A 56,813-nucleotide genomic window follows, 5' to 3' on the forward strand; every position below is an offset into this window, starting at 1 on the left:
TTCGGCATGGCAGAGGCAGTGCACTATCACGTGCCATTGCTGATCTCGCCCTATGGCTATTCGACCTACAGGGGGAGCTGAGGCATGGCCAAGATCAAAATCCGCAACGAAATCCACTTCATCCTCAATGGCAGGGATGTCGTGCTGTCGTCGGTGGCGCCGGACGCGACCCTGCTCGACTGGCTGCGTCTCGACCGTTCGCTCCGCGGCACCAAGGAAGGCTGCGCCGAGGGCGATTGCGGCGCCTGCACGGTTCTGGTCGGCAAGCTTTCGGCCGCCGGTCTGGTCTATGAAAGCGTCAATGCCTGTATCCGCTTCCTCGGTTCGCTCGACGGCGCCCATGTCGTGACAGTGGAACATTTGCGTGGTCAGCCCGGCCAGTTGCATCCCGTCCAGCAGGCGATGGTCGATTTCCATGGCTCGCAATGCGGCTTCTGCACGCCGGGCTTCGTCATGTCGCTCTATGGCCTGTGGATGCGGTCGCTGGAGCCGTCGGACGCGGCCATCGAAAAGGCCTTGCAAGGCAATCTCTGCCGCTGCACCGGCTACGAGGCGATTGTCCGCGCCGCGCACGCCATCTCCAGTTACGGTAAAGCGGCGAAGGATCCGCTGGCGGCGGAGCGCAAGGCGATCACCGCGCGGCTGGAAGCCTTGCGGGACGGCGCGCGGGTCGAGATCGGTTCGGCCGAGGCGCGGCTTATCGTGCCGGCCAATGTCGACGATTTCGCCAATGTGCTCGAACAGGAACCCGGCGCCACCATCGTTGCCGGCTCGACCGATGTCGGCCTGTGGGTGACCAAGCACATGCGCGACATCTCTCCGGCGGTCTTCATCGGCAATCTCGACGGGCTGTGCACCATCGCCGAAGACAAGGGCGTCATTTCGATCGGCGCCGGCGTTACCTACACCGAAGCCTTTTCGACGCTGTCGAAACGCATCCCGGCGCTCGGGCCGCTGTTTGACCGCATCGGCGGCGAACAGGTGCGCAACATGGGCACCATCGGCGGCAACATCGCCAACGGCTCGCCGATCGGCGACACGCCGCCGCCCTTGATCGCGCTCGGCGCGCGCCTGACGCTGCGCAAGGGCAAGAAGCGGCGCACGATCCCGCTGGAAACCTTCTTCATCGCCTATGGCAAGCAGGACCGGCAACCGGGCGAGTTCGTCGAGGCCGTGCACGTGCCCGTGCCGGCCAAGGGCGAAAAATTTGCCGTCTACAAGATCACCAAGCGCCGCGACGAGGATATCACCGCTGCCCTCGGCGCCTTCTTGCTGACGCTAGCCAAGGACGGTACGGTTGCCGATGTGCGCATCGCCTATGGCGGCATGGCGGCGACGCCGAAGCGGGCGTCTTTTGTTGAAAGGGCGCTGCTCGGCAAGCCATGGACCGAAGAGACGGTCGAGACGGCGATGGCGCAATATGCCAGGGATTTCACCCCGCTCACCGACATGCGGGCGTCAGCCGAATACCGGGCGCTGGCGGCCAAGAACCTGTTGTTGCGCTTCTTCGTCGAAACCTCCGGCACCAGGGCGCCCTTCCAGGTGTCCCGCAACGAGGCGGCATGATGAACAAGCACGCCACATCAAATCTCAAGGCTGAGAAGATCGTCGGCGGCGTCGCCACCGATCAGCGGCATGATTCCGCCCACAAGCATGTCAGCGGCACCGCCGTCTACATCGACGACATGCCGGAACCGGCCGGCACGCTGCATGGCTGCCTTGGTCTCTCGGCCGCCGCGCATGCCACCATCACCCGCATGGATCTTTCGGCGGTGCGCGCTGCTTCCGGAGTCGTCGATGTGCTCACGGCAAAGGATGTGCCGGGCGAGAATGACATTTCGCCGACCGGTCGGCACGATGAGCCGGTGCTCGCCGACGGCAAGGTCGAGTTCTTCGGCCAGCCGATCTTCTGCGTCATCGCCGAAACCCGCGAACAGGCACGCCGCGCCACCAGGCTGGCCAAGGTCGAATACAAGGAATTGCCCTTCGTCACCGACATCGGCGGACTCGATCCGAGGAAGGACAAGCTCGTCACGCCGCCGCTTACCCTGAAGCGCGGCGATGCCGCTGCCGCGATCAAGGCGGCACCGCGCCGGTTGAAGGGAAAGATGCGCGTCGGCGGCCAGGAGCATTTCTATCTTGAAGGCCATATCGCCATGGCCGTACCCGGCGAGGATCAGGACGTCACCATCTATTCCTCGACCCAGCATCCAAGCGAAGTCCAGCACATGGTAAGCCATGCGCTCGGCATACCCAGCAATGCCATCACGGTGGAGATCCGCCGCATGGGCGGCGGTTTCGGCGGCAAGGAAACGCAGGGCAACCAGTTTGCCGCGCTCGCGGCCATCGCCGCCAAGAAACACCATCGCGCCGTCAAGATCAGGCCCGACCGCGACGACGACATGATCGCCACCGGCAAGCGCCATGATTTCCTCGTCGACTACGAAGTCGGCTTCGATGACGAGGGCAACATTCTCGGTGTCGATTTCATGTTCGCCGCGCGTTGCGGCTTCTCGTCGGATCTGTCGGGCCCGGTGACCGATCGTGCGCTGTTCCATTGCGACAACACCTATTTCTGGCCCGCCGTGCACGCGCAATCGGCGCCGCTCTACACCAACACCGTGTCGAACACTGCCTTCCGGGGTTTCGGCGGCCCGCAAGGGATGGTCGGCGCCGAACGCGTCATCGACGAGGTGGCGTTCGCGGTCGGCAAGGATCCGCTCGAGATCCGCAAGAAGAATTTCTATGGCACCAGCGACCGCAACATCACGCCCTACCACCAGACGGTCGAGGACAACATCATCCAGCGCATCGTCACTGAACTCGAAGAGAGCGCTTGCTATGCGCGGCGGCGGCGCGAAATTTCGGCCTTCAATGCCAACAGCCGTTTCGTCAAGCGCGGCCTGGCGCTGACGCCGGTCAAGTTCGGCATTTCCTTCACCGCCACGCACTACAACCAGGCCGGCGCGCTGGTGCATGTCTATACCGATGGTTCGGTGCATCTGAACCATGGCGGCACCGAGATGGGGCAGGGGCTCTACCTCAAGGTCGCGCAGGTGGTGGCGGAAGAATTCCAGATCGATCTCGACCAGGTGAAGATCACCGCCACCACCACCGGCAAGGTGCCCAACACCTCGGCCACAGCGGCATCGTCCGGTTCAGACCTCAATGGCATGGCGGCACAGAATGGCGCTCGCCAGATCAAGGGCCGGCTGACCGATTTCGCTGCCGAGAAATACCAGGTGCCGCGCGATCAGGTGCTGTTCCTGCCCAACCGGGTGCGCATCGGCAACCAGGAGATCGCCTTCGCCGATCTCGTCAAGCAGGCCTATATGGCGCGCATCCAGCTGTCGGCGGCGGGCTTCTACAAGACGCCGAAAATCCATTGGAATCGCGACAAGGGCGAGGGCCGCCCTTTCTACTATTTCGCTTACGGCGCCTCCTGCTCGGAAGTCTCGGTCGACACGCTGACCGGCGAATATGTGGTCGAGCGCACCGACATCCTGCACGAGACCGGCCGCTCGCTGAACCGCGCCATCGACCTCGGCCAGATCGAGGGCGGCTTCATCCAGGGCATGGGCTGGCTGACGACCGAGGAATTGTGGTGGGACGACAAGGGCCGGCTGCGCACCCATGCGCCGTCGACCTACAAGATCCCGCTCGCCTCCGACCGGCCGAAGATCTTCAACGTCACTTTGGCCGACTGGCCGGAAGCGAGCGAGCCAACGATCCACCGCTCCAAGGCGGTCGGCGAGCCGCCCTTCCCGCTAGGCATGTCCGTGCTGCATGCGCTGTCGGATGCGGTGGCCAGCGTCGCCGATCACAGGATCTGTCCGCGCCTTGACGCCCCGGCGACGCCGGAGCGCGTGCTGATGGCGATCGAGCGGCTGAAAGGCGAGGCGAAGGCCTGAATCCGGCAAAACGTGCAATTCAGGTCGAAAAACCCTATGTTTCCCGCACGGGAATGCGAATGATGACTTCGAAAGTGCAAAGCCTGAAAGACTTCCTGGCTGGCCAGGGTCGCGTCGCTTTGGTCGAAGTGGCCGGCACCAAGGGCTCGACGCCACGCGAGAAGGGCGCCTTCATGCTGGTCTCGCGGGAGGCGATTTTTGGCACGATCGGCGGTGGCCAGCTCGAATATATGGCGATCGACAGGGCGCGGCAGATGGTGGCGTCGTCACCTCGCCGCAAGCCGCGGGGCAAAGAAGCCCGCATCGAGGTCGATGAAGTCTGCGCTACACTGGACGTGCCGCTCGGCCCGGAGATTGGCCAATGCTGTGGCGGGCGCGTCGAAGTCTTGATCCGATTCGTCGATGCCGATCTCGCCAACGGGTTGATTGCAGCGGCGGAAACCGAAGAAGCGCATCTACCGCATGTCTATATTTTCGGCGGAGGCCATGTCGGCCAGGCGCTGGCGGCGGCAATGTCGCTGCTTCCCGTGCACGGCGCCGTCATCGAGACGCGGGCCGAGGCGCTGGAAGGCATGCCGCAAACCGTCGAGACGCGGCTGACGCCGATGCCCGAGGCCGAAGTGCGCAACGCGCCCGCCGGCACCGCCTTCGCCATCCTCACCCATGACCATGCGCTGGATTTCCTGATCGTCGCCGAAGCGCTGAAACGCGACGATGCGGCCTATGTCGGCATGATCGGCTCGAAGACCAAGAAAGCGACGTTCAGGAACTGGTTCCTGAAATCGGCCGAAGGCACAGAAGCGGAATTTGCCCGTCTCGTCTCGCCAATCGGCGGCGACGCCGTCAGGGACAAGCGCCCTCAAGTCATTGCGGCACTTGCTGCCGCCGAGATCATGACGGCGCTGGTCGTGCATAGAGCTGCATCAAATGCCGACCATCAGGTGCCGCGGCACAGGGTGCTCGCCGGTTAGTCACAGCTGCTCAGCGGCTTGTCCGTTTTTCAATCGCGGGAAAGATCCGTTTGCTATATCCACCCGGCGTTGCGGCATGAGGTGTGGAGACATGGGCGTTCTGAAAATCGCGGCTTTTTCGGATGGCAACACCGGCGGCAATCCTGCCGGGGTGCTGATAGGCGATGTCTTGCCCGATGCGGCCGAGATGCAGCGTCTGGCAGCGGAAGTCGGGTTCTCTGAAACGGCCTTTGCCGCCAGGCAGGGAGATAACTGGCGGGTCCGCTATTTCTCGCCGGAATCCGAAGTCCCCTTCTGTGGTCACGCCACGATCGCCTTGGGAGCCGCCCTGGTCCGGCAGTTCGGCGATGGGATTTTCCCGCTGAAACTCAACCAGGCGAACATCACTGTCGAAGGGTTCCGCGACGGTGCGACCATCGCCGCGGCGTTGCAGTCGCCGCCGACACGCAGCAAGCCGGGGCCGCCGGCGCTGATTACCGAGGCGCTGGCATTGTTCGGCTATACCGCGGCCGATCTCGATCCGGCCATTCCGCCGGCGCTGATCCACGGCGGCGCCGACCATCTGGTCTTGGCCCTTGGATCGCGCGAGGCACTGGCCGCGATGCGCTACGAGTTGAAAGCCGGACAGGCCCTGATGCGTCGCGAAGGGCTGGTAACGATCCTGTTGGCCTATGGCGAAACGCCACGACTGTTCCACACGCGCAATCCTTTTGCTTCAGGTGGCGTCTATGAGGATCCGGCGACGGGCGCCTCGACAGCTGCCTTTGCCGGCTATCTGCGCGACATTGGCTGGCTGCATGGCGGCGCGATCGATGTCGTGCAAGGCGAGGACATGGGCATGCGGTCGCGTCTGCATGCCGATATTCGGCCTGAGATCGGCAGCTCGGTCAGGGTTTCTGGAACGGCCCGGATGATGGACGAAGCATAGAAGTCTCCAGCTCACGCCGGCCGCTTCAAGCCCAGATGCTCCCGTAGCGTGTTGCCGTCATATTCCTTGCGGAACAGGCCGCGCCGCTGCAGTTCCGGCACCACCAGCGTGGCAAAGGCATCGAGCTCGCCCGGGAACCAGGACGGCATGACGTTGTAGCCGTCGGCCGCACCGCCCTCAAACCGCGCCTGGAGTTCGTCGGCGACCTGCGCCGCCGTTCCGACAATGCGCCAATGGCCCCGCGCGCCGGCGAAGTGGCGGGCCAGCTGGCGGATGGAAAGGCCGTCGCGGCGCGATTGCTCGACGACCAGCGCCTGCCGGCTTTTCATCCCCTCGCTGTCAGGCAAGCCCGGCAGCGGCCCGTCGATCGGGTAGCGCCAGAGATCGGAGATGCTGAGATAGCTGGACAGCAGCGCCACTCCGACATCGTCCGGAATCAGCTCCTGCAAGTCCTCATGTTTCTCCCGGGCCTCGGCCTCTGTTTCCGCCACCACAGGTGAGACGCCTGGCATGATCTTGATGTCGTCAGGCTCACGTCCATAGGCGGCCATGCGTCCCTTGAGATCGTCATAAAAGGCCTTCGCCTCCTCGAAGGTCTGCGCAGCCGTGAACACCACATCGGCGGTGCAGGCGGCAAGGTCGCGGCCGACATCCGAGGCGCCGGCCTGCACCATGACCGGTGCGCCCTGCGGCGAGCGCGGCAGGTCGAGCGGATCGCGAACCGAAAAGCTCGGGCCGTCATGGCCGGGAGCCTTGCCGTGCCACAGCCCGGTGACCACTTCGGCGAATTCGCGCGCCCGCTCGTAGCGGTCGGCATGCGGCTTGAGGCCCGTCGAGCCGAAATTGGCGGCTTCGATGGGGCTGGCCGAGGTGACCAGGTTCCAGCCGGCCCGGCCGCCGCTCAGATGGTCGAGCGACAGGAAAGTCCGCGCCAGCCCGTAGGGCTCGTTGTAGCTTGTCGAGGCCGTCGACACGAGGCCGATGCGGCTGGTCTGCACCGCCAGCGCCGAAAGCAGGCTGATCGGCTCGAAGCCGATCGAACGCGACGTCTGGCTGGCGATGCCGACATTGGCCTCCCGCAAGCCGGCGGCATCCTCGCAGAAGATCATGTCGAACTTCGCCGCCTCCGCCGTGCGCGCCAGCTGGATGTAGTGGTCGATGTCGATGCCTGCCGTGACATGCGCCTTCGGGTGGCGCCAGGCGGCGATGTGGTGACCCGTCGCCCACAGGAAGGCGCCGAGCTTCATCTGCGCGGTCATCGGTCGCCTCCGCCGGCAAGTCCAAGATGCGCGCGCAGCGTTGTGCCACGATAGCCCTCTTGAACAAGGCCGCTTTGCCGCAACTTCGGCAGAACACGATCGGCGAAATCGTCGAGCGCTGAGTGCTGCGCGGGCAACCGGACGTTGAAGCCGTCGCAGCTTTTCGCCCGCAATTGGGTTTCCAGCCTGTCCATACTGGCGGCCGGCTCATCGTCGGGGGCGAACGAGATATTCGTCAGCACCTTCACAGCGTCCGGATCGCGCCCGGCGGCCGTTGCGCGACGCTTCAGCTCATCGAAGCGTATTTTCGCGCGCTCGGCCGACCCGCTCTCCAGCAAAATGACATCGGCGGTGCGGGCCGCAATATCCAGGTCGGGCTCGGATAGGCCTGACAGCACCAGCACCGGGGTATCCTGCGGCGAGCGTGCGACGTTCAGCGGCCCGCGCACGGAGAAGAACTCGCCCTTGTGGTCCAGCAGATCCATCTTTTCCGGATCATGGAAGCGGCCACCTGTCTTGTCGAACAGCAGAGCATCCTCATCCCAGCCCTGCCACAGGCCTTGAACGATACCGATCTATTCCTCGGCGCGGCGGCGAAAGTCGGCGTCGGAAAACCCCTCCGGTCGGCTGAAATTGGCGGCTTCGCGAGAGCCCTGCACCATCGTCGCATGCCAGCCGGAACGACCGTGGCTGATGATGTCGAGCGAAGCGAAACGACGCGCCAGATTGTAGGGCTGATGGGCAACCGTCGAGGCACTGGCCACGAACCCTATCTTATCGGTGACGGTCGCCAGGGCGGCCAGCAGCGTTGTCGCTTCGAACGGGCTGCTTGATGACCCTTCCACGGAGTCGGAAATCACGACCATATCGATGCCGGCGGCCTCTGCCGTCCGCACGAAGGTCTTGATCTCTCCGAAATCCAGAACGGCCTGTTCGTTGGCGGCAGCGATGTTGAGCGAAATGGCGAGATGCATTGCGCCAACCTAGGTTCGCCGGTGCGCAAGGCAAGTCCGGCGGATAGACCAGTGGACCCTCACTTGTCGGCCAGCCGCTCACTTGCCGGCCAGGATATCCTTGATCAGCCGCTGGCAGCGCTCGGCCATGAAGTCGAGCAGAAGCCGCACCTTGGGGTCCTGAAGCTTCTTGTGCGGATACACGGCGGCGAACTGCACCGGCGTCGGCGGCGTGTTGGCCAGGATCACCTGCAGCCGACGGTCGCGGATGAACGGTTCGACCTCGAAGCGCGGCTTGTTGATGATGCCGCGTCCCGACAGTGCCCAGCCGGTCAGCACATCGCCATCGTCGGTGTCGTAGGGTCCGTGCACCTCGAATTTCTGCGGGCCGGCGGGGGTCTGCAGCGTCCAGACATATTCGCGTGCGCCGGAATAGCGCAGCATCAGGCAGTCGTGTTTCTTTCCGATCAGCTCCTGCGGCTCCGCCGGTTCGCCGCGCGCCTCCAGATATTTCGGCGCCGCCACCAGCACGCGTTCGCACTCCATGATGCCGCGCATCCTGAGGCTTGAATCCTCGATGATACCGAGCCGGAAGGCGACGTCTATGCCCTCCTTCATGATGTCGACATTGTGGTCCGAGAGCCTGAGCCGCACCTCGATGTCAGGATATTTGTCGTGGAAATCAGGAATGCCCGAGGCCACCAGCCGGCGCCCGAGGCCGAGTGGCGCTGTCACGCGAATGGTGCCGCGCGGCTGGCCGGACAGAGCCGACACCGCCGCTTCCGCTTCGGTGATCGCCTCCAGCACCTGCTTGGCGCCCGAGTAGAAAACCGTGCCATGCTCGGTCGGCATCAATTGCCGCGTCGTGCGGTTGAACAGCCGCACGCCGAGGTGCTTCTCCAGTTCCTTGATGCGATTGGAGGCGACCGCCGGCGAAATACGCATGTCGCGGCCCGCCGCCGACAGATTGCCGAGTTCGACGACGCGAACGAAGACGGCGATGTTGTCGAGATAGGCCATGCGGAGCACCTTCGCCGGTTTGCAGCGACAAACCTAGTATTTTCCATTTTTTTTTGAAAGTCATCGCACACCTCGCCTCTTTCCGTTTGCGCGCCACACCGTAAAGTCGCGTCATCGGCAGGGACGACTTCAATGATGGATTTCGCGATTTTCTGGGACTGGCTGAGCTTCGCCGTGCGCTGGCTGCACGTCATCACCGGCATCGCCTGGATCGGCTCGTCCTTCTATTTCGTCGCGCTCGATCTCGGCCTGCGCCAGCGGCCGGGCATGCCGGTCGGCGCCTTCGGCGAGGAATGGCAGGTGCACGGCGGCGGCTTCTACCACATCCAGAAATATCTGGTGGCGCCGGCCGAGATGCCGGAGCACCTGACCTGGTTCAAATGGGAATCCTATGCCACCTGGCTGTCCGGCTTCGCCATGCTGTGCGTGGTCTACTATGCCGGGGCCGACCTGTTCCTGATCGATCCCAATGTGCTGCCGATGTCGGTGCCGGCTGGCATCTTGCTGTCGCTGGGAACGATCGGCGTCGGCTGGGTGGTCTATGATCTTCTGTGCCGCTCGCCGCTCGGCAAAAGCGACACCGGCCTGATGCTGGTGCTCTACTGCGTGCTGGTGTTCATCGCCTGGGGGCTCACCCATCTGTTCACCGGCCGCGCCGCCTTCCTGCATCTCGGCGCCATCACCGCCACGATCATGTCGGCCAACGTCTTCATGGTCATCATCCCCAACCAGAAGATCGTCGTCGCCGACCTGATTGCCGGCCGCAAGCCCGACCCGAAATACGGCAAGATCGCCAAGCAGCGCTCGCTCCACAACAACTATCTGACGCTGCCCGTTCTGTTCCTGATGCTGTCGAACCACTATCCCCTGGCGTTCGGCACTGAGTTCAATTGGGTCATCGCCTCGCTGGTGTTCATCATCGGCGTGCTGATCCGGCACTATTTCAACACCGTGCACAAGCGGGCCGGCAACCCACACTGGACCTGGCTCGGCGCCCTTGTCCTGTTCCTCATCATCATCTGGCTGTCGACCGTGCCGAAGGTGCTGACCGGCGAGCCCAAGGCATCCGCCTCGGCGGAGGTCTATATCGCTTCCGCGCATTTCCCGGCCGTGCGCGACACCGTGCTAGGCCGCTGCTCGATGTGCCATGCCCAGGAACCGGTCTATGAAGGCATCTACCACGCGCCCAAGGGCGTTGTGCTCGACACCGATGCGGACATCGCCAATTATGCCCGCGAGATCTATCTGCAGGCCGGCCGCAGCCACGCCATGCCGCCCGCCAATGTCAGCCAGATCACCGACAAGGAACGGGCGCTGCTGGTGGCCTGGTTCGAAGGCGCGGGGAAATAGCATGACCTCGACACTTCTGCGCGGCCGCACGCTGTCCTTCGTGCGCTGGCCTGAAACCATCGACGACCATTCGGCCTGGCGTTATGAGGAAGATGGCGGCCTGCTGATAAGCAGCGGTCGGATCGTCGCCTCAGGCGCCTATGCGCAAGTCGAGAAGCAGGCCGGTGAGGGCGCCAAAAAAATCGACCACCGGCCGCACCTCTTGCTGCCGGGCTTCATCGACACCCATGTGCATTTCCCGCAGATGCAGGTCATCGCGTCCTATGGCGCCGAACTGCTCGACTGGCTGAACACCTACACTTTTCCGGAAGAGACGAAATTCGCCAACGCCCAGCATGGCCGCCGCATCGCGCGGCTGTTCCTCGACGAAATGGTGCGGCACGGCACCACGACGGTGGCCGCCTACTGCTCGGTGCACAAGGCCTCGGCCGAAGCCTTTTTCGCCGAGTCGCATGACCGCAACATGCTCAACATCGCCGGCAAGGTGATGATGGACCGCAACGCGCCCGAAGGTGTGCTCGACACGCCGCAATCCGCCTATGACGACACCAAGGCGCTGATCAGGGAATGGCACGGCAAGGGGCGCCAGCACTACGCCATTACGCCGCGCTTCGCCATCACCTCCTCGCCGGAGCAGATGGAGATGGCCGGCGCGCTTTGCCGCGAGCATCCCGGCCTGCACATGCAGACGCACCTGTCGGAAAACCACGCCGAAATCGCCTTCACGCAGCAGCTTTATCCCCGGTCGCGCGACTATACCGATGTCTACGAACACTACGGATTGCTGGGCAAGAAGAGCCTGTTCGGCCACTGCATCCACCTCAGTGAACGCGAAGCGGACGCGCTGTCGGAGAGCAGCTCGGTGGCGGTGTTCTGCCCGACCTCGAACCTGTTCCTCGGCTCCGGTCTTTTCGACTACCAGCGCTTTCGCCGCCGCGACAAGCCGCTCAGGATCGCCGCTGCCACCGATGTCGGCGGCGGCACCAACTATTCCATGCTGCGCACCATGGACGAGGGCTACAAGGTGATCGCGCTGAACGGCGAGAAGCTCAACCCGTTCCAGTCCTTCTGGCAGATCACGCGCGGCAATGCCGAGGCGCTGTCGGTGGCCGGCAAGATCGGCACGCTGGATCAGGGCACCGACGCCGACATCGTCGTGCTCGACGCCCGGGCGACGCCGGCGATGCGGCTGAGGATGGAAACGGCGCAGACGCTGGCGCAGGAATTGTTCCTGCTGCAGACGCTGGGCGACGATCGCGCCGTGCGCGAGGTCTATGTCGCGGGGCGGGCGGCCAAGAGCGACATGGCGAATTAGGCACGCTGATATTCAGGTGATGCCGGCCTGCAAATGGTGGCTTCCTGCGCTTCCGGCACTGACGTACCCAATGTACGCGCCGCTCCGGTTCTCGGAAGCCACCATTTTCGACCCGGCCTGACCTGGATCTCAACACACCGACGCGCACGACCTTACGAAGTCGCACAGACGCTTGACCCGGCGGCAGCCATCGGTCAAAGCGTGCGGCGAAGTTGACAGGGGAACGACATGGCCGCTGCGGACGACATCGCACTGATCCGGAAACAGGAAGAAGTTCTTGTCTTCCCAGCCTTCGATGAGGCCGTCGCCTTCGAGATCGGCGCCGCCATCCGCGCCCGCGCAATGGCCGAAAACCTGCCTATCATCGTCGACATCAGGCTGTGGGACCGGCCGCTGTTCTATGCGGCCATGCCGGGATCGAATGCTTCCAATCCCGATTGGGCGCGCCGCAAGATCAATGTGGTGAAACGGTTCCTGAGAAGCACCTACCGCATGGTGCTGGAGCAGCAACGCCCCGACCGCGCCTTCAAGATCGGCGAGGGCCTCGACATCTCCGAATATGTCCTCGCCGGTGGCGGTTTTCCGGTGACGGTCAAAGGCGCAGGCGTCATCGGCGTGATCGCGGTCTCCGGGCTGCCGGAACGCGAGGATCACGGCGTGGTCGTCGATGCGCTGTGCGATCACCTGGGTGTCGACAAACGTAGTCTGGCACTGGCTTCGGAAGCTGAATGACCGTGCTCGACCCCAAGGCCTTCCTCACCTCCATCTTCGACGCAGCCGTTGCCGCCGCCGATCCGGAACGGACGATCAGGGACCATCTGCCGGCCAGGCCAAAGGGCCGCACCATCGTCATCGGTGCCGGCAAAGGCTCGGCGCAGATGGCAGCGGCGTTCGAGAAGGTCTGGGACGGGCCGATCGAAGGGCTGGTCGTCACCCGCTATGGTTATGGCGCGAAATGCGAACGCATCGAGATCATCGAGGCGGCACACCCTGTGCCGGACGCCGCTGGCCTCGAGGCCTCACGGCGACTGCTGGAAAAGGTCCAGGGACTGACCGCGGACGATTTGGTCGTGGCGCTGATTTCCGGCGGCGGTTCGGCGCTGCTCCCATCGCCGGCGGCTGGGCTCACGCTGGCCGACGAGATCGCCGTCAACGAGGCGCTGCTCGCCTCCGGCGCGCCGATCGCGGCGATGAACACCATCCGCAAGCATGTCTCGACCATCAAGGGCGGCCGGCTGGCCGCTGCTGCCTGGCCGGCCAAGGTGGTGTCGCTGGTGGTCTCCGACATTCCCGGCGACAATCCCGCCCTTGTCGCCTCCGGCCCGACGGTCCCCGATACCGGCAGCCGAGAAGACGCGCTGGCGTCGATATCGGCCTATGGCATGAAGCTGCCGGCCTCGGTGATGGCGCATATCAATTCGCCGGCGGCCGACGCTCCAGATCCCGACGACCAGCGCTTTTCGCGCAATGAAGTGCATCTGATCGCCTCGGCCGGCGTGTCTCTGGAAGCAGCAGCGGCGGAAGCCAAGCGCCAAGGGATAGAGGCCGTCATCCTCTCCGATGCCATCGAGGGCGAAGCGCGTGAGGTCGGCGGTGTCCACGCGGCCATCGCGCGCGAAGTGGCGACGCGCAACCGGCCATTTACGAAGCCGGTCGTCATTCTCTCGGGCGGCGAAACAACCGTGACCTTGCGGGCAAAAGGCAAGGGCGGCCGCAATTCGGAATTCCTGCTTGCCTTCGCCATCGGCATCAACGGCGTGCAAGGCATTCATGCCCTGGCGGCCGACACCGACGGCATCGACGGTTCGGAAAACAATGCCGGGGCCTTCGCCGACGGTTCGACCGTCTCGCGCATGCGCGCCGCCGGCGTCGGTGCCAAGGCGATGCTGGCCGGCAACAACGCCTGGACGGCGTTCCATTCGATTGATGATCTCTTCGTGCCCGGCCCGACGGGCACGAATGTCAACGATCTCAGGGCGATATTGATCCGATAGGCGACCGGTTCAGGCAGCCATCAGCCGCTTCACCTCTCTCATATCCCTCAGGAAACGCTCGCGCTCGGCCTCCTTGTCCGCGGCTTCACGGATGCGCAGGACGAAGGAGGGATGGATGGTGATGAACACGCGCAAGCCATCCTCGCGCTCGATTACCTGGCCGCGCATCTTCATAACCGGTGTTGCCTTGCCCAGCAGCGACAACGCCGCCGTCGCGCCAAGCGCGACAGCAAGATTTGGCTTGATCAACTCGAACTCCTTGTCGAGCCACCAGCGGCAGGCCTGAACCTCGCCGGCATTCGGCTTGGAATGAATGCGACGCTTGCCGCGCGGCTCGAATTTGAAGTGCTTGACCGCGTTGGTGACGTAGACTTTCTGCCGGTCGACTCCTGCGTCGTCCAGTATGGCATCCAAGACCTTGCCCGCCGGGCCAACGAACGGTTTTCCGGCGAGATCTTCCTGATCACCCGGCTGTTCGCCGACGAAGATCACCTTGGCGTTATCGGGCCCTTCACCGAAGACGGTCTGTGTTGCATTGCGCCACAGGGGACAGCGACGGCAACCTTGTGCCGCCTCGCGCAGTTCCGTGACCGAGTTGGCATTGGTCTCGGCTGATATCAACTCGGCGCGTGGCACAGAAACGCGCCGGTCTGGCATCTTCGCCTTACGCGGAAGGTCCGTGGTCGCCATCATCCTGCCTCGTCCGATTCGATATTGAAATGGACGAGGCGAACGATGGTTCCTTTCCTCAAACCTCGTGCAGATAGAGATGATAATCCAGTTCGCTCACCGTGCGTGCCACGCGCAGATATTCGGACTGTTTGATGGCCACGAAAGTGCGGTGCAGGTCCTCGCCCAGCGCACCTTTCAGGAAGCTGGAGGCCTTGGCCGCTTCGATCGCGGCGCGCCAGTCCGCCGGCATCGTCGTGCGGGTGACGGCCGCTTCATAGCCATTGCCGGTCGTTTCGGGGCCGGGATCAAGCCCTTCGTCGAGGCCTTTGATGATGCCGGCCAGAACCGTCGCGGCGATCAGGTAGGGATTGGCGTCGACGCCGGACGGCCGGTGCTCGATGCGCCGGTTCTTGGCGTCGCCAGCCGGCACGCGCAGCGCCACCGAGCGGTTGTTGACGCCCCAGGTCGGCGCCACCGGCGCATAGGATTGCGAGACGAAGCGCCGCCAGGAATTGGCGTGCGGCGCAAACACCAGCATCGATTCCGCCATCGTCTGGATCAGCCCGCCGAGCCCTTGCAACAGGGGTAGCGACCAGCTCTCGCCGCCGGCTTCGGCAAAGACGTTGCGGCCGGCTCTGTCCTGCAGCGAGACGTGGAAATGCATGCCCGAGCCGGCATATTTCTCGATCGGCTTGGCCATGAAACAGGCGGTCACGCCGTGGCGGCGCGCCTGCGCCCGCACCAGCCGCTTCAGCATGACGAGGTCGTCGGCGGCCCGCATCACATCCTTGCGGTAGTTCAGCGTCAGCTCGTACTGGCCGGGCGCATATTCCGATATCACCGTCTCGGCCGGGATGCCTTGCGCCTTGGCGGCGGCGTAGATGTCGGAGAACAGCGGCTCCATGCCGTGCAGATGATCGACGGAGTAGACCTCCGTCTTGCCCGAAACGCGGCCGTCGAGCACGGCGCGCGCCGGCTGCACCTTGCCGTCGGCGTCGCGCTCATTGGCCAGCAGGAAGAATTCCAGTTCGAAGGCGCCCGCCGGGTAAAGCCCCTTGGCCGCGAGGATGCCGACCTGCCGGGCAAGCGCCAGCCGCGGGTCCGACGACATCGGCTGGCCGTCGAGATGATACATCGCCATCAGCACCTGGCCGCGCGGCGGATTGGTGCCGTAGAGCGGCACCAGCGTGCCGGGGATCGGCCAGGCCCGGAGGTCGCCGTCGCCTGTGGTCCAGATCAGTCCGGTCTCGTGCACGTCCTCGCCGGTGATGTCGAGGCCGAGGATCGAGATCGGCATGTGCCGGCCGCCCTCGAAAATGCTTTTCAGCTCATGCCGGCGCACGATCTTGCCGCGGCCGACGCCATTGGCGTCGGTTAGCACGATATCGAAGGCTTCGATTTCGGGATGGGCGTCGAGAAAGGCTTGCGCCTCGGCGGGCGAGGACCCCGAAGGGGAGGTCACGATGGCATTGTCCATAGCCGCTTGTCTCATGCCGCAAGCTTTGCCGCAACCGCGCCGAAGGCGGCGATCAGCCGGTTGACCTGCGCGCCAGATGTCGCCGGCGAGATCAGCATCATGTTGTGGAAGGGCGCGATCAGCACGCCGCGATTGACCAGCGCGACATGGATGGCGGCCTCCAGTTCCGGCGCATGCGCGGTCTCGGCTTGCGCGCCGTTGCGCAACGGCCCGGGTGCGCAGATGAATTCGACGCGGGCGCCGACGCGGGCGACATGCCAGGGCAGGCGATAGCGGTCGATCACCCCGGTCAGTCCGGCATCGAGCCGTCGCGCCAGATGGTCCATGCGGTCATAATTCTCCACCGTCATCACCTCTTCGAGCGTGGCGCGCATGGCGGCGAACTGCAGCGGGTTGGCCGACAGCGTCGTGCCCATGCCGGAATAGCCGGGCTCCTTGGTCCTGTTGTAATCGGCGTAGCGCGAGGCGACCTCGTCGCTCATGCCCCACACGCTTGCCGGCACGCCGCCGGCGATCGGCTTGCCCAGCACGAAGAAGTCGGGTTCGAGCCCGTATTTCCTGGTGTAGCCACCGGGGCCGGTCGAGATCGTGTGCGTCTCGTCGATCAGGAGCAGCGTGCCGGTCTCGCGGGTCGCCTTTCGCAGCGCGTCATGGAAGCCGGGATCGGCCGGCACCATGCAGGAATTGGTCAGCACCGGCTCGGCGATGACGCAGGCCACGTCCCTGTCTTTGAGGGCTGCTTCTAGTGCTGAAACATCGTTGAACTCGATGATTTTCGCCGTACGGGTCAGGTCGCGGAATTCGCCCGCCAATCCGGGCCGGTTGACCGGCTTGCCGTCGATCAGCCGCACCATCGTCTCGTCGACCGAGCCGTGGTAGCAGCCGTTGAACACCAGGATCTTTTCGCGCCCGGTGACGGCGCGGGCAACGCGCAGCGCGAAGCGGTTGGCATCGGTCGCCGTCGTCGCGATCTGCCAGAATGGCAGGCCGAAACGCTGCTGCAGCAGCGGACCGATGGCAAGCGCGTCTTCCGAGGGCAGCATATAGGTCAGGCCGCGCCCGGCCTGGCGACGGATGGCGCGCGCCACCGGTGGCGGCGAATGGCCGAACATCGAGCCGGTGTCGCCAAGGCAGAAATCGTCGAGCCTGTTGCCGTCTATGTCGGTGATCGCAGCACCTTTGGCGCTGTCGACCAGGATCGGAAATGGTGTCGGCCAGTCGTTCATCCAGTGCATCGGCACGCCGCCGAAGAAGCCGGGCAGGCCGTTGCCAACCTTGGCTTGCGATTTCGGCCGCGCCGCGCGGAAGGCCGCGCCTTCGGTCTCGCGCAATTGCGCGATGCGATCGCGGCTTATGCCGCCAATGGTCTTTGAACTGTCGCTGCTGTGCATGAAAACCCCTCTCGTCCGTCCCTCTTAGCCAATCCATATCCCCAACCGCAATTGGCCGCGCGCCCGCCCTGCATTGGCTCAGCCGCCTGCGGCGCCGCTTGGGCGCTGCTTGACCGTGCTGGCGAAGTCGGCGCCAATATGAGCGGAAATTGAGGTGGGCGAACAAAAATGCGGACGATCATCTGTGTGGCAATGCTCCTGGCGTCGGCTTGCACGGCCTTCGCCTCGGGCGGCATCTGGTGCAATGTCGACGATACGGCTGTGACATTCGATGTCGGCGCCGGCGTCACCAGAGGCATGGGCGGCCCGACCTTCAACTTTCGCGGCGACCTCGAAATCAAGGCGAGGCCGGCTGGCGATGGATTGCGCAAGACGGTGTTCGAGGATTCCAACCTGACCCAGTACTGGCTGGACGACAAGGAACTGCGGCTGAACATCTACCACGAGCACGAGGCGGCAAACGCCTTCAGTTCGGTCGAACTGACGATCCTGACCAAGGCCAGCGACGAAGGCGTCTATGACGGGCAATACAAGCTTGCCGTCTATGACAATACCGCCGACATCGACAAGGATGGCAAGCCGGCTGAATTGACGGGCAAGGTGTCGTGCGGGGCTGAGTAGGGGGCCGATCGATTGTGTCAGCCTGCCTGCATCGAGGCGATGGCGCGCCGCATCAGGTCGAGAAACACCAGCCGCTCGTCCTCGCTGAAGCCGGTCAGTGCCACCTCGTTCTGTGAGCGCGCGGCCTGTGTCGCCGGCTCGCGCAGGCCAACGGCTTTCGCGGTGAGATGGATTGACTGCGAGCGCCCGTCGTCGGGGTGCAGGCGCCGTTCGATCAGCCCGTCACGTTCCATGCGAATCAGCGTGTTGGCCATCGTCGCTTGTTCCACGCTGAGACGCTGCACGAGTTCGCGTTGCGTCAGGCCATCTTCATCCCACAGCGCCAGCAGCGTCATGAACTGGGCGGGCGCCAGGCCGAGTGGCCGGATGCGCTGCTGCAGGCCGTTGGCAAACAACCGCGCCATGTGATTGGCCAGGAATCCCGCGGATCGTTCCTTGTGAAATATCATGCCTGCCAGATAATAGTTGAATAGCATGCTATGCAATGATATATAGCTTGCTATGGAGATGAAAATGAAAACCAGAATTCATGCAGCGGCGGGCGCCATCGCGCTCACCACGGTGTCGGCTTTCTGGCTGTCGACCGCCACGGCCGAACTGCTCGGCGACGCGGCAGCGATCACAACGGTCAAGAACTGTGTGCTGGCCGGCATGGCGGTGCTCATCCCGGCGATGATCGTTGCCGGCGCATCGGGCATTTCACTCGGCAAGGGCTGGAAGAGCCCGGTCGTGGCACGCAAGAAGTGGCGCATGCGCATCATCGCCGCCAACGGATTGCTGGTCCTCGTGCCCTGCGCCTTCCTGCTCAGCAGCTTTGCCGCGGCTGGTCGCTTCGACAAGTTTTTCGTAGTCGTCCAGACGATCGAACTGGCAGCCGGCGCAACGAATATCGCACTGCTGTCGCTCAACATGCGCGACGGGCTGTCGCTGCGGCGCAAGCCTCTTCGGCTGGCCGCGCGAGCGCGGTGAATTCAGGCCGTGATGTCTATGACACCGCAATCGCCGGCCGCGCTGCCGAAGGCGATGCGGCGCTCTTCCCTGTCCCACATCATCGAGGTGATGGCGCCCTTGCCCTGCCGGCGCAACAGCACTTCCTTGGCGTCGGCGAAGCGCGCGGCAATGACCATGCCGTCCTCATAGCCGATCGCCACGACATCCTGGCTTGGATGGCATGCCACGCAAGTCACCATCGTGTTGCCGCGCGTGCCGAGTTCCAGCGGCGCCTTGCCCATCGGTCCGTCCTTGCCCGAAAACGGCCAGACGATCGCCGCCGGCGCGCCTGAACTCGCCAGCCATTTGCCTTTGACGCTCCATGACAGGCTTTTGACCTTGCCGGGATAGCCGGTCATGCGCATGTGCTTGCCGTCGGCCAGTTTCCAGCCATGCAGGGCGTTTTCCTGCATGGTGGTGACGAGGAAAGCGCCGTCAGGCGAGAAGGTGATGCCGGTATGGGCGCCGGCCCATTCGAGTTCCACCGGCTTGCCCTCGGCGGCCGGGAAATGCAGCGTCGCGCCATTGTAGCGGGCAACGCCGAAGCGCATGCCCTTGGGCGAAAACGCCAGCCCCTCGACCGAGCGCGGATGGGCAAATTCCCGGGTCTTGCCATCGGCGAAGCGCACGAAGGCGGTCTTGCCCGTCGCATAGGCGACGGCGCCCTGCGGCCCGGCGGCGACGCTGGTGATCCATTTCTTCCCGGCGCTCGCCACTTCGGTGGTTTCGCCGCCTGTCTTCACGGCAAACACCTTGCCGTCCTCGCCGCCGGTGATCAGCCGGTCGTTGGCCGCATCGTGGAAGGTGGCGAGCAACCCGTCATTGGCCTGGATGGTCTTGTGGCCATTGTCGAGCCGATGGACGGCGCCATCGGCCAGCGCGAAATGCGGCACGTCGCCAAGGAAGACGGCGGCGACGCAATGGCCTTCGAGGTCGAGGGGGGCAACTGTGGGCATAGGTATCTTTATTCAGTTGAATTGCAGCGGTTGCAGGGGCTTACTCGACGTTTGCGGTTCCGGCAACCTCGGAGGATCGGCGAGGCGGCAAGAGGCTGTAATCTGGTCAAAGCAGCCCGTTGGCTCGCAGTTCAGTTGCAAACGTCGCCAATGGCATCGCCAGGGTCAAAGCCGATCCCTGGAGGCGCTCTGCACCACAGCCGGCGTACCACCTTGCGGACCCGGTCGCTCTTGGCATCGATGATGAGCAGGATCCCGCCGCCTTCGCCGGCAAGCCGCAGGCAGCGCAACGCGGCGGCGAGCAGTTGACCTCCAGCCCTGCCCGATGGCGGGCCGGACATCTTCCGACCCCCAACGGAATGGGGATAACATCACCGATCGTGATTTCCAGGCGGGAACGGAACTTCCGCACCCTGCGATTGTATGATGACCCGAACCATGTTCCTGGCGATGCTCGCGCCGCTCGCTCCGGTCGTTTGAGAAAGGAACAATGTGCTGGGCTTCTTGGAGCGCAGGGGCCTTCGGCTGTTCGTGACATTGTTGGTCGCTTTGTCAGTCGCTGCCGGCTACGCTTTCCTCAGACGCAAAATACTGTGGGAGACGGTGCAGACCTGCGCACTTGCAAGTACGCGGTTTGGCGTCGCCTTCCCCTGCGACGAGGTGATACTGACCGAGCAAGGGGATTATGGGTCAGTGCTCATCAAATCACCTCTACACCGGACCGAGTTTGTGGTGGCCCCAATCACAGCCGTTGCGGGCTTGGAGAGCCCATCCGCCCGTTCCACTGATAGCGCCCAACTATGGAACCGGGCATGGGAAGCCCGACAGAAAGTCGAAGCAAGACTCGGACACGGCCTGCCACGATCAGCCGTTGGCCTGGCTGTGAATTCCCGATTTGAGCGGTCCCAGGATCAGTTGCACATCCACGTCGATTGCTTGCTGGAGTCGGTTGAAAGGACGCTTGCCTCAGATGGGCCGAAGCAAGACGCGGCCTGGCAACCGTTTCCATTGATGTTGAACGGGCGACCCTATTGGATAATGGCAGTGGATGAGCCGGATCTGCGAACCACTAACGTGGTTGGCTTGGTTGTTGCCGGTTTGCCTCAGGCACGACATGCTATGGATGATCTAAATGTACTCGTCGCCGGTGCAACGCTGGCTGACGCGAGGCCGGGATTCTATATTCTGGTAAATTGGGGAAGGGCAGCCGAGCACCTCCTCGATCACAGATGTACTTCGCGCTAGCCATCGCCTGTTGGTCAAAGCCGATCATTCGACCATTTCAAGAACGCCCTCGCTGTGACGCACCCGTCCGTCTTCCTTTACATCTAGCCTGGAACCGCACGGCAAAGCCTGACTAGGCCTGGCAGGCCTCGAAACTCTTCTTCAGCCGCTCGGCGTCCAGTTCGCGGCCGATGAACACCAGCCGGCTCTCATGTTTCTCGCCGTCTTTCCAGGCGCGCTGATGGTCGCCCTCGATGATCATGTGCACGCCCTGGATGACGTAGCGTTCATCATCGCCTTTCAGGGCAATGATGCCTTTCAGCCGCAGGATGTTGGGGCCTTCCATCTGGGTGATCTTCTCGATCCATGGGAAGAATTTCTTCGGGTCCATCTCGCCGCCGCGCAACGACACCGACTGCACCGTCACATCATGGATGTCTGAGGGATGCGCGTGTTCGTGGTGGTCATGCCCGTTATGATCATGGTGGTGGTGATCGTGGCCATCATGGTCGTGATCGTGGTCGTGATCGTCATGCGCCTCGAGGAAATGCGGATCGTTCACCAGCGCCCGGGAGAGGTCGAAGGCGCCGCGGTCGAGCACTTCCGACAGGGCGACGCCGGCGCGCGTGGTGCGATGGATCCTGGCCGCCGGATTGATGGCGCGGATCGTCGCCTCAACCTTGGCGAGCTCTTCCGGGGTGACGAGATCGGTCTTGTTGAGCACGACCACATCGGCGAAGGCAATCTGGTCCTCGGCTTCCTTGGAATCCTTGAGCCTGAGCGGCAGGTGCTTGGCATCGACCAGCGCCACCACCGCATCGAGCTTGGTCTTGGAGCGTACGTCGTCGTCCATGAAGAAGGTCTGCGCCACCGGCACCGGGTCGGCGAGACCGGTTGTCTCGACCACGATGGCGTCGAAGCGGCCGGGCCGGCGCATCAGGCCCTCGACGACGCGGATCAGGTCGCCGCGCACCGTGCAGCAGACGCAGCCATTGTTCATCTCGTAGATTTCCTCGTCGGATTCCACGATCAGGTCGTTGTCGATGCCGATTTCGCCGAATTCGTTGACGATGACCGCGTAGCGCCTGCCATGGTTCTCCGACAGGATGCGGTTGAGCAGCGTCGTCTTGCCGGCGCCGAGATAGCCGGTGAGAACGGTTACGGGGATCTGCGTCTGTGCGTCGCTCATGGCTTGCCTCGAGATGACTGGGCCTTGAAATCCAGGCCGCGAAAAAGGGATTCTCGGCTCCATATAGGATGTGTGCGGGGCTTTTGCACGGGGCAAACCGATGGGCCAAAGCTCTTGGCCCGGCCACTGCGATATCGGCGTGCCGGATGACTGCGAAAGTGCGCCTTTGTCGCGAGCAAGCCGCGTCTCACGTCACGCGCGCCCCACCTTTGCGGCGATTCCCGTGCGGCGAAAAGTCGTTTGTCATCTAACTGAAATAAACATCTGGCATTAGCCACGGCGGGCACCGCAATGCTTGCCGGCAAAGCTGTTTCACGCGCCGGATTCTTTTTATCGTCGATTGCCAACCGGCCGGCTGCGTCTATGCTGTCGCAACCGGTATGGCCGAAGAGGGGATGACCATGGCCAAGGCGGACAAAACTGCAACAATGAGCCGGCTGCATTCAGCGGCAAGGCTGGCAAGAACCGCGCTGGCGGCCCGGCTCCTGGCGCACGGCTTCTATGCCGGCCAGGACCAGATCATGCTGGCGCTCGACCGAGAGGACGGCCAGACGCCTGGCAATCTCGCCGGCCGCCTCGGCGTGCGCCCGCCCACCATCACCAAGACCATCAACCGGCTGCAGGCGCAGGGCTTTCTGGAAAAGCGCGCCTCGTCGGCCGACGCCCGTCAGGCTCATATTTTCCTCACCGACACTGGCCGCGATATCATCCACGCCATCGAGAAATCGGTGAAGAAGACCGAAAAACAGGCGCTGAAGGGCCTCGACAAGAAAGACCAGAAGGCGCTGTTCAAGCTGCTGGCCCGCATCGAGGCCAATCTCTCCAACGAGGAGCTTGTGCTGATCGACGACGACGCCGAGGCGGACGAGTGATCAGGCCGCTGCAGGAGCCGCGTCCCGGATCAGCGAGGACCAACGCCCCGGCGTCATGCCGAATGCCTTCTTGAATTGCCTGTTGAAATGGCTCTGGTCGGTGAAGCCAGCCTCGACCGCGATCTGCGCCAGGGGCTCGCCGGCGGTAATCATCCGCCGCGCGCGCTGAAGCCGGCGCATCACCAGGAAACGATGCGGGCTGGTCGAGAAGGCGGCGCGGAAATGCCTCGATAAGGCGTAGCGGTCCAGTCCGGTGACGGCTTCCAATTCGCCGGAACGCACCGGGCGCATTGCGTTCTCCGTAAGATAGTCCCGCGCCAGCGTCGCCGCCCGCCATGCCGTCCGGGCCATCGGCTTTGCCGGCTCGCCGGCATGCCGTGCCAGGCCATGCATCAGTTGCGTGAGAAAGTCATCGACGAACAGCTCGTCGAGTTCCTGCTGCAGCGGCCCCAGCGCTGAAAGCAGCGTGGCGCAGAAGGCTTCGTCCCGCACCACGGCATCCCTGACGAAGGGCAACGACGCGCCGCCAAGGCAGTCCAGCATCAGAGACGGTTCGAGATAGAGCATCCTGTAGCGCAACCCGTCCTCGGTGCCGGCGCCGCCATCATGCAGTTCGTCGGGATGCAGCACGATGATCTGGCCGGGCAGGCTCAATCGCGTCGCACCGCGATAGCGGAAGGTCTGCACGCCATGCAGCGTCACCCCGATCGCGTAGGTGTCATGACGATGCAGGTCGAAGGCGCTGCCATGAAAGCGCGCCTCGATCCGCTCCATGCCGGCGGGGTCGGGTGCGGAAATGATGCAGTTCTCCGCCGCATCCGCGCACAAACGTCCAAGACCCCTAGAGGCCTGCCGGTCTATTTCGAACGACATCGTCTCCTTCAGCCTCGCTATCGGGGCCTAACCTCGAATGGTCTTTTCTCATGTTCGATACGAAATTTGCAATCGTCCTGCGGGAAGACTTGCCCGTCTGGCAGAAACTCAACGTCACCGCCTTCCTGACCAGCGGCATTGTCGCGCAGTTTCCCGACATCATCGGCGAGCCCTATCGCGACCGCTCGGGCAATCTCTACAATCCGCTGTCGATCCAGCCGGTCATCGTGCTGTCGGCAGATCAGGCGACACTGGCCACGATCCACCGGCGCGCGCTGGAGCGCGGCGTGACGACTTCGCTCTATGTGGAGGAGATGTTTTCCACCGGCTTCGATGCCGCCAACCGCGCCGTCTTCGCACAATTCGCGCCCGAAGACGCGAAGGTGGTCGGCATCGCGCTGCGCGCCGACAAGAAGGTGGTCGACAAGATCACCAAGGGCGCCCGCATGCAGGCATAGCGACACTCAATCGGCTGGCTGCCGCCGATCGAGAGCATCTGCATACAGCGCCGCCAGCAATGCGAGGGCCGCTGATATCAGCATCGTCACGAACAGCGCGGGGATCGACCTCGCCAGGCCGGCGATGGAGGCTATGAGCGCCCCGCCGCCGATCCGCATCGCGGCAGCCAGTCCCGCGGCGGTGCCGACCAGATCCGGTCGTACGGACAAGGCGCCGCTGTTGGCCGCGGGCATGGTCAATCCATTGCCGACGCCGATGAACAAGCAAGGCCCAAAGAAGGCCAGGACGTGCGTGATACCAAGGCTTGACAGGGCCAGGCCGGCCAGCAGACCGGCGCAGGTCAGGAGGCGCGCAAGAACGAGTATGGCGCCCAGCGAGGTTTTCGAGGCGTAGCGCCCGGCCAGATAGCTGCCGAGAATGAAACCGGTAGGGACCAATCCCATGTAGAAGCCGAGCTTCGCGCTTGACCTACCGAGCTCGTCGCCGACGACCAATGGCGCTCCTCCCAGGAAGACGTAAAGGACGCCCATCGAGGCAGCCATGCACAGCGTGTAAGCCCAAAACCGCGCCGAACGCAGGAGAAGCCCATAGGCGACAACGTAATTCCCATGCGATCTCGGCAATGGAATTCTTCTGATCTCGCGCATGGATAGGGCGAAGGCGGCTGCACCCAGGATCGCAAAGACAACGAAACTTGACCGCCATCCGAACAGTTCGTCCAGGGAACCGCCGAACAAAGGACCGACCATGGGCGCGAGCGCCCACCCCATGGCGAGATAACCGAATTTGCTGGCGGCTTCGCGCTCGTCCGATGTCTCCTTGATGATCACCAGAGCGACCGAATAGCAGGGGCCGATGCACGCCTGCATCGCGCGAAACAGAAGGAAGGTGCCGATATTAGGAGCCACAGCGCAGCCGATGGACGCCGCGACGAAGATCGAGAGAGATGCCAGGACGACCGGCCTGCGCCCAAATCGGTCCGATATTACACCCCCGATGGCCTCCATGACGGCGGTGATGATCGCAAAGCCGGCAACCGACAGATTGACCAAGGCGAAATCGGCATGAAACGTTACGGCAATGTTCGGCAGCGACGGCAAAATCATGTTCACCGGCAACACGGCAAGAGCCGAAAGCAGGATAAGTGTAATCAGTCGGGGTGGAGCAGCCGGTTCGGAGACCCTCGTGCTACCGATTGTGCCTATAGCCGGACGCCGAATGGGGTTGTCGCTCGCCATGATCTCGCTCGCCTTGTCGGGGGATTGAAGTGAGGGGTCTGACGGGTGGCCCGAATTCCGGGCATAAAAAAAGGCCCCGTCAGGAGCCTGCTTACCGCGCATGGGTGCTTTCGCCGGATGGTTACACCATCCTGCCCATGCGCTCCCTTACGACGACCAAAGCCATTGCGATGTTCATGGCATCAGAGCTAGGAGCAAAAGATGCGTGTCGTCAAGGCAGCATGGTTGCGACGCCGATCGACATGCGGCCAGGCTGAGGCCTGACCCAGGCGGCGATGGCGGTTTGGGCCATCGCATGCGAGACGGGGCTAAGCCTGTCGGAACGTCTTGTTGTGCCAGGCGCTTTTGGCTTGCCGGCAAGCGACAATTCCCGCAAAGGTGCGCTTCAGCCCAGCTTTTCCCCCGGCCTGCAAGTGAATGCTTCCCAAAGATATGTCGAAAGCGCGACGCCGCCGGTGGCGATCCTGTGCATGCTGACCACCTATGTCTTCTTCACCTTCCTCGACACCTCGAGCAAATATCTCGTCCTTGCCGGCGTTTCGGCGCTGATCGTCGCCTGGGTGCGCTTTGCCGTGCATGTCGTGCTGGTCGGCACCCTCCTGCGCGGCTGGCGCGATCCGCTGCGGTTTCGCCCGGTCAACCTGCCGGCGCATGTGCTGCGCGGCGTGTTCCTGTTCGGCTCGACCATGTGCAACATCCTGGCCCTGCGCTCCCTGCAACTGGCCGAGACGACGTCGATCTATTTCTTCGGGCCGATGGTGATCACCGCGCTTGCCGGCCCGCTGCTCGGCGAATGGGCCGGCTGGCGGCGCTGGCTGGCCATTCTGGCCGCGTTCGCCGGGGTCCTCATCATCACAAGGCCAGGTGTCGGCGTCTTCGGCATCGGCCATCTCTTCGCACTCGGCTCGATGCTGTCGAACTGCTTCTATGTCATCATGACGCGCCGGATGTCGTCGACGGAGACGTCGGAAAGCCTGATCCTGTTTTCGGCGCTGGCGCCGACGGTGCTGCTTTTGCCCATGCTGCCGTTTTCCTTCTCGCTGCCGCATGATGGCTGGCACTGGTTCATCCTGCTCATGCTTGGCGTGTTCGGCGGTGTCGGGCACTGGCTTCTGGTCCAGGCCTATCGGCTGGCGACGACCACGGCACTGGCGCCCTATCCCTATTCGCAGATGGTCTGGATGATCATTTCCGGCTGGATCATCTTCAAGCAGTTCCCGGATCGCTGGACGCTGGTCGGCGCCGCCATCATCGTTGCCAGCGGCCTCTACATCGTCCATCGCGAGCACCGGCTTCGGCTGCGGAGCCGCGCGGCCTCCGATGTCGAGGCCGAGGCGCTGGCAAAAAAACTTTGATTTGCCCCCGATCGGTGGCATAACGCCGCCTTTAAACAGTTTAAGTCGCAATTCAGCTCGTTCGGGGAGCGCAAGGCGCTGGCACAAAAAATCAAGCTTTCGACGATCGCCGATGCACTCGGCGTGTCCACGGCCACCGTGTCGCTGGCGTTGCGCGATAGCCCGCTGGTGGCCGGCGCGACGCGCGACCGCATCAAGGAACATGCGCGCGCTATCGGCTATATCTACAACCGCCGCGCCGCCAGCCTGCGCACCTCGCGTTCGGGCATTGTCGGCGTCGTCGTGCACGACATCATGAACCCGTTCTTCGCCGAGATCCTGCGCTCGATCGAGAGCGAGCTCGACCGCAGCCGGCAGACCTTCATCCTGTCCAATCACTACGACCAGCTCGAAAAGCAGCGCACCTTCATCGACACGCTGCTGCAGCTCGGCGCCGACGGCGTCATCATGTCGCCGGCCATCGGCACCCCGGCCGCCGACATACTGATGGCCGAGGAAAACGGCCTGCCGGCGGTGCTGATCGCCCGCACCGTCGAGGGCGCCGACGTGCCGGTGTTTCGCGGCGACGATTCCTATGGCACCGGGCTTGCCACCAACCATCTGATCTCGCTCGGCCACAAGCGCATCGCCATGATCGGCGGCACCGACCAGACCTCGACCGGCCGCGACCGCTATCAGGGCTATGTCAACGCCATGGAGGCGGCAGGGCTCGAAGTCAGGCCGTCCTGGCGCATCGCCGGTCCGCGCACCAAGCAGGCCGGCTTCGAGGCCGCCGGGCAGTTCCTGGCGCTGAAGGACAGACCGACCGCCGCCTGCTGCTGGAACGACCTCGTCGCCATCGGCCTGATGAACGGCATTGCGCGCGCCGGCCTGGTGCCGGGCATCGACATCTCCGTCACCGGCTATGACGATCTCGAGGAGGCGGCGATCGCCACGCCGGCGCTGACCACCGTCTGGAACGGCCAGCGCGAGGTCGGCCGCCGCGCCGCCAGCGCGCTGCTCGACAAGCTCAATGGGCAGACGGTGCGGCCCTCGCAGGAATTGATCAAGCCGGAGCTGCATGTGCGCCAGTCGACCGGCAAGCCGGTGGAGCGGGCATGACCAAGGCCGAACAGCTGCAAGCCGTCGCCATTCTGGTGCCGGCGGACTTCAGCGACCATGCCGTCCGGCGCATCGACCGTACCTTCAAACAGATCAGGATCGAGCGCGCCGATCCGGCGCTGGTCACCGACGAGATGCGCCGCATGGTGCGTGGCATTGCTTCCTTTGCCGGCATCAGCGCGGCTATGATGGATGCGCTGCCCAATCTCGAACTCATCGCCTCCTTCGGCGTCGGCTATGATTCGGTCGATGTCGGTCATGCGGCGGCGAAGAACATCATGGTCACCAACACGCCCGACGTGCTGACCGAGGAGGTCGCCGACACCGCGGTCGGGCTGTTGATCAACACGATCCGCGACCTGCCGCGCGCGGAAAACTGGCTGCGCGACGGCAGCTGGGTGCGCAAGGGCAACTATCCGCTGAGCCGGCTGACCTTGCGCGCCCGCCGCGTCGGGATTTTCGGCATGGGCCGCATCGGACAGGCCATCGCCCGGCGGCTCGAGGCGTTCGGCCTGCCGGTCGCCTATCACAATCGGCGTCGCGTCGAAGGTCTTGCGTATCAGTATCACCCGACGCTGAAAGGTCTTGCGGAAGCGGTCGATACGCTGATTTCGGTGGCGCCTGGTGGCGCTTCTACGCAGAAGGCGGTCAATGCCGAGATCCTGTCGGCGCTTGGCGCCAACGGCGTCTTCGTCAATATCGGCCGCGGAAGCACCGTCGACGAGGCGGCACTCGCGGCGGCGCTTGCCGGCGGCACCATCGCCGCCGCGGGGCTCGACGTCTTCGCCGACGAGCCGAATGTGCCCAAGGCGCTGCTCGACGCCCCCAACGCCTCCCTGTTGCCGCATGTCGGCTCGGCCTCGGAGCACACACGCCGCGCCATGGCCGATCTGTGCGTCGACAATCTGGTGTCCTGGTTCACCGAGCGCCGTCCGCTGACGCCGGTGCCGGAGACGGCGCATGTGAAGGCTCGCGGCTAGCGAAGGCAAACCGATGACGGTGAAGCCGCCTGACAATTCCACGATTTTGGTCGCCACCAATGGCCGGGACCAGATCATTTCAATTCCGTATCCAAGGCGGCCCTTCGCCAACTACCTGATCGGCATATTCGTTCTTTGCTGGCTAGGTGGTTGGGCCTTCGGTGAGATGACAGCCGCATATCAGCTCGTAACCAGGCCGTTCGGCGGGCCTACGGCGTTTGTTGCCTTCTGGCTCTGCGCTTGGACAGTCGGCGGCATCTTCGCAATGCTCATGGTTCGCCGCATTTTCCGGCGCTCCGTGCCCGAAGTGATAAGGCTCGATGCGGCCGGGGTCAGCCATGACCCTGGGTTGCCGCCGTTCAAGATGCCATCCTACGGCGCCTCCGCCTGGACGCAGCTGTTTTCGAAGCGGACCGAGCGCCGGTTCGACCGGATGCAGCTCAAATCGCTGAGACTTCGCGACGGCGATACTCGCAATCGCCTGACGGTCGACGCTGGTGCCCAGAGGGTCGAGATTGGTTCGGCAGCCACCGATGTCGAGCGCGAGTGGCTCTTCAAACTCCTTTCAGATCGCTATCCGCCGACCGTCCCGCAATAGTTCGACGGTTTCGTCTTCGGCATTCGTTGACACCGGCAGTGGCTCCGCCACATTTATTAACGCCAGCTTAACCCTTTGAAATCATTCTCTATCCTGCCCGTGTGCGTGGATGAGACAGAATGAAAACGCTTTTCGCATTGATCGCCGCCGCCGCCTTGTTTGGCGGCGTTCATCTGTTTCATGACGGCAATGGGGAAAGCGTCGCCGACGAGGTCACGCCATCCAACACCTACAGGCTGGTCGCCAATGGCGATGAGAGGGCCTGCGCGGTGAGCCGCGGGGCCGAAATTTCGGATGGCCTGTCCCTGCTCACTGTTGCTTCGACATGCCGTCGTCTGATGCCTGGCATAGAACGGGCAAAGTTCTGGCGCCAGCAGAATGACGGCACGGTCGCCTTCAGCGCCAACGGCATCGACCCGATTGTCACCTTCGCCGTGGCTGATGGCGACGGGTACGAATCCTATACGCCTGCCACGCCCTTGCTGTCGCTGGCGGGCGACCGCAACACCGGCGGCTGATTACTCCGCCGCGGCCCGCGAGCCAGCCTTCGCGGCGGCGTGCAGGCGCACCGCATCGCCGAAGGCGCGAAAAATCTTGGCCGAGTTGCTGTCCGAGTTGACCCAGTACTCCGGATGCCATTGGACACCGACGGCGAAGGCGCGTGCTCCCTTGACCGAAACCGCTTCGACCGTGCCGTCCGTGGCGACCGCCTCGATCTCGAGCTTCGACCCGAGCCGATCGATCGCCTGGCGGTGCAGTGAATTGACCTTGATCTCGCCGGCGCCGAACACACCGGCCAGGCAACTGCCCGGTTTGATCGAAATGGTCTGGTGGATGGCGAAGCGCTCGTCCTGTTGGTCGCTCGCCGGCGCGCGGTGGTCGAGCGAACCCTCGCGCTCCTGGATCTCGGTGCCCAGCGTGCCGCCGAGCGCCACGTTCAACTCCTGGATGCCACGGCAAATGGCAAGCAGCGGCACGCCGCGCTCGATCGCCCGGCGGATCAGCGGCAGCGTGGTGGCGTCGCGCGCCGGATCATAGGGGCCGTTGGCTTCGCTGGCATCGCCACCATAGAGCGAGGGGTGCACGTTGGATTTCGAGCCGGTGACCATGACGCCGTCGACCGAGGACAGCAGTTCATCGAAGTCGAGCCTGTCACCGAACGACGGCACCAGCAGCGGGAACACGCCGGCGCCGGCAACCGCCGCTTCCAGATATTGCTGCGGGGCGGCATGCCAGGTGTAGTTGTCGAACTGACGGACGTCGGTCGATATGGCGACGAGCGGCTGATGCATTTTGGGTCTGTTTTCCATCTGGCAAGGGATATCCTGCCTGCAAAATAGGCGATCCCCGGGCATTTTTCCATGCCAAGTTTCGGCGTGTCGCATGGGCCACGAAACCGCACGTTAGACTATAGTTGCAGGGCTGCATGGCTCGGTTACCAAATCTGGTCGCCGTGCTGGACTAGACTTCTCGCCTGTGTATTGTTTCGGCCAACCGATACGGGAGCCCGAGGATTTCCCGGATGTCGGTCTGTTGATCCAAAAGGGAGGAATTGCATGGATCGTCGTTCATTCATTCGCAAGGCCGGCGTGACCGGCGTCGGCGCCGCGGCGGCGGCGGCAACGCTTGCGGCCCCGGCAATCGCCCAGTCCAATCCCAAGGTGACATGGCGGCTTGCGTCGTCCTTCCCGAAGTCGCTCGACACCATCTATGGCGGCGCCGAGGTGTTCTCCAAGATGCTGTCGGAAGCCACCGACGGCAATTTCCAGATCCAGGTCTTTGCCGCCGGCGAACTCGTGCCCGGCCTGCAGGCCGCCGACGCCACCACGGCAGGCACGGTCGAAGCCTGCCACACGGTGGCATATTATTACTGGGGGAAGGACCCGACATGGGCGCTTGGCGCGGCGGTTCCCTTTTCGCTCAACGCGCGCGGCATGAATGCCTGGCACTACCATGGCGGCGGCATCGACCTGTTCAATGAGTTCCTCGCCACGCAAGGTCTCTTCGGCCTGCCGGGCGGCAACACCGGCGTGCAGATGGGTGGCTGGTTCCGCAAGGAAATCAACACGGTCGCCGACCTCTCGGGCCTCAAGATGCGCATTGGCGGCTTTGCCGGCAAGGTGGTGCAGAAGCTCGGCGTCGTGCCACAGCAGATCGCCGGCGGCGACATCTATCCGGCGCTGGAAAAAGGCACGATCGACGCCGCCGAATGGGTCGGCCCCTATGACGACGAGAAGCTCGGTTTCTACAAGGTCGCGCCCTATTACTACTATCCCGGCTGGTGGGAAGGCGGCCCGACCGTGCATTTGATGTTCAACAAGGCGAAATACGAAGAGCTTTCGCCGGCCTACAAATCGCTGCTGCGCACCGCCGCGCAGGCCGCCGATGCTGACATGCTGCAGAAATACGATTATGTGAACCCGGCGGCGGTGAAGCGGCTGGTCGCCGGCGGCGCCAAACTGCGTCCGTTCAGCCAGGAGATCATGGCTGCCTGCTTCGAAAAGGCCAACGAGGTCTATGCCGAGATGGAGGCATCCAATGCGCCGTTCAAGAAGATCTGGGAATCGATCAAGGGCTTCCGCAAGGAGCACTATCTCTGGGCGCAGGTGGCCGAATACAATTACGACACCTTCATGATGGTCCAGCAGCGCAACGGCAAGCTGTAAACTGTCCCATCGCGTTCGTTCGAGAGACCCCGGGCAGCTCGTCCGGGGTCTTTCTTTTCAGATTGGCGAGGAACTAACCTCGACCAGTATTCCGCCCGGCGCCATGCAGTAGAGGTCGTCGATGTAAAGCCGCCGCGTGCCAGGCGGCGTAACGGCAAGCGGGTCCGGCGCGACTGGCCTTTGGTTCAGCCCCGACCTGGCACCACCAGCACCTTGACCTCGCCGGGCGCCGGCGGGTTGGCGATCACGGCGACCGCCTCTTCAAGCGGCACCTGCCTGGAGATCAGCCGGTCGATCTCGATCGCGCCCGAAGCGATCAATTGGGCGGCGCGGCGGTGCGTGTACGGATTGAGGAACGAGCCGACCACCTTCAATTCCCGAAACAGCAGGTCGAAAGGCTCGAATTCCGCCTTCATGCCTTGCGGCGTCACGCCGACGATGACGACGGTGCCGCCGGCCCTTGCCAGCCGCATCGACTGCTCGACGGTATCGCGCACGCCGGCGCATTCGAACACCACGTCGGCGCCTCCGGGCATCATGCCCGCGGGTCCCGCGATGGCATCGATGACGTCGCCGGCGGTAGGATCGACCGTCGCCGTCGCGCCGAGCGCTTCGGCAAGCGTGCGCCGCGAGGCCTGCCTGGTCGACAGGATGATGGTCGTGGCGCCGGCCAGTTTTGCCAATTGCACGGTCAGCTGGCCGATCACGCCGCCGCCCAGCACGATCACCGAACTGCCCGGCTTGATCTCGGCAAGGTCGACGCCATGCAGGCAGCAGCCGAGCGGCTCGCAGAAGGCGCCATGCGTCGGCGGCAATTCGGCGGGCAGGATGAAAGCCTGTTTCTGCGGCAGCACGACATACTCGGCAAAGCCGCCATCGCGGTGGATGCCGATGGCATTGAGATTGCGGCAGAGATTGACCCGGCCGGCATGGCAATGCGGGCACCGTCCGCAGGCGATGTTGGGATCGCCGGCGACACGATCGCCGACGGCAAAGCCGGAGACGGCGTTGCCGATCGCCTCGATGATGCCCGAAAATTCATGTCCGGGCGTCACCGGCGGCCGGCAGGGAAATTCGCCGTGGAAAAGATGCCGGTCGGTGCCGCAGACGCCGCAGGCCTCGATCCGCACCAGAAGCTCGTCCGGGCCGGCGACAGGTTTGCCGACTTCCCGCAGCGCAATGCTGCCCACCGCCTCCAGCCGCACCGCCTTCATGACGCCGTCCCCATCAATTGAAGCTCGGCGGCTGCGAAAGGTCCGGCGCCGGCGCCGTCGGCTTGGCCGGCGGTGCATCGCCGAAACTCGGCGGTTGCGACAGTTCCGGCGCGCCGGGCGCGGCCGGTGCGCTGCCGCCATTGGCAGGGGCCGTGCCACCAGCCGGCGGTGTACCGAGCGGCGACAGGCCGGGCACCTCCGGCACCTTGTAGTCGATCGTGCCCGGATCGATCACCGTGCCCTTGTAGCGCATCACCATTTGCGGGAAGGCGATGGTCAGTCCGATCATCACCACCTGGATCAGCACGAAGGGCACCGCGCCCCAATAGATCTGGCCGGTCGTCACCGGCGCGATCTTCTTGCCGGTAAGGCGGTCGAGATAGGGCACGCGCGCGGCGACCGAGCGCAGGTAGAACAGCGCGAAGCCGAAGGGCGGATGCATGAAGCTGGTCTGCATGTTGACGCCGAGCAGCACGCCGAACCAGATCAGGTCGATGCCGAGCTTGTCTGCCGCCGGCGCCAGCAGCGGCACGATGATGAAGGCCAGTTCGAAGAAATCCAGGAAGAAGGCCAGGAAGAAGACGAGGATGTTGACGCCGATCAGGAAGCCGACTTCGCCGCCCGGCAGCGAGATCAAAAGGTGTTCGACCCAGATGTGGCCGTTGACGCCGTAGAAGGTCAGCGAGAACACGCGCGCGCCGATCAGGATGAACAGCACGAAGGACGACAGCCGCGTCGTCGAGGTCAATGCCTGCTTGATCACGTCCAGCGACAGCCGGCCTTTTGCCGCCGCCATGATCAACGCGCCGACAGAGCCCATGGCACCGCCCTCGGTCGGGGTGGCGATGCCGAGGAAGATGGTGCCAAGCACCAGGAAGATCAGTGCCAGCGGCGGGATCAGCACGATGACCACCTGCTGCGCCAGCCTGGACATCATGTTGAAGTTCAGGCGTTTGTCGGCAATCGCCACGATGTAGATGAAGAGCACCCCTACGGTGGCGCCGAGAATGTCGGCATTGTCGCCATGAGCTGGCGCGAGATAGCGATACGCGGCATAGGAGATGGCCACCGCCACCACCAGCGCCACCAGCAGCGACAGAACACCGTGGCCAAGCGTGCGTGCTTCGAGCGGCAGCGCCGGCACCATTTTCGGCCGGAAGATCGATACGATGAGGACGTAAAGCGCGTAGAGGCCGGTCAGCACCATGCCCGGGATCAGTGCGCCGGCGTACATGTCGCCGACCGAGCGGCCGAGCTGGTCGGCAAGCACGATCAGCACCAGTGATGGCGGGATGATCTGGGCCAGCGTGCCGGATGCCGCGATAACACCGGCAGCCAGCCGCCGGTCGTAGCCGTAGCGCAACATGATCGGCAGCGAGATCAGACCCATGGCAATGACGGATGCCGCCACCACGCCGGTGGTCGCCGCCAGCAGCGCGCCGACGAAGATCACCGCATAGGCGAGGCCGCCGCGGATCGGACCGAACAACTGGCCGATCGTGTCGAGCAGATCCTCGGCCATGCCAGATCGTTCGAGCACGATGCCCATGAAGGTGAAGAACGGAATGGCCAGCAGCGTGTCGTTAGACATCACCCTGCTGCCGTAGAAATTATCCGGCAGTGCGTGCAGAAGCGGCCAGGCGAGATTGATCGATCCACCAGAATAGGGCGAGAGGAGCACGCCGATGAAGAAAAACATCAAGCCGTTGGCGGCCAACGAGAAGGCCACTGGGTAGCCGATCAGCAGGAAGATGATCAGCGAGGCGAACATGATCGGCGCCATGTTCTGGGCGATGAATTCCATCATGAGCGCACCTCGTCGGCCAGTGCCTTGGCTTCGAGTTCGGCTTGCTCATGTGCCGATATGAACGGATTGGGGTCGTCCATGTCGCCGCGCATGATGGCGATCTTCTTGATGATTTCGGAGATGCCCTGCAGGGCCAGCAGGAAAAAGCCGACCAGCAGGATGGCCTTGGCCGGCCAGATGATAAGCCCGCCGGAATTGTTGGACATCTCGCCGCTGCGAAACGACAGCGAGACGTAGGGAACGAAATAGATGACCATCAGCGTCACGAACGGCATCAGGAAGATGAGATGGCCGAGAAGGTCGATCCAGTGCTGCACGCGGCGTGAAAACAGGCCGTAGACGACATCGATGCGGATATGGTCGTTCTGCTTCAGCGTATAGGCGGCGGCCAGCATGAAGGCGGCGCCGAACAAATACCATTGCAGCTCCAGCCAGGCATTCGACGATATGTCGAAGATCTTGCGGATGACGGCGTTGGCCGCGCTCACCAGGATCGCTAGCAGGATCAGCCAGGATACCGATTTGCCGATGAATTCGTTGGCGCGATCGATCACCCTGGATAGAGCGAGAAGCCCTGCCATGCATTCCTCCCTTTTGTCGGAGGCGTGTCGGCTCCCCTTATTCCGTCACGCCGCTTGGTCCAACGGTATGCCGCGCGTGGACTGACGGGTCAACAAGGATGGGAGCAACAAAACAGCATCAACTGAAAGCGAGGGGCGGAGACTGGCGGTCTGCCCCGGCGTCATGCAACCAAAGTCTGATGGTTCAGACGACCTTGCCGGTGTCGCGGCCGGCGCCGATCAGGATCAGCATGGCCACCAGGAACAGATACATCCACGCATCGCGCCATTCGATCGGGAAATAGCCGGCCCACAGTGATTCGGCCATGCCGAAGGCGGCGGCACCCAGAGCCGCCCGTGGCGGCGAGAGATAGCCGCCGACCGCGGTCACGAACAGGATCTTCAGGCCGTAGACGAGACCGGAACCGAAGCTGACATTGCCGTAGTAGAGGCTGGCCATGACGCCGGCCAGCGCGGCGCAGAAGCCGCCGAGCAGCACGGCGTTCCGGAACACGCCGCGAACGTCGATGCCGCACAGCGCGGCGGCGCGCGGGTCGTCGGAGACGGCGCGCCAGCGCCGGCCGAAGCCGGAGCGTGCAAACGCCGATGTGGCGAGTGCGACAGCCGCCAGCACCACCGCGCAGTCGAGCACCTGGATCAGCGTCAGCGTCGCCTTGAAGCCGGCGCCTTCGGCAAAGACGATGGGCTGTGCCAGCATTGGCGGCAGCCACAGATCATGCGTATCGGCGGCGATGCGGCTAGCTTCCGACAGGACGATCAGGATGCCGAGCGTCGTCACCACGATGGCGTTGGGCGTGCGGTCGGCCAACGGTTCGAAGACGCTGCGCGACAGGACATGGCTGATCAGCGCGGCATAGAGGAATGCCGCGACGACGCCGAACAGCACCGACGCCAACAGCGTCAGCCACAGCACCTGGTAGGCGGAGGCGACGCTCAGGATCATTGCCTGGCCGCTGAAGGCGAACAGCGCGCCATAGGCCAAGTTGGTGCGGTGCAGGATGCCGTTGATCAGCACGTAGCCAAAGGCGAGCAGCGCGTAGAGCGCGCCGGAATGCAGCCCGTTCAGCACCTGCTGGAAGAAATAGAGCATGCTCAACAACACCAAAAGCATCTCGCCGACAGCGGTTGGGACGACGGAATGCTCGAGACAAAGGCGACAATACCCTGCGCAGAAGAGGTTTGCATCGCCGAATCTAACTTGTCAAACACGATTTATTGGTTAGATTTTGCAGCATGACAGTTGCCTGGACCCCGCACCGCTTCACTGGCGGCCTGCTTGCGCTCGATACGGCGAACACCGTCGTCCTGCGCGGCGATCCGGAGCGCACGTTCGACCGCTTCGATGATCCGGCCGAAATCGCCCGCTTCGCCGACGCGGCCAGCGCCTTTCGCGCCGCCGAACTCGGCGACCGGCGGCTTGCCGTGTCTTCGCCGACGGCAATCGCACCCGTCGTGCTGTCGATCCGCGAGACGACCGACCGGCTGTTTCGCGGCGCGGTGTCGAACGGCGCGGTCGCCACCGCCGACCTGCCCGATTTCCTGCGCGCCTGTGCCGAAGGCCTGGCCGGCAGCCGGACCGAGATCGGCGCACCGGGAAGGCCGTTCGGCGATCCCCGTGTGCCGATCCCCTTCGAGGCGGCGCTGGCGGTCTCGGCCCTTTCGCTGCTGCGCGACGACACGGTCGCGCGGCTCAGGATCTGCCCCAACTGCACCTGGCTGTTCGTCGACAGAAGCCGCAATTCCAGCCGGCTTTGGTGTGACATGGCTGTGTGCGGCAACCGGCAGAAGGCCAGTCGTCACTATCGCCGCCGCCGCATGGCGGCCCATGAGGTCAAGGATGCCTAGAGGATTTTCACGCGCGCTCGTTGCCGGCGCCATGTTGATTGCCGCAGCGACCCTCGGCGCCTGCCGCGACACCGGCGGTGAGGGCAAGCTGTTCGAGGTTTCCGGCAAGATATTCGTCTTCAACTACCGTCTCGCCAGGGCGACCTATGTCGTGACGCTGCGGCCCTTGCAGCCGATGGGCGAGGGCCAGGTGGCGGTTGCCAGCTTCCAGAACCCGGCCGGCGGTGCGCCCTTGGTGGTCGAGCAGAAGGTCTGGCCGAAGCTCGACAAGGTCAGCCTGGAGAGCCCGGCGTTGACATGCATCGTCAAGAACAAGCCCTATGCCATCGCCATCAGCATCAAGGGACCCGACGGCGCGGTCCTGCAGAAGATCGACACCACGCTGATGTCGACGGAAGACCAGTCGATCCTGCCCGACCGGCCGCTGGTCATTGACCAGCTCTATACGGCCAATCCCGACCTCGCCGGCCATCCCGACGGCAAGCTGCCCGGCGAGCCGAAGCCGGACTGCTCGAAAGCCGGCTGACACCTTCCGACGGCATCGATTCCGGCCGGAGTTTTCGTGCGCCGAGCACTCTCGGCGTGCGGTTTCATGCGCGCTCCTGCGCCCGCCGGACTGTTTGTTGCGCGTTGCCTGGCCCCTGCGATTTTGTTTGACCTCACTTGCAAGGGGAGAAAGGATGCGTCATCCGACCCCGACGTTGGCTGCCTGCCCCCCGCGCGGCCTTCGCAGAGGAAATGCCTGATGACGCTGCATGATGTCGCGCTCGACGACAAGTTCGACCTCGGGAAGGAGCGCATCTTCCTGTCCGGCGCGCAGGCGGTCATCCGCATGCTCCTGATGCAGCGCGAGCGCGACCGCCGCGCTGGCCTGAACACGGCCGGCTTCGTCTCCGGCTATCGCGGCTCGCCGCTCGGCGGCCTCGACATGCAGCTGTGGAAGGCGAAGAAGCAGCTCGCCGGGGCCGACATCGTCTTTCAGCCAGGCCTCAACGAGGAGCTCGCCGCCACCGCCTGTTGGGGATCGCAGCAGACGGAGCTGCTGGGCGAGGGCACCCATGATGGCGTCTTTTCCGTCTGGTACGGCAAGGGCCCGGGCGTCGATCGTTCGGGCGACGTGTTCCGTCACGCCAATCTCGCCGGCTCGTCCAAGCATGGCGGCGTACTTGCGCTCATGGGCGACGACCATATGGCCGAATCCTCGACCAACGCGCACGCCACCGAATTCCTCTTCGTCGACACCATGGTGCCGATCCTCAACCCGGCCGGTGTCCAGGAGATCATCGATTACGGGCTGTACGGCTTTGCCATGTCGCGTTTCGCCGGCGCCTGGGCGGCGATCAAATGCGTCAAGGACAACATCGAATCGACGGCCTCGGTCGATGCCTCGCTCGAGCGATTGAACATCGTCGTGCCGGAGTTCGACATGCCGCCGGGCGGCCTCAACATCCGCCACGAGATCGACATGCTGGGCCAGGAGGAGCGGCTGCACGAATACAAGCGTGCCGCGGCCTCCGCCTTCATCCATGCCAACGGGCTGAACCGCATCGTCTATTCGGGCGGCCGCAGCCCCAAGCTCGGCATCATCACGCTGGGCAAGAGCTATCTCGATGTCCGCCAGGCGCTGGAGGATATCGGCGTCGACGAGGCCGCCGCAAACCGCATCGGCGTGCGGCTGTTCAAGGTCGGCTGCCCCTGGCCGCTCGACCTGCATCACATCGCCGAGTTTGCCCGCGGCCTCGACACCATCGTCGTCGTCGAGGAGAAGCGTTCGCTGATCGAGGTGCAGCTGCGCGAAAGCCTCTACGGCACCGCCTCGCAGCCGGTCATCGTCGGCAAGAAGGACGAGCGCGGCGACTGGCTGTTTCCGGCCAAGGGCGCGCTTGATCCCAACGAGATCGCCATTGCCCTTGGCGAGAGGATCGTCAAGACCATCGGGCCGTCGGAGGAGATCTCGGCGCGGGTCGGCAAGCTGCGCCAATTCCAGGCGATGCTGGCGGACGCCACCGACATCGGTTCGCGCACGCCCTTCTTCTGCTCGGGCTGTCCGCACAATTCCTCGACCAAGGTGCCGGACGGTTCGATCGCCGCCGCCGGCATCGGCTGCCATTTCATGGCGCTTTGGATGGACCGCAACACGCTGGGCTTCACCGCCATGGGCGGCGAGGGCGCGCAATGGGTTGGCCAGGCGCCGTTCTCGAAGCGCGGCCACATCTTCCAGAATCTCGGCGACGGCACCTACAATCATTCCGGCACGCTGGCGATCCGCTTCGCTTTGTCGAGCGAAGCCAACATCACCTACAAGATCCTCTACAACGATGCGGTGGCCATGACCGGCGGCCAGCCGCATGAAGGCGGCCTGACGGTGGACATGATCGCCAGGCAGGTGCGGGCAGAAGGTGTCGACCGCATCGCCATCGTCACCGACGAGCCCGACAAATATGCCGGCAAGGTCGAATTCCCGGCCGGCGCCACCATCCATCACCGCGACGATCTCGATCTGGTCCAGCGCGAGCTGCGCGACGTCAAAGGCGTGTCGATCCTGCTCTACGACCAGACCTGTGCCGCCGAAAAACGCCGGCGGCGCAAGCGCGGCACCTTTCCCGATCCCGACAAGCGCGTCTTCATCAACGAGCTGGTCTGCGAAGGCTGCGGCGATTGTGGCGTGCAGTCGAATTGCGTCTCGATCCAGCCGGTCGAGACCGAATTCGGCCGCAAGCGCAAGATCGACCAGTCGAGCTGCAACAAGGACTTCTCCTGCGTCAACGGCTTCTGCCCGTCCTTCGTCACCGTCCACGGCGCCAAGATCCGCAAGGCCGAGGGCCTTGCCGGCAAGACCGATCCGCTTGCCGGCGTGCCGACACCGGCCGAATTCCCGTTGGGCGCCGAGGGCTGGGCGGCGATCATCGACGGCGTCGGCGGCACCGGCGTCGTCACCGTCGGCGCCGTGCTCGGCATGGCGGCCCATCTCGAGGACAAGGGCTGCGGCATGATCGACATGGCCGGCCTGGCCCAGAAGGGCGGCTCGGTGTTCACCCATGTCCGCATCGCCCGCACGCCGGACGACATCCATGCCATTCGCGTCTCGGCGGGCAAGGCCGACCTCGTGCTTGGCTGCGACCTCGTCGTGTCGGGCGCTAAGAAGGTGCTGACCGCGGTGCGCGAGGGCCATACGATCTTCCTCGCCAACACCGCCGAGATCATGCCCGGCGAGTTCGCCCGCTCGGCGGATTTCTCTTTGCCGATTGAGCGCCTGAAGAAGGCGATCCGCACCGCCGCCGGCGACGACAAGGCGCATTTCTTCGACGCCACCCGCACCGCCACGGCGCTGTTCGGCAATTCGCTCGGCGCCAACATGTTCATGCTCGGTTTCGCCTTCCAGCATGGCGGCCTGCCGCTGTCGGCCGAGGCTGTCGAGAGGGCGATCGAGCTCAACGGCGAAGCGGTGGCGATGAACATCGCCGCCTTCCGCTGGGGCCGCCGCGCGGCGCACCAGCCGGATTTCGTGCGTGGCCTCGTCGCCCAGCCGGGCAAGGCGGGACAAACAACCCCGGTCGCGCAGACGCTGGACGAGATCATTGCCCGGCGTGTCGCCTTCCTGACGGCCTACCAGAACGCCGCCTATGGCAAGCGCTATGCCGACAGGCTGGCGCTGCTGCGCGCCGCCGAGGCCAGGGCCGTGCCGGGCTCGACCGCCGTGACCGAGGCTGCGGCCAGGAACCTGTTCAAGCTGATGGCGATCAAGGACGAGTACGAGGTGGCGCGGCTCTACACCGACGGCTCCTTTGCCGCCGAGCTTGGCAAGCAGTTCCAGAGCTATGAAAAACTCGAATTCCACCTCGCCCCGCCGATCATGGGCCGTCGCGGCAATGACGGCAAGCCGAGGAAGTCGAGCTTCGGCCCCTGGATGATGAAGGGTTTCCGCCTGCTGGCGGCGCTGAGGGGGCTGCGCGGCACCGCTTTCGACCTGTTCGGCTATAGCGCCGAAAGGCGCATGGAACGGCAGCTTTTGGCGCAGTATGAAGGCGATCTTGAACTCGCCGCCAGGTCGCTGGCGCCGGGCAAGGCCGAGGCGGCGGTCGCACTGGTTTCGGTTCCCGCGCTCATCCGTGGTTATGGCCATGTCCGGCAGGCCAGCGCGGAAAAGGCCGCGGGCGAGCGTCGAAGACTGGTCGAGCGACTGACCCAAACCATGCCGGTACCGGTTCTCAGTGCCGCTGAGTGATTCCTCCACCAACGCCCGAAGCCTGGCGCAAGGTTCCTCTTGCCGCTGCGGGCGGGCCGAAGCCGTAGCTTAAGCCCTGTCTAAGCCTTTCTTAAGGCGGTTGTGGCATGACAAGGCTTAGCGTTGGGCCGATCATATGGGCAAAACAAAGACCGAAAGCATCCCCGCGGATGTCTATATCCAATTTGTGCGGTCGTTGTTCGACAACGCGCACATGTTGGTGATCGGTGGCGTGTGCTACTGGATCCTCGGATTCATGATTTATCTGCGCACGCAAAATCCGTTGTTTCTCGCCTTTTCTTTTGTTCTGCTGCCGATCAGCCTTATGCGTTATTTCGGTATTCGCAGCTTCCTGAGGACGGGCGGCGTGATTGCCGACGTCGAACACGCACACCGATTGGAGCGCAGTTACATCCTCAAGGGCTGCTTGCAGGGCCTCGGATTGGGTGCGCTGTGCTTCGTGTCGATCTATGTGTATCCCGATCCATTCGCCGAACTGGCGGCGATGTCGCTGACCCTGGCGACCCTGGTCACGGTTGTCGCCCGTAATTACGGGTCTCCGCGCATGGTGCGGATTTTTTCGGTAACCTTCATCGGTCCGGCGGCGCTAGCGCTCCTGCTGCGTCTGGATGCCCCGTCCGTCGTCCTCGGTCTGATGATCTTCCCGATGACGTTCATTACCATCAACAGCGCCGACCATGTTCGCAACGTGCTGTTTTCCGCGGTCATCGGCCACAAGCAGGCGAAAAGCATAACGCGCAAGTTCGATCGCGCGCTCAACACCATGTCGCACGGCCTGGTCATGCTCGGCCCTGACGGGCGCGTCGCGGTCGCCAACGCCGAGGCCGCCCACCTGATGTCGCTGAAATCGGCCGACGCGCTGCTCGGGCGCTCCATTCACGGCCTTCTGATGCGCGGTGTCGCCGGCGGCATGCTGGCGCCGAAGGACTGCCGCTACGTCGAGGCGCAGCTGACGCGCGCCCTGCGCGAGGGCAGGGACCGCAAGGTGCTTGTTTCGCTCGCCAACGGCCAGCATTACGAATTCTCCGCGCGCGAAGGCAGCCAGGAACTCGGCGTGATCACCTTCGAGGATGTCACGGCGCGCGTCGAAGCGGAGGAAAAGATCCGCTTCATGGCGCGCTACGACAATCTCACCGGCCTTCCCAACCGCGCCTATTTCCACGAACTGGTCGGCGAGCTGATGGCCTCCGGGGACCGGGATCGCCTGTGCGGCCTCGCCGTGATCGACCTCGACGATTTCAAGAGTGTCAATGACACTCTCGGCCATCCGATCGGCGACGGTTTGATCTACGCGGTCGCCGAGCGTCTCGCCGCCGTTGCCGGCCAAGGCATCACCGTCAGCCGTTTCGGCGGCGACGAATTCATGGTCTTCTTCGACCGCATCGAGGATGAGAGCCATCTGACCATGCAGATCGACGAGATCTTCGCGGCATTGCAGGGCGAGGTGGACGTCGCCGGGCATGGATTGCGGATCCAGGCCAGCGCCGGCGCGGTTCTGTCCAAGGTCGCGGAAACCGATGTCGATGCCATGATCGTCAAGGCAGACCTCGCGCTCTACAAGGCCAAGGAGCTTGGCAAGAACGGCTGGCGGCTGTTCGAGGCGGCAATGGACGCCGCCTTCCGCAACCGGCAGCTGATGAAGGCGGATCTCCGCAGCGCGGTGGAAACCAAGAACCTGCGGGTCGTCTACCAGCCGATCGTTGCGATGGACACCATGCGCATCGCCAGCTGCGAGGCGCTGTGCCGCTGGGACCATCCCGATCTCGGACCGATCTCACCCGGCGTCTTCATCCCGCTGGCCGAGGAGATGGGCATCATCTCCGAGATCAGCACCTTTGTGCTGCATGCAGCTTGCACCGAATGCGCCAAATGGCCTGACCAGACCAGCGTCTCGGTCAATCTCTCGGCGAGGGATTTCCGCAGCCGCGACGTCATCCAAAAGGTGCGCGATGCGTTGGCTAATTCCGGCCTCGACGCTAGCCGCCTAGAGATCGAAGTCACGGAAACCGCGCTGCTCGACGACAAATCCATGACCCGCCAGTATATCGAGGAACTGAAGCAGCTTGGCGTCCGCATCGCACTCGACGATTTCGGCACCGGCTATTCAAGCCTGAGCTATCTCCATAAGCTTCCACTCGACAAGATCAAGATCGACCGGTCGTTCGTGATGGACGTCACCCACAATCCGCGCTCGCTCGCGCTGTTGAAGGGCGTCGTCGACCTGACCCGTGTCCTGGGACTCACCGTCACCATCGAAGGCGTGGAAACATTCGAGCAGCTTAAGATCCTCATGCGTTCGGTGAGGCCGGATCTTGTCCAAGGCTTCCTGTTCGGCGCAGCGCTCAGCGCGTCGGGCATCGAGACGATGTCGAACGTCACCTGGCCGTTTGCCGCGGATTTGCGTCTCGCCGCCAAGCGCACAGTCGGCTAGCTTTCGTCGCAGGTTCTTGCCAGTTGAAGCTGATAAAGCGCGTTGCTTGGATCGTGCGACAGGTACGAGCCAGAATATTTGTTTGGTGGCGAAAAAATCCAAAGCAAAGCGCGCAGTAGTTTTGGCCGAATTTGAATAAGCGAAAGGTTTGACTGGATCGGCGCATCTGTCAAAGCGGAACGCTTCAGTGCTTTTCGCGCCCGAGTTTCCAGCGCCCTTCATAGGAATGCAGACTTGGATTCGAACGTCCAAGCTGCTCCTTCAGCAACCACTCTGCAGCCAAGGATCTCTGGCTGTTAAGGTTAACAAGTGGTAAATTAGTGGGATCCAATTTTCAGCTTGTGTCTCATTTCAACTCGAATAGCCTGTTCACAGGCGGATACGAGGACATGAGAATGGATGTTGCGAGAAACGATGCGCGGGTTGGCGCCAGTTCCAATGCTGGGTCGGCGCTGAACCAGTCGATCATGCAGTTGCTTGAGCATGTCGACTACCGTCTCATCACTGGAGGCGAGGATCTGGAGGCGATCTATCGCCTTCGCTATCAATCCTACCTGCAGTCGGGCATGTGCGGCCCGATCGCCAGCGGGATGTTCGAGGATCGCTGGGACAATCTGCCGAATTCTTATCGGTTCGGCGTCTATTTCGATGGACACCTGGTCAGCACGTTACGGCTCCACTACATTTCCCGAGAGCACCCCTATTCGCCGTCCGTCGACGCCTATCCGGAAATATTGGCCGAGCGGCTTGCCCGCGGAGAGACGTTCATCGACGGGACTCGCTTCGCAACCGATGCCGACAACGCGCCCGCGGCCGGAGTTCTGCCTTTTCTGACGCTCAGGCTTGGCATGGTGGCCGCCTCTTACTTTGGGCTCACTGCAGTGCTTACGCCGATCAAGATCGAGCATTCCGCTTACTATGCTCGTATCTTTCATGCCGTTCAGAGGACAGAAGGCAAGGTGTTCCCGGGTGTCCTTGCGCCGATCGCTCTGTTCGAAATCCCCTGCGGCGAAAACTTGCGCCAGACGCTCGAACGGTTCCCGTTCTTTAAGTCGACAGCCGTGGAACAGCGGATGATGTTCGCCAATCCGGCCATCAACCGGTTGACGCCGCTGTCCATTGTGCCGACGGCGAAATACTACCGCGATGCTGCCTGAACGGACGTCATCTCTGCATCTGAACCTTCCCGCGGCTTCGCCGTTATAGGTAGTGGCATCGCCATCGCGTATCGCCGCGATCCTGCCCAACGGGCATTTCGCCCCGGGCTCCTGTCGCATTGTTCGTGGAAAGGAATACGGTCATGACCATCCACTCGCTTGCGCTCACGCCGCTTATCTCGCTGATCGCCGGCGTGCTGATCCTAATCATGCCACGGCTGCTGAACTACATCGTCGCGCTCTATCTGATCGTCGTCGGCCTGCTCGGGCTTTTCCCGCACCTCGCTGGCTGAGGGCTATCGAGCTGGCCTGCCGCAAAGCCGCCCTTCGCCGAACCGGCCGGCGGTTTCAATTTTCCCTTGAGGCAGTTGTCGGCTCCAATGCGGCAATACCGCCATTGCTCTCGGGCCGGGTTTTCGCTATGTGCCTGAAAGATGTCTTCGAAGAGGTATTCCTATGGCTGATCACTCGCCGACCGGTCCTGTCGAACTGGGCGCGAAGATGGACTATGCCGAGCACGACCGCACCTATGCGGGCTTTCTCGCTCTGGCCAAATATGGATCGCTGTTCTGCGGCGCGCTGCTCATCGCGATGGCCTTCGGCTTCTTCGCGGGCGGTTTCTTCTCGGCGACTATCCTCTTCATCCTGATCATGGCCGCCGGCGCCTTCATTCTGCGATAGACCTTCCAAAACCCCATTGCCATTGACGTCGCCGGATGATCCGGCCGACATTTTGCGCAAACAGGTTCCAGCCGAAAGGATCATGCGGTGGGACAGACGGTTTTCATCCCTCGTGAGCTTGATGCGAACGAGCCGCGGGTCGCGGCCTCGCCCGATACGGTCAAGCGGCTGGCGGGGCTGGGCTTCGACGTGATTGTCGAAACCGGCGCCGGCACAAGGTCGCGCATCCCCGACGAAGAGTTTGCCAAGGCAGGTGCCGTCATCGGCAAGGCTGCGGACGTTGCCAAGGCCGATGTCGTGCTGAAGGTCCGCCGGCCTGATGAAACCGAGCTGAAGAGCTACAAATCCGGCGCCGCTGTGATCGCCATCATGGATCCCTACGGCAACGATGCCGCCGTCGCGGCGCTCGCAAAGGCTGGTGTCACCGCCTTCTCGATGGAATTCATGCCGCGCATCACCCGCGCGCAATCGATGGACGTGCTGTCCAGCCAGGCCAATCTTGCCGGCTATCAGGCGGTCATCGACGGCGCCTCGGAATATGACCGCGCCTTGCCGATGATGATGACGGCAGCCGGCACGGTGCCGGCGGCGAAGATCTTCATCATGGGCGTCGGCGTCGCCGGCCTGCAGGCGATCGCAACGGCGCGTCGCCTCGGCGCCGTCGTCACCGCCACCGACGTGCGCCCCGCCGCCAAGGAACAGGTCGCCTCGCTCGGCGCGAAGTTCCTGGCCGTCGAGGACGAAGAGTTCAAGGCCGCCGAAACAGCCGGCGGTTACGCCAAGGAAATGTCCAAGGAATACCAGGCCAAGCAGGCGGCACTCACCGCCGAGCACATCGCCAAGCAGGACATCGTCATCACAACGGCGCTGATTCCAGGCCGGCCGGCGCCGAAGCTGGTGTCGGCGGCGATGGTCGCCTCGATGAAGCCGGGCTCGGTGCTCGTCGATCTCGCCGTCGAACGTGGCGGCAATGTCGAGGGCGCTAAGCCGGGTCAGGTGGTGACTACGGCCAATGGCGTAAAGATCGTCGGCCACCTCAACGTGCCGGGCCGCGTCGCCGCGTCCGCATCGCTGCTCTATGCGAAGAACCTGTTCGCTTTCCTCGAGACGCTGGTCGACAAGACCACCAAGACGCTCGCCATCAAGCGCGATGACGAACTGGTCAAGGCGACGATGCTGACCGATGGCGGCAAGGTGGTCCATCCGGCCTTCGCCAAGGCCGACCAGCAGCCGCATGTCGAACCCGCGGCGATCCCGGCCACGACCATGGTCGCCGATGCCTCGGCAGCGCCCAAGAAGCCCGCGCCCAGGAAGACGGCCTCATCCAAATCGTCCTCGCCCAAATCGTCCTCGCCCAAGTCGTCCTCGCCCAAGTCGAAAGGCACCGCGTGATGGATCAGACCCTGCAGAAAGCCCTCGACCAGCTCGACCAGGCAAGTGCGGCCGTCCGGCTGGCGGTGCAGAACCTGGCCAATGCTCCAGGCGGCGCCGAGGCGGCGGGTGATGCCGCGCACGCCCTGTCCGGCGGCGCCATCGATCCCTTCGTCTTCCGCTTCGCCATCTTCGTGCTGGCCATCTTCGTCGGCTACTATGTTGTCTGGTCGGTGACCCCTGCGCTGCACACGCCGCTGATGGCCGTCACCAACGCCATCTCGTCGGTCATCGTCGTCGGCGCGCTGCTCGCCGTCGGCATCGCCGCTTCCGGCGTTGCCGCCGGCTTCGGCTTCGTGGCGCTGATGCTGGTCTCGGTCAACATCTTCGGCGGCTTCCTCGTCACCCAGCGCATGCTGGCCATGTACAAGAAGAAGGACAAGTAGAGCGCCATGAACGCCAACTTCGCGTCCTTCCTCTATCTCGTCTCCGGCGTCCTGTTCATCATGGCGCTGCGCGGCCTGTCGCATCCGACCACCAGCCGCCAGGGCAATCTCTACGGCATGATCGGCATGGGCATTGCCATTGCGACCACGCTGGCGCTGGCAACCCCGTCCGCGGGCCGCTTCGGCCTCATCGTCCTCGGCCTCGCCATCGGCGGCGGCGTCGGTGCCGTCACCGCGCGCCGCATCGCCATGACCTCGATGCCGCAGCTGGTTGCCGCCTTCCACTCGCTGGTTGGCCTCGCCGCCGTCATGGTCGCGGCCGCCGCCATCTATGCGCCGGAAAGCTTCGGCATCGGCACGGCGGGCGACATCCACGCCCAGGCACTGATCGAGATGAGCCTCGGCGTCGCCATCGGCGCCATCACCTTCACCGGCTCGGTCATCGCCTTCCTGAAGCTCGACGGCCGCATGTCGGGCAAACCGATCATGATCGGCGGTCGCCACTTCATCAACGCGGCCCTCGGCGTCGCGCTCATCGTGCTGATCGTGCTTCTGGTCACCACGGAATCGAAGCTGGTGTTCTGGCTGATCGTCGCCGCTTCGCTGGTGCTCGGCATCCTTTTGATCATCCCGATCGGCGGCGCCGACATGCCGGTCGTCGTCTCGATGCTGAACTCCTATTCGGGCTGGGCGGCGGCCGCGCTCGGCTTCACGCTCGGCAATCTGGCGCTGATCATCACCGGCGCGCTAGTCGGCTCGTCCGGCGCGATCCTGTCCTACATCATGTGCAAGGGCATGAACCGAAGCTTCATTTCGGTCATTCTCGGCGGCTTCGGTGGGGAAACGGCGGCAGCAGCCGACGACGGCATCGAGCGCACGGTCAAGCAGGGTTCGGCCGACGACGCCGCCTATCTGATGATGAATGCGCAGAAGGTCATCATCGTGCCGGGCTACGGCATGGCGGTCGCCCAGGCACAGCACGCGCTGCGTGAAATGGCCGATAAGCTGAAGGCCAACGGCGTCGACGTGAAGTACGCCATCCACCCGGTCGCCGGCCGCATGCCCGGCCACATGAATGTGCTCCTGGCCGAAGCCAACGTGCCCTATGACGAAGTGTTCGAGCTCGAAGACATCAATTCGGAGTTCGCGCAGGCCGATGTCGCCTATGTCATCGGCGCCAACGACGTCACCAACCCCTCGGCCCGCGACGACAAGTCGTCGCCGATTTACGGCATGCCGATCCTCGACGTCGACAAGGCCCGCACCTGCCTGTTCGTCAAGCGTTCGCTCGGCTCCGGCTATGCCGGCATCGATAACACGCTGTTCTACAAGGACGGCACCATGATGCTGCTCGGCGACGCCAAGAAGATGACCGAGGAAATCGTCAAGGCCATGGATCACTGATCCGGCCGATAGGCGGAAATAGCAACGAGCCCGAAATAGCAACGAGCCCGGCTCTGGAGCCGGGCTCGTTGATTTCTGGCGTAAGCCTGCGTTTAGCGGCTGCTCAGGAAAGCCGCTTCCTCTTCGTCGCGCTGCCTGCCGCCGAGCGCTGCGGCCGCACTGGCGATGAAGGCGCCGATGACCAGAGACAAGGCGCCGAGCAGCGCGAAGTTCGCGCTGGCCTTCCTGGCGCTATCGGCCGCCTGCTTGGCCTTGACCTTGGCGTCCTCGACCTTGGCAACCATCGCATCGACACGCGCCTTGGCGTCGGCCTCGGAAAGGCCGGTGCGGGCGGCGACCAGTTGCGCCAGGTAGGTCTTGTCGTCGGCCGAAATCTCGCCCGCCGCGGCGCTGGCAATGAGGATACGCGAGGCCTGGCCTACAGCGGCGGCATCGCCATCCGGAGTGGCAGCAGCCAGCTTGCTCGGATCGGCGGGACGAAACAGCGAATCCACCAGATAGGAGGTCGCGCTGTTGGCCGGCGCATTGCCGGCGTTGCCGGCGGCACCAGCAGATGCTCCCATGGCTGCGCCCGACGCCGCTGTGGACACGGCCTGTACGCCCGAGCCAAGCACTGCGGAAAGCGCTGAGCCGAGGACGCCGACGACAAGCAACGTGGCCAATGCCCAGGCAAGAAAGCCGTGAGCCGTGTCGCGGAAATAAACCTCGTCAGTGTGGATGCCGACCCATTTGGTGCGCAAGCGCCCGGCAAGGTAGCCGCCGACGCCGGAGGACAGCCACTGCACGATAACCAGCCAGATCGCGGTCGACGCCGCGAAGGTGGTGATCGACGCGCCGGAGCCCGACCATGGCGAAACCATGGTGAGCCCAAGCCCGGAGCCGAGCAGCATGAGGATGAAAGTCAGCGTCGAGGCGGCGAAGGCGCCAGCGATGATCGGCCCCCAGCTGACGGCTGTCGCGGAGGATTCTTCTGAAGCGGACAGGTCGATAGCCGATACGGTGGGCTGCATTAACGCCCCCTACCGTACGAACAACATGATGAGGATGATGATCGGGATCGGAATACCGAGCAACCAGAGCAAAATGCCACGTCCCATGAAAGCCTCCTGTGGGAAATTGTGATCGATGTTGGCACAATGTCCCGTGAGGACTTCCGTTCCGGCGGGCTAGAAAATGATTTTGTTTGCCGGCGATGGAACAATTCGGAGCGCGGCTCCGCAGCAATGTCTCAAATGATCCTGTTGCGGTTTGACCCATGGATCGCATCGGGCAAAAGCGGAAATCCGGGGCTTCGACGGCGCGCGACCCCTCCCGACATCTGCATCGATGCGCCCGGCTTTGACCGGGCCGCGTTCCATCAGCGCCGAGCGCTGCCCTGGCAGACTTCTTCAGCGCATCGCTACAGTCTCAAAGCCCGTCGCATTGAAGCGGATTCAGCCGGCGCGCTTTAAGCTCGTCTGCATGTCGTTCGCCCAAAACCGCTGCACGGTTTTGGGTGATGACATGCATCAAATATCCAGATTGGCGACCGACAGCGCGTTGTCCTGGATGAATTCGCGCCGTGGCTCGACCTCGTCGCCCATCAGCCGCGAGAACAGGCTGTCGGCATCGGTCGCGTCGTTGACCTTCACCTGCAGCAGCGACCGTACATTCGGGTCGAGCGTGGTTTCCCACAATTGCTCGGCGTTCATCTCGCCGAGACCCTTGTAGCGCTGCATGGTCAGCCCTTTGCGGCCGGTCGCAAAGACCGCGTTGAGCAGCGCCAGCGGTCCCGAGACGGTTTCGGAGACATCCTTGCGGCGCAGCACCGGCGGCGTCCCGTAGACCTCGCTGAGGCGCTGTGCGTAGCGGTCGAGCTGGCGGGCGTCGGCCGAATTGACCAGCCCCATGTCGAGATGGGCGTATTCCTTGACGCTGCGCACGGTGCGCTCGAAGACATAGCCGCCGCTGCCGTCATTCGAGGTCGACATCCGGCCGGTCCAGCCGCGCTCGGTGTCCTCGGCTATGATGTCGAGGCGCTGTGCGATCCGCTCCGCCATGGCGTTGGCGCGGCCAAGATCGCTGAAGACGTCGGGGTTGAGACCGCCGGCGATCGATGCTTGTTCGACCACGCCTCTGTTATAGCGCGTGTGCAGGCCGTTGATGAGCTGGCGCACAGCCAGCGCATCGTCGACCGCACCGCGCAGATCCTGCCCGGTCCGCACTTCCCCCGAGCCCAGCGTCAGCGAAGCGTCCTCCAGCCCGGACTCGATCAGGAACTCCTCGAAGGCGCTTTCATTCTTGATGTATTGCGAGCTCTTGCCGCGCGTCACTTTGTAGAGTGGTGGCTGGGCGATGTAGAGATGGCCGCGCTCGATCAGCTCCGGCATCTGCCGGAAGAAGAAGGTGAGCAGCAAGGTTCTGATATGAGCGCCGTCGACGTCGGCGTCGGTCATCAGGATGATCTTGTGGTAGCGCAGCTTGTCGGCGTTGAACTCGTCCTTGCCGATCGAGGTGCCGAGCGCCGTGATCAGCGTGCCGATCATGTCGGAGCCGAGCATGCGGTCGAAACGCGCCCGCTCGACATTGAGGATCTTGCCGCGCAGGGGAAGGATGGCCTGGTTCTGGCGCGAACGGCCGCCCTTGGCCGAGCCGCCGGCCGAGTCACCCTCGACGATGAAGATTTCGGATTTCGCCGGATCGCGCTCCTGGCAGTCGGCCAGTTTGCCGGGCAAGGAGGTAACGCCGAGCGAGCTCTTGCGGGTGATGTCGCGCGCCTTGCGCGCGGCTTCGCGCGCCGCCGCGGCTTGGATCACCTTGTCGATGACCACCTTGCCTTCGGTCGGGTGCTCTTCCAGCCAGGTGCCGAGCGCCTCGTTGACCAGCCCCTCGACCACCGGGCGGACCTCGGAGGAAACCAGCTTGTCCTTGGTCTGCGACGAGAATTTCGGATCGGGAACCTTGACCGACAGCACCGCCGTCAGCCCTTCGCGGCAATCGTCGCCGATCAGCGAGACCTTTTCCTTCTTGGTCAGGCCCGAGGAATCGCCATAACCGGTGATCTGGCGCGTCAGCGCGCCACGGAAACCGGCCAGATGGGTGCCGCCATCGCGCTGAGGGATGTTGTTGGTGAAGGCCAGCACGTTCTCGTGGTAGCTGTCGTTCCACCACATCGCCACTTCGACGGTAATGCCGTCGCGCTCGGCCTTGATGGCGATCGGCTTCTCGATCAGCGGCTTCTTGACCCGGTCGAGATATTTGACGAACTCCTCGAGACCGCCATCATAGTGCAGTTCATGCCGCACGACGTCGGCGTGGCGGGCGTCGGTCAGTATGATGCGCACGCCCGAATTGAGGAAGGCAAGCTCGCGCAGGCGGTGCTCCAGCGTGCCGAAGTCGAACTCGACCATGGTGAAGGTTTCGGCCGACGGGAAGAAGGTGATCGAGCTGCCGCTGCGGCCCTCATAGGTGCCGGGCTGCCTGTCCTGCTCGTAGCTGCCCGTGGCCTTCAACGGCGCATCGGCATTGCCGTGCGTGAAGCTCATTTCGAAGATCTGGCCGTTGCGGCGGATCTTGAGCTTCAGCCATGCCGAAAGGGCGTTGACCACCGAGACGCCGACGCCATGCAGGCCGCCCGACACCTTGTAGGAATTCTGGTCGAATTTGCCGCCGGCATGCAACTGCGTCATGATCACTTCGGCCGCGGAAATGCCTTCGCCGGTGTGGATATCGGTCGGAATGCCGCGGCCATTGTCTATGACCGTTACCGAACCATCGGGGTTGAGCGTCACGGTGACGAGGTCGGCGTGCCCTGCCAGGGCCTCGTCGATGGCGTTATCGACCACCTCGTAGACCATGTGATGCAGGCCGGAACCGTCGTCGGTGTCGCCGATATACATGCCCGGGCGTTTGCGGACTGCGTCCAAGCCCTTCAAAACCTTGATGGAATCGGCGCCGTATTCGGCTTCGGCGCCGTTGGTGTTCTCGATCTGGTCGCTCATGAAAACCTATTGTCTAGATGCCGCTTGTACAGCGCGAAAAATCGGCCCCGAATCGCGCGTCTGATATAGCGTAGATATAGGCGCTAAAGGCGGTTTTTCCAAGGTTTGCGGGCATTTCCGGGCCGAATCCCGGGCTGGCAGCCGGCTATTTTTTCCGGGCGTTCAATTTGGCGAGAAGGCCGCGCAAATATTTGATCGTGGGTTTGTCTCTTGGAGCCAGCCGACCCGTGCGGTCGAGCTCCAGCGTCAGGTTCAGCGCCTTGGTCAGCACAGCCTTCGGATCCTTCGCCACATACGCATAGTTGATGTAGGCCTGTACCAGATCAAATTGCCAGATCGCATTGTTCGGATCGGACTGGGCCAGTTTCTGGCGGATGCCGAGGCTGGCCTCGAAGGCCTTCTCGGAGCCCTCGAAGTGGCGCTGCTTGGTTTCCAGCATGCCGATTTCCGAGAGCGTGATCGACAGGTCGCGTTGCCAGTCGGAATTGCCTGGATCGAGCTTGGTCAGCCGGTCGACAATGGCAAGACTATCCTGGTAGTTTTGCAATGCGCCGCCGACATTGCCCTGGGCATCAAGCACACCGGCAACTTTTTCCAGGCAGACCGACAGGTCGCGCTGCCAGTCGGTGTTGCCAGGGTCATCAGCGGCAAGTTCGCGCGCCACGGCCAGCGCTTGCTGATAGGAAGCCAGCGCGGCCGGCCAGTTCTCCTGGTCGTTGAGCGCGTTGCCGATCTTGGCGTAACTGATCGACAGGTCGCGCTTCAAGTCGGTGTCGTTAGGGTCACGGCGCACCAGTTCCTCGGCGATCGCCTGGCTCTTGCTGTAGGCCACGAGCGCACCGGCGGCGTCGCCGCGCTCGCGCAGTACATCCCCGATCCTCTCGTGGCTGACGGAAACCGCACGCTGGCGCTCAGGGTCCTCGGGTTTGTTCTCAGCCAGCACAAGCCGAATTCTCAGGCTCTCTTCAAAGGCCGTCTGGGCGCCGTCCAACTGCCCGGCGGTCCGGGCAAGGTCGCCGATTTCATCATAGGTTATGGTCAGGTCGCGCAGCAGGTAGGCGCTGTTCGGCTGGGTATCGGCCAATTGCTGCTTGATCGACAGGCTTTCCTGGTAGGCCTTGGCCGCCGCACCCACATCGCCCTGCGTTGCCAGCACGTTGCCGATCTTGTCATTGGCCATGGCAAGATCCCCGAGCCAGCCTTTCTCGTCCGGCGTGCTTGCGGTCAGGTCCTGCAGCATGTCCCGGGCTGCCTCATAGTGCTCCAGAGAGGTTGGCAGGTCGCCCTGCACCATCTTTATGTTGGCGAGCTTGATGTGGCTGATGGCGAGATCGCGCTTGACGCTGGGGTCGGTTTCCTGGCGCGACCGCTGTTCGAGGTTGGCCAACAGTGCGGTAAAGGCGCGGCCGGCCGCCTCGACATTGCCCACCGTCGTATAGAGAATTCCGAGTTCCTCCAGCGTGCGGCTCTGGCGATCGGCCTGCTCCAGGTTGAGCGAGGTCTGCCCGGCCTCGCCATAGAGCGCCAGCACCGATTCATAGTCACCGATGGCCGTGGCGTAGTCGAGGTCGGCGCGCGCCGCACCACCGGATAGGAAACGCGTCGCGGCCTCGGACAGGGTGCGGCTGACGAAATTGACCTTCAGCGCCTGGCGCGAAACATTGTCGATGTCGGCGGCCTTGGCCAGAAGAGCGCGGGCACCATCGAAGGCGCCGAGCGAAAGCTGTTCCTCGGCCTGCCGGCGCAATTCCGCCACCTGCGGATCGTCGGAGGCGAGCGTCTTCATTTCGCCGCGCACCTTGACGAAGGCGTCGGCGGCCTCGCGCAGCCGGACGTTCAGGCTGTCGGCGGAGAGATGGCTGGCGTCGGAACTGATCAGCGCGCCATAAAGCGGCGCCAGCGGCATGTCGGCGTCGCTGGCGATCTGTTCGACCTCGCCGCGCATTTCCGGGGTCACGTCGGCCATGGCGAGCAGCAGCCGTTCGCGCTCCGGCAGCTGTTCCTTGGCCGCAGCGGCAAAGAACAATTTCGGCAGGCCGCTTTCGACATAGGGCAACTGCTTGCCGCGCGACAGGTCATAGACCTCCTGCTGCACCAGCGTCAGCACCGAGCGGATCTCCAATCCATCCGTGCCGAGATATTTGGTCAGCGCGGTCGTGAAGGGCGAGTTCTGGCCAGCGCCGTCGGCGGCGGTCTCGCCAGGCGCGGCCGAGAAGGCGAACAGGATGTTTTCGGCACGCCCGACGCGGCCGAGGCCCGGCTTGACCTTGTCGGCGACATCCTTCGTCAGCGAAGTCGCGCCACGCCCTTCGCCGCTGCTTGCCGAGAAGGGATCGCTGCGGCACGCGTCGAGCACGATCAGCCCGACCTTGGCGGTCGCGGCGACGGCATCGCGCACCTCCTCCAGCGGCAGACTGGTCTTGTTCAGTTGATCGAGCGAAGACGCGTCGGCATCGACCGGCAGCAGCCGGTTGTCGCCTGAGATTTCGACGCCATGGCCGGAGAAATAGACCAGTGCGACATCGGCGCCCTTGGCATCCTGGCGAAAGTCGTCGAGCGCGCGCCGCATGCGTCGAAGGTCGCGGTTGGTTTCCAGGGTGACCTCGAAGCCGAGCTTCTTAAGCGCGGCTTCCATAGCCTCGCCGTCATGGATGGGATTGGCCAGCGGCCGCACCAGCCGATAGTCGTCCTCTGCCATGACCAGCGCCACGCGCCGTTCCGCCACCGCGGTGGCGGTGGTCGCAATCGTCAGCAGCAAGGCAAACAGCAAGCGCAAGTCGAACCGCCCCCGGCTCAGTCACTTGCCGACCATTCCACCTCTTTACGGCGCGGGCAAGCCGGCGCGTTTGGCCAAACACCGGCCCTTTCAGGCAGCGCGCAGCGGCTTCAGCGCTTCGCTCCAGCGCAACAGCTCGTCCAGCATGGTGCTGGCGCCGCCGGTCACCTGTTCGCTGGCGCTGAAGGCGCCGTTCTCGTCGAGCAGCTTCTGATACATCGGCAGCGCGACGCCTTCCGGGATCGGCATGATCCCCACCGACGTCAAAAGGGGCTTCAGCGCCTGCGCGGCGCGCAGGCCGCCGGACACGCCGCCATAGCTGAAAATGGCGGCCGGCTTGTACTTCCATTCGCGCAGCAGGTAGTCGATCGCGTTGACGATCGCGGGCGCTGCGAAATAATTATACTCCGGCGCCACGAACACGAAGGCGTCCGCGGCGTCGATCGCCTTCGACCAGGCCTTGGTGTGATCGTTCTGATAATTGCCAAGCCTTGGATGGTGCGGCTCGTCC

General features: G+C 63.7%; 49 protein-coding genes and 2 pseudogenes (2 of these 51 cut by a window edge). 30 read left to right on the top strand and 21 right to left on the bottom strand.

Annotation, left to right across the window (positions count from 1 at the left end; genetic code table 11):
- The 5 genes from uraH to CK228_RS23740 form a co-directional block, all read left to right on the top strand.
- Positions 1–81 carry the 3' end of a hydroxyisourate hydrolase gene (uraH, locus tag CK228_RS23720; RefSeq protein ID WP_095771565.1) on the top strand. Its footprint begins 294 nt before the window's first position, so 81 of the gene's 375 nt are visible here — the last part of the coding sequence; its start codon lies off the left edge, out of view; the stop codon is at positions 79–81.
- Between the two features lie 3 nt (positions 82–84).
- A complete protein-coding gene (xdhA, locus tag CK228_RS23725; RefSeq protein ID WP_095789429.1) occupies positions 85–1,566 on the top strand; it encodes a xanthine dehydrogenase small subunit in 1,482 nt (493 codons plus the stop codon).
- Positions 1,566–3,911, top strand: coding sequence for a xanthine dehydrogenase molybdopterin binding subunit (xdhB, locus tag CK228_RS23730; RefSeq protein ID WP_095789430.1), 2,346 nt, complete (start codon positions 1,566–1,568; stop codon positions 3,909–3,911). Before xdhA ends, xdhB begins: the two co-directional genes overlap by 1 nt.
- Positions 3,912–3,973: 62 nt before the next feature.
- A complete protein-coding gene (gene xdhC, locus CK228_RS23735) occupies positions 3,974–4,882 on the top strand; it encodes a xanthine dehydrogenase accessory protein XdhC (protein ID WP_095789487.1) in 909 nt (302 codons plus the stop codon).
- 91 nt (positions 4,883–4,973) lie between these two features.
- A complete protein-coding gene (locus CK228_RS23740) occupies positions 4,974–5,810 on the top strand; it encodes a PhzF family phenazine biosynthesis protein (RefSeq protein ID WP_095771568.1) in 837 nt (278 codons plus the stop codon).
- Between the two features lie 11 nt (positions 5,811–5,821).
- On the opposite strand, the gene CK228_RS23745 is transcribed toward CK228_RS23740, so the two are convergent.
- From CK228_RS23745 to CK228_RS23755, 3 genes and pseudogenes are all read right to left on the bottom strand, one after another.
- Positions 5,822–7,069, bottom strand: a complete 1,248-nt coding sequence (locus CK228_RS23745) for an LLM class flavin-dependent oxidoreductase (RefSeq protein WP_095789431.1) — start codon at positions 7,067–7,069, stop codon at positions 5,822–5,824.
- A pseudogene (locus CK228_RS23750) lies at positions 7,066–8,043 on the bottom strand (LLM class flavin-dependent oxidoreductase). Before CK228_RS23750 ends, CK228_RS23745 begins: the two are co-directional and overlap by 4 nt.
- 78 nt (positions 8,044–8,121) lie before the next feature.
- A complete protein-coding gene (locus CK228_RS23755; protein ID WP_095771571.1) occupies positions 8,122–9,042 on the bottom strand; it encodes a LysR family transcriptional regulator in 921 nt (306 codons plus the stop codon).
- Between the two features lie 132 nt (positions 9,043–9,174).
- Here CK228_RS23755 and CK228_RS23760 point away from each other — a divergent pair, with 132 nt between their 5' ends.
- From CK228_RS23760 to CK228_RS23775, 4 genes are all read left to right on the top strand, one after another.
- A complete protein-coding gene (locus tag CK228_RS23760; protein ID WP_095789432.1) occupies positions 9,175–10,392 on the top strand; it encodes a urate hydroxylase PuuD in 1,218 nt (405 codons plus the stop codon).
- Between the two features lies 1 nt (position 10,393).
- Positions 10,394–11,707, top strand: a complete 1,314-nt coding sequence (gene guaD, locus CK228_RS23765; protein WP_095789433.1) for a guanine deaminase — start codon at positions 10,394–10,396, stop codon at positions 11,705–11,707.
- 228 nt (positions 11,708–11,935) lie between these two features.
- Positions 11,936–12,439: a heme-degrading domain-containing protein gene (locus CK228_RS23770; protein WP_095789434.1), complete on the top strand. Its 504-nt coding sequence runs from the start codon at positions 11,936–11,938 to the stop codon at positions 12,437–12,439.
- A complete protein-coding gene (locus tag CK228_RS23775) occupies positions 12,436–13,701 on the top strand; it encodes a glycerate kinase (RefSeq protein WP_095789435.1) in 1,266 nt (421 codons plus the stop codon). The genes CK228_RS23770 and CK228_RS23775 overlap by 4 nt, the downstream gene beginning before the upstream one ends.
- 9 nt (positions 13,702–13,710) lie before the next feature.
- Here CK228_RS23775 and CK228_RS23780 read toward each other — a convergent pair whose 3' ends face one another.
- The 3 genes from CK228_RS23780 to CK228_RS23790 are packed head-to-tail and all read right to left on the bottom strand — an operon-like array spanning position 13,711 to position 17,241.
- Positions 13,711–14,391 carry a UdgX family uracil-DNA binding protein gene (locus CK228_RS23780; RefSeq protein WP_095789488.1) on the bottom strand — a complete coding sequence of 227 codons (681 nt, stop codon included), beginning with the start codon at positions 14,389–14,391 and terminating at the stop codon, positions 13,711–13,713.
- A 58-nt stretch (positions 14,392–14,449) separates the two neighbouring features.
- The gene (locus CK228_RS23785; protein ID WP_095771576.1) at positions 14,450–15,850 is read right to left on the bottom strand and encodes a glutamine synthetase family protein; all 1,401 of its coding nucleotides are present in this window, start codon (positions 15,848–15,850) and stop codon (positions 14,450–14,452) included.
- A gap of 11 nt (positions 15,851–15,861) precedes the next feature.
- Positions 15,862–17,241, bottom strand: a complete 1,380-nt coding sequence (locus CK228_RS23790; RefSeq protein WP_095789436.1) for an aspartate aminotransferase family protein — start codon at positions 17,239–17,241, stop codon at positions 15,862–15,864.
- A gap of 168 nt (positions 17,242–17,409) precedes the next feature.
- Here CK228_RS23790 and CK228_RS23795 point away from each other — a divergent pair, with 168 nt between their 5' ends.
- Complete coding sequence (locus CK228_RS23795; RefSeq protein WP_095789437.1) at positions 17,410–17,862, top strand: hypothetical protein; 453 nt, start codon at positions 17,410–17,412, stop codon at positions 17,860–17,862.
- A 17-nt stretch (positions 17,863–17,879) separates the two neighbouring features.
- On the opposite strand, the gene CK228_RS23800 is transcribed toward CK228_RS23795, so the two are convergent.
- Positions 17,880–18,311, bottom strand: a complete 432-nt coding sequence (locus tag CK228_RS23800) for a MarR family transcriptional regulator (RefSeq protein ID WP_095789489.1) — start codon at positions 18,309–18,311, stop codon at positions 17,880–17,882.
- 64 nt (positions 18,312–18,375) lie between these two features.
- On the opposite strand from CK228_RS23800, the gene CK228_RS23805 reads away from it, so the two are divergent.
- Positions 18,376–18,831: a hypothetical protein gene (locus CK228_RS23805; RefSeq protein ID WP_095789490.1), complete on the top strand. Its 456-nt coding sequence runs from the start codon at positions 18,376–18,378 to the stop codon at positions 18,829–18,831.
- A gap of 2 nt (positions 18,832–18,833) precedes the next feature.
- Here CK228_RS23805 and CK228_RS23810 read toward each other — a convergent pair whose 3' ends face one another.
- The 3 genes and pseudogenes from CK228_RS23810 to CK228_RS23825 all read right to left on the bottom strand — a co-directional run bounded on the left by CK228_RS23810 (position 18,834) and on the right by CK228_RS23825 (position 22,221).
- Positions 18,834–19,808 (bottom strand): WD40 repeat domain-containing protein, encoded by a 975-nt coding sequence (locus tag CK228_RS23810; RefSeq protein WP_095789438.1) that lies wholly within the window; start codon positions 19,806–19,808, stop codon positions 18,834–18,836.
- 106 nt (positions 19,809–19,914) lie between these two features.
- Positions 19,915–20,122, bottom strand: a pseudogene (locus CK228_RS23815) (GNAT family N-acetyltransferase); the annotation flags it as partial.
- Between the two features lie 1,043 nt (positions 20,123–21,165).
- Positions 21,166–22,221 (bottom strand): GTP-binding protein, encoded by a 1,056-nt coding sequence (locus tag CK228_RS23825; RefSeq protein WP_095789440.1) that lies wholly within the window; start codon positions 22,219–22,221, stop codon positions 21,166–21,168.
- A gap of 401 nt (positions 22,222–22,622) precedes the next feature.
- On the opposite strand from CK228_RS23825, the gene CK228_RS23830 reads away from it, so the two are divergent.
- On the top strand, positions 22,623–23,093 hold the full coding sequence (locus CK228_RS23830) for a MarR family winged helix-turn-helix transcriptional regulator (protein WP_095771931.1): 471 nt from the start codon (positions 22,623–22,625) through the stop codon (positions 23,091–23,093).
- Here CK228_RS23830 and CK228_RS23835 read toward each other — a convergent pair whose 3' ends face one another.
- Entirely contained in the window at positions 23,094–23,966 is an 873-nt protein-coding gene (locus tag CK228_RS23835) for an AraC family transcriptional regulator (protein ID WP_095771582.1), read from the bottom strand.
- 50 nt (positions 23,967–24,016) lie between these two features.
- Between CK228_RS23835 and CK228_RS23840 the strand changes: the two genes are divergently transcribed.
- A complete protein-coding gene (locus CK228_RS23840) occupies positions 24,017–24,424 on the top strand; it encodes a DUF2000 family protein (RefSeq protein ID WP_095789441.1) in 408 nt (135 codons plus the stop codon).
- A gap of 6 nt (positions 24,425–24,430) precedes the next feature.
- Here CK228_RS23840 and CK228_RS23845 read toward each other — a convergent pair whose 3' ends face one another.
- Complete coding sequence (locus CK228_RS23845; protein WP_095789442.1) at positions 24,431–25,765, bottom strand: multidrug effflux MFS transporter; 1,335 nt, start codon at positions 25,763–25,765, stop codon at positions 24,431–24,433.
- Positions 25,766–26,076: 311 nt separating this feature from the next.
- Here CK228_RS23845 and CK228_RS23855 point away from each other — a divergent pair, with 311 nt between their 5' ends.
- The 5 genes from CK228_RS23855 (at position 26,077) to CK228_RS23875 (ending at position 30,215) form a co-directional block, all read left to right on the top strand.
- Positions 26,077–27,018: a DMT family transporter gene (locus CK228_RS23855; protein WP_095771932.1), complete on the top strand. Its 942-nt coding sequence runs from the start codon at positions 26,077–26,079 to the stop codon at positions 27,016–27,018.
- A gap of 78 nt (positions 27,019–27,096) precedes the next feature.
- The gene (locus CK228_RS23860; RefSeq protein ID WP_095771585.1) at positions 27,097–28,119 is read left to right on the top strand and encodes a LacI family DNA-binding transcriptional regulator; all 1,023 of its coding nucleotides are present in this window, start codon (positions 27,097–27,099) and stop codon (positions 28,117–28,119) included.
- Entirely contained in the window at positions 28,116–29,099 is a 984-nt protein-coding gene (locus tag CK228_RS23865; protein WP_095771586.1) for a 2-hydroxyacid dehydrogenase, read from the top strand. Before CK228_RS23860 ends, CK228_RS23865 begins: the two co-directional genes overlap by 4 nt.
- A gap of 13 nt (positions 29,100–29,112) precedes the next feature.
- Positions 29,113–29,697 (top strand): hypothetical protein, encoded by a 585-nt coding sequence (locus tag CK228_RS23870; RefSeq protein WP_095789443.1) that lies wholly within the window; start codon positions 29,113–29,115, stop codon positions 29,695–29,697.
- A 119-nt stretch (positions 29,698–29,816) separates the two neighbouring features.
- Entirely contained in the window at positions 29,817–30,215 is a 399-nt protein-coding gene (locus CK228_RS23875; RefSeq protein ID WP_095789444.1) for a hypothetical protein, read from the top strand.
- On the opposite strand, the gene CK228_RS23880 is transcribed toward CK228_RS23875, so the two are convergent.
- A complete protein-coding gene (locus tag CK228_RS23880; RefSeq protein WP_095771933.1) occupies positions 30,216–30,989 on the bottom strand; it encodes a gamma-glutamyl-gamma-aminobutyrate hydrolase family protein in 774 nt (257 codons plus the stop codon).
- A 264-nt stretch (positions 30,990–31,253) separates the two neighbouring features.
- Here CK228_RS23880 and CK228_RS23885 point away from each other — a divergent pair, with 264 nt between their 5' ends.
- Positions 31,254–32,363 carry a TRAP transporter substrate-binding protein gene (locus CK228_RS23885; RefSeq protein WP_038651600.1) on the top strand — a complete coding sequence of 370 codons (1,110 nt, stop codon included), beginning with the start codon at positions 31,254–31,256 and terminating at the stop codon, positions 32,361–32,363.
- Between the two features lie 185 nt (positions 32,364–32,548).
- Here the strand turns inward: CK228_RS23885 and CK228_RS23890 are convergent, their stop codons facing one another.
- The 4 genes from CK228_RS23890 to CK228_RS23905 all read right to left on the bottom strand — a co-directional run bounded on the left by CK228_RS23890 (position 32,549) and on the right by CK228_RS23905 (position 37,055).
- A complete protein-coding gene (locus CK228_RS23890; RefSeq protein WP_095789445.1) occupies positions 32,549–33,577 on the bottom strand; it encodes a zinc-dependent alcohol dehydrogenase family protein in 1,029 nt (342 codons plus the stop codon).
- Between the two features lie 13 nt (positions 33,578–33,590).
- Positions 33,591–35,381, bottom strand: a complete 1,791-nt coding sequence (locus CK228_RS23895; RefSeq protein WP_095789446.1) for a TRAP transporter large permease subunit — start codon at positions 35,379–35,381, stop codon at positions 33,591–33,593.
- Positions 35,381–35,965, bottom strand: coding sequence for a TRAP transporter small permease subunit (locus CK228_RS23900; RefSeq protein WP_095771591.1), 585 nt, complete (start codon positions 35,963–35,965; stop codon positions 35,381–35,383). Before CK228_RS23900 ends, CK228_RS23895 begins: the two co-directional genes overlap by 1 nt.
- A gap of 184 nt (positions 35,966–36,149) precedes the next feature.
- Complete coding sequence (locus tag CK228_RS23905) at positions 36,150–37,055, bottom strand: branched-chain amino acid ABC transporter permease (RefSeq protein ID WP_095789491.1); 906 nt, start codon at positions 37,053–37,055, stop codon at positions 36,150–36,152.
- Positions 37,056–37,198: 143 nt separating this feature from the next.
- Here CK228_RS23905 and CK228_RS23910 point away from each other — a divergent pair, with 143 nt between their 5' ends.
- The 10 genes from CK228_RS23910 (at position 37,199) to CK228_RS23955 (ending at position 49,546) form a co-directional block, all read left to right on the top strand.
- Positions 37,199–37,810, top strand: a complete 612-nt coding sequence (locus tag CK228_RS23910; protein ID WP_095789447.1) for a CGNR zinc finger domain-containing protein — start codon at positions 37,199–37,201, stop codon at positions 37,808–37,810.
- Positions 37,803–38,336: a hypothetical protein gene (locus CK228_RS23915; RefSeq protein ID WP_095789448.1), complete on the top strand. Its 534-nt coding sequence runs from the start codon at positions 37,803–37,805 to the stop codon at positions 38,334–38,336. The genes CK228_RS23910 and CK228_RS23915 overlap by 8 nt, the downstream gene beginning before the upstream one ends.
- A 219-nt stretch (positions 38,337–38,555) precedes the next feature.
- Positions 38,556–42,035, top strand: coding sequence for an indolepyruvate ferredoxin oxidoreductase family protein (locus CK228_RS23920; RefSeq protein ID WP_095789449.1), 3,480 nt, complete (start codon positions 38,556–38,558; stop codon positions 42,033–42,035).
- A gap of 136 nt (positions 42,036–42,171) precedes the next feature.
- Complete coding sequence (locus CK228_RS23925) at positions 42,172–44,487, top strand: EAL domain-containing protein (protein ID WP_095789450.1); 2,316 nt, start codon at positions 42,172–42,174, stop codon at positions 44,485–44,487.
- A gap of 395 nt (positions 44,488–44,882) precedes the next feature.
- Positions 44,883–45,644 carry a hypothetical protein gene (locus CK228_RS23930; RefSeq protein ID WP_095789451.1) on the top strand — a complete coding sequence of 254 codons (762 nt, stop codon included), beginning with the start codon at positions 44,883–44,885 and terminating at the stop codon, positions 45,642–45,644.
- 143 nt (positions 45,645–45,787) lie between these two features.
- A complete protein-coding gene (locus CK228_RS23935) occupies positions 45,788–45,937 on the top strand; it encodes a DUF3096 domain-containing protein (RefSeq protein ID WP_015314280.1) in 150 nt (49 codons plus the stop codon).
- Between the two features lie 163 nt (positions 45,938–46,100).
- The gene (locus tag CK228_RS23940; protein ID WP_095771597.1) at positions 46,101–46,325 is read left to right on the top strand and encodes an aa3-type cytochrome c oxidase subunit IV; all 225 of its coding nucleotides are present in this window, start codon (positions 46,101–46,103) and stop codon (positions 46,323–46,325) included.
- Between the two features lie 87 nt (positions 46,326–46,412).
- Positions 46,413–47,717: a Re/Si-specific NAD(P)(+) transhydrogenase subunit alpha gene (locus CK228_RS23945; RefSeq protein WP_095789452.1), complete on the top strand. Its 1,305-nt coding sequence runs from the start codon at positions 46,413–46,415 to the stop codon at positions 47,715–47,717.
- Positions 47,714–48,142: a proton-translocating transhydrogenase family protein gene (locus CK228_RS23950; protein WP_027023845.1), complete on the top strand. Its 429-nt coding sequence runs from the start codon at positions 47,714–47,716 to the stop codon at positions 48,140–48,142. Before CK228_RS23945 ends, CK228_RS23950 begins: the two co-directional genes overlap by 4 nt.
- Before the next feature lie 6 nt (positions 48,143–48,148).
- Positions 48,149–49,546, top strand: a complete 1,398-nt coding sequence (locus tag CK228_RS23955; protein ID WP_095771600.1) for an NAD(P)(+) transhydrogenase (Re/Si-specific) subunit beta — start codon at positions 48,149–48,151, stop codon at positions 49,544–49,546.
- Between the two features lie 92 nt (positions 49,547–49,638).
- Here the strand turns inward: CK228_RS23955 and CK228_RS23960 are convergent, their stop codons facing one another.
- Positions 49,639–50,556: a hypothetical protein gene (locus CK228_RS23960; RefSeq protein WP_095771601.1), complete on the bottom strand. Its 918-nt coding sequence runs from the start codon at positions 50,554–50,556 to the stop codon at positions 49,639–49,641.
- Between the two features lie 126 nt (positions 50,557–50,682).
- Between CK228_RS23960 and CK228_RS34880 the strand changes: the two genes are divergently transcribed.
- Complete coding sequence (locus CK228_RS34880) at positions 50,683–50,997, top strand: hypothetical protein (protein ID WP_142887455.1); 315 nt, start codon at positions 50,683–50,685, stop codon at positions 50,995–50,997.
- Between the two features lie 57 nt (positions 50,998–51,054).
- On the opposite strand, the gene gyrB is transcribed toward CK228_RS34880, so the two are convergent.
- From gyrB to CK228_RS23975, 3 genes are all read right to left on the bottom strand, one after another.
- A complete protein-coding gene (gene gyrB / locus CK228_RS23965) occupies positions 51,055–53,526 on the bottom strand; it encodes a DNA topoisomerase (ATP-hydrolyzing) subunit B (protein WP_095771602.1) in 2,472 nt (823 codons plus the stop codon).
- Positions 53,527–53,671: 145 nt separating this feature from the next.
- Positions 53,672–56,302, bottom strand: coding sequence for a caspase family protein (locus CK228_RS23970; RefSeq protein ID WP_245438100.1), 2,631 nt, complete (start codon positions 56,300–56,302; stop codon positions 53,672–53,674).
- Between the two features lie 90 nt (positions 56,303–56,392).
- Positions 56,393–56,813 carry the 3' portion of an NADPH-dependent FMN reductase gene (locus tag CK228_RS23975; protein WP_095789493.1) on the bottom strand. The gene runs 149 nt beyond the window's last position, so 421 of the gene's 570 nt are visible here — the last part of the coding sequence; the start codon falls outside the window, past its right edge; it ends in the stop codon at positions 56,393–56,395.

Source organism: Mesorhizobium sp. WSM4312, assembly GCF_002294875.1.
In the GTDB taxonomy this organism is placed as follows: Bacteria; Pseudomonadota; Alphaproteobacteria; order Rhizobiales; family Rhizobiaceae; genus Mesorhizobium.

Excerpts from the sequence above, each read along its gene's own strand:
- xdhA (WP_095789429.1), top strand. The coding sequence starts at position 85 with ATGGCCAAGATCAAAATCCGCAACGAAATCCACTTCATCCTCAATGGC.
- xdhB (WP_095789430.1), top strand. The coding sequence starts at position 1,566 with ATGAACAAGCACGCCACATCAAATCTCAAGGCTGAGAAGATCGTCGGC.
- xdhC (WP_095789487.1), top strand. The coding sequence starts at position 3,974 with ATGACTTCGAAAGTGCAAAGCCTGAAAGACTTCCTGGCTGGCCAGGGT.
- CK228_RS23740 (WP_095771568.1), top strand. The coding sequence starts at position 4,974 with ATGGGCGTTCTGAAAATCGCGGCTTTTTCGGATGGCAACACCGGCGGC.
- CK228_RS23745 (WP_095789431.1), bottom strand. The coding sequence starts at position 7,069 with ATGACCGCGCAGATGAAGCTCGGCGCCTTCCTGTGGGCGACGGGTCAC.
- CK228_RS23755 (WP_095771571.1), bottom strand. The coding sequence starts at position 9,042 with ATGGCCTATCTCGACAACATCGCCGTCTTCGTTCGCGTCGTCGAACTC.
- CK228_RS23760 (WP_095789432.1), top strand. The coding sequence starts at position 9,175 with ATGATGGATTTCGCGATTTTCTGGGACTGGCTGAGCTTCGCCGTGCGC.
- guaD (WP_095789433.1), top strand. The coding sequence starts at position 10,394 with ATGACCTCGACACTTCTGCGCGGCCGCACGCTGTCCTTCGTGCGCTGG.
- CK228_RS23770 (WP_095789434.1), top strand. The coding sequence starts at position 11,936 with ATGGCCGCTGCGGACGACATCGCACTGATCCGGAAACAGGAAGAAGTT.
- CK228_RS23775 (WP_095789435.1), top strand. The coding sequence starts at position 12,436 with ATGACCGTGCTCGACCCCAAGGCCTTCCTCACCTCCATCTTCGACGCA.
- CK228_RS23780 (WP_095789488.1), bottom strand. The coding sequence starts at position 14,391 with ATGGCGACCACGGACCTTCCGCGTAAGGCGAAGATGCCAGACCGGCGC.
- CK228_RS23785 (WP_095771576.1), bottom strand. The coding sequence starts at position 15,850 with ATGGACAATGCCATCGTGACCTCCCCTTCGGGGTCCTCGCCCGCCGAG.
- CK228_RS23790 (WP_095789436.1), bottom strand. The coding sequence starts at position 17,241 with ATGCACAGCAGCGACAGTTCAAAGACCATTGGCGGCATAAGCCGCGAT.
- CK228_RS23795 (WP_095789437.1), top strand. The coding sequence starts at position 17,410 with ATGCGGACGATCATCTGTGTGGCAATGCTCCTGGCGTCGGCTTGCACG.
- CK228_RS23800 (WP_095789489.1), bottom strand. The coding sequence starts at position 18,311 with ATGATATTTCACAAGGAACGATCCGCGGGATTCCTGGCCAATCACATG.
- CK228_RS23805 (WP_095789490.1), top strand. The coding sequence starts at position 18,376 with ATGAAAACCAGAATTCATGCAGCGGCGGGCGCCATCGCGCTCACCACG.
- CK228_RS23810 (WP_095789438.1), bottom strand. The coding sequence starts at position 19,808 with ATGCCCACAGTTGCCCCCCTCGACCTCGAAGGCCATTGCGTCGCCGCC.
- CK228_RS23825 (WP_095789440.1), bottom strand. The coding sequence starts at position 22,221 with ATGAGCGACGCACAGACGCAGATCCCCGTAACCGTTCTCACCGGCTAT.
- CK228_RS23830 (WP_095771931.1), top strand. The coding sequence starts at position 22,623 with ATGGCCAAGGCGGACAAAACTGCAACAATGAGCCGGCTGCATTCAGCG.
- CK228_RS23835 (WP_095771582.1), bottom strand. The coding sequence starts at position 23,966 with ATGTCGTTCGAAATAGACCGGCAGGCCTCTAGGGGTCTTGGACGTTTG.
- CK228_RS23840 (WP_095789441.1), top strand. The coding sequence starts at position 24,017 with ATGTTCGATACGAAATTTGCAATCGTCCTGCGGGAAGACTTGCCCGTC.
- CK228_RS23845 (WP_095789442.1), bottom strand. The coding sequence starts at position 25,765 with ATGCGCGGTAAGCAGGCTCCTGACGGGGCCTTTTTTTATGCCCGGAAT.
- CK228_RS23865 (WP_095771586.1), top strand. The coding sequence starts at position 28,116 with ATGACCAAGGCCGAACAGCTGCAAGCCGTCGCCATTCTGGTGCCGGCG.
- CK228_RS23870 (WP_095789443.1), top strand. The coding sequence starts at position 29,113 with ATGACGGTGAAGCCGCCTGACAATTCCACGATTTTGGTCGCCACCAAT.
- CK228_RS23875 (WP_095789444.1), top strand. The coding sequence starts at position 29,817 with ATGAAAACGCTTTTCGCATTGATCGCCGCCGCCGCCTTGTTTGGCGGC.
- CK228_RS23880 (WP_095771933.1), bottom strand. The coding sequence starts at position 30,989 with ATGCATCAGCCGCTCGTCGCCATATCGACCGACGTCCGTCAGTTCGAC.
- CK228_RS23885 (WP_038651600.1), top strand. The coding sequence starts at position 31,254 with ATGGATCGTCGTTCATTCATTCGCAAGGCCGGCGTGACCGGCGTCGGC.
- CK228_RS23890 (WP_095789445.1), bottom strand. The coding sequence starts at position 33,577 with ATGAAGGCGGTGCGGCTGGAGGCGGTGGGCAGCATTGCGCTGCGGGAA.
- CK228_RS23895 (WP_095789446.1), bottom strand. The coding sequence starts at position 35,381 with ATGGAATTCATCGCCCAGAACATGGCGCCGATCATGTTCGCCTCGCTG.
- CK228_RS23900 (WP_095771591.1), bottom strand. The coding sequence starts at position 35,965 with ATGGCAGGGCTTCTCGCTCTATCCAGGGTGATCGATCGCGCCAACGAA.
- CK228_RS23905 (WP_095789491.1), bottom strand. The coding sequence starts at position 37,055 with ATGCTCTATTTCTTCCAGCAGGTGCTGAACGGGCTGCATTCCGGCGCG.
- CK228_RS23910 (WP_095789447.1), top strand. The coding sequence starts at position 37,199 with ATGACAGTTGCCTGGACCCCGCACCGCTTCACTGGCGGCCTGCTTGCG.
- CK228_RS23915 (WP_095789448.1), top strand. The coding sequence starts at position 37,803 with ATGCCTAGAGGATTTTCACGCGCGCTCGTTGCCGGCGCCATGTTGATT.
- CK228_RS23920 (WP_095789449.1), top strand. The coding sequence starts at position 38,556 with ATGACGCTGCATGATGTCGCGCTCGACGACAAGTTCGACCTCGGGAAG.
- CK228_RS23925 (WP_095789450.1), top strand. The coding sequence starts at position 42,172 with ATGGGCAAAACAAAGACCGAAAGCATCCCCGCGGATGTCTATATCCAA.
- CK228_RS23930 (WP_095789451.1), top strand. The coding sequence starts at position 44,883 with ATGGATGTTGCGAGAAACGATGCGCGGGTTGGCGCCAGTTCCAATGCT.
- CK228_RS23935 (WP_015314280.1), top strand. The coding sequence starts at position 45,788 with ATGACCATCCACTCGCTTGCGCTCACGCCGCTTATCTCGCTGATCGCC.
- CK228_RS23940 (WP_095771597.1), top strand. The coding sequence starts at position 46,101 with ATGGCTGATCACTCGCCGACCGGTCCTGTCGAACTGGGCGCGAAGATG.
- CK228_RS23955 (WP_095771600.1), top strand. The coding sequence starts at position 48,149 with ATGAACGCCAACTTCGCGTCCTTCCTCTATCTCGTCTCCGGCGTCCTG.
- CK228_RS23960 (WP_095771601.1), bottom strand. The coding sequence starts at position 50,556 with ATGCAGCCCACCGTATCGGCTATCGACCTGTCCGCTTCAGAAGAATCC.
- CK228_RS34880 (WP_142887455.1), top strand. The coding sequence starts at position 50,683 with ATGTCCCGTGAGGACTTCCGTTCCGGCGGGCTAGAAAATGATTTTGTT.
- gyrB (WP_095771602.1), bottom strand. The coding sequence starts at position 53,526 with ATGAGCGACCAGATCGAGAACACCAACGGCGCCGAAGCCGAATACGGC.